Below are 57,671 nucleotides of genomic sequence, written 5' to 3'. Positions count from 1 at the left end.
AGCTCATGGATGGTTTCGGTGCCATTGACCACGGGCACCGTCGGGTGCGCGACGGGCTTGGCGCCGAACAGCGTTGTGAGCGCCTCCTGCGAGCCGTCGTCGAGGTGGTGCTGACCCCTGAAGAAGATGACCTTGTATCGCAGCCAAGCTTTCCGGATCTCGCTCACGGTGGCGGCGTCGAGATCGCCGCTGAGGCGCACGCCGCGCACCTCCGCGCCGATCCGGCCAGCGACGGGGACGATCTCGAGGACGTTGTTGCTCTGGTTCTGTGGTGCGCTCATGCGGAATTCTCCTCGTGGCAGAGAAAGCGAAAAGGGTGCTGGGATGGCGTCGCGGTGTGGTGGTCGGCTATCGACCTGTCGGCTCAGTGCGACGCCGGTTTGTGTGCGATGGCGAAGAGGCGCCCATCCCGGGACTCCGGATAACGCGCGTAGGGCTCACGCGAGAGCACCTCCCGCTTGATGGCCTGCAGGCGGTTCGGGTGATCCTTCGCGCCCGTGGTGAGCCCGATCCGGCCCCCCGGCTTGAGCAGGCGGTGGCTCTGCCGCAGCGACTCGGTCTTCTCGGGGAGCCAGTGGAAGACGGCGTTGAGGTACACGACATCGAAGCTGCCGGAGGGGAGCCCGTCGAGCGCGTACGCGTTGCCGACCTGGAAGGAGAGGTTCGCCTTCGCCTTCTGCTGGGCGATCTGCACGCGCAGCGGCAGCGGGTCGATCCCCAGCACCTTCCCGGTCGGCCCGACGAGGCCCGCCACGTGCTCTGCGAGCAGCCCGGTGCCGCTGCCGACGTCGAGCACGACCACCGCGGGCCCGGGCGGCGCACCGCCGAGCGCCCTCCGTGCCGAGTCGCTGCTCCGACGCGCGTCGTCGTCGGCGTCGGCGGCGGCGTATCGCACGCGCCGTGCCAGGCATTTCCACGCGCTTCGGCCGGACTTCGCGCGCCAGGTGCTGCGTCACGAGCACGCGGTCAGCAGCGCCTGCTGCCGAGGCCGGCCCGCCGCGACCTCGCGAGCATGGCGCCGGAGCGGCGCAAGAGCGCGGCGGACAGGCCATGCCGGGTGTCCAAGCCGTGAACGATCCGGCGCTGGACGCGCGGTGTACAGCAAGAGTGGACCATTCGATAGGTTCACTTTCTTCAGAGGGCGCCCTGCCCTCATCGGGCTCTGTCGGTTCCACCGCTCCTGTCCGCCCGATCGTCGATTGATCGACGTTCACATCCCTGCAAAGGCGGACGACCGGTGACCGGATGAAGCGCGCGACGCGGGGCGATGCGCGATGCGGCATGGCGAAGGCGCGACTCCGCGCTCCCAAGCGCTCCTCTCCTGTGGCAAACTGCGCGCATGCTTTTTCATGTCGTGAGGAACGGTTCACTCGTCGGCGCGCTGCTGCTCGCGGCGGGATGCAGCTCGGGCGGCGGGCAGGCGCAGCCCCAGGGCGAAGGGGGGTCGGGCGCCACGGTGGGCAGCGGCGGATCGGGCGCGCAAACGAGCGGCGCAGGCGGCGCGGGTGGCGCCGGCGGCACGGGCTGCGCGGAGTTCGCGATGCCAACCGACGTGGACTGCGCTGCGCCGCTCGACGGCGTGCTGCCGGTGAACCTGCGCTGTACGGGGCTCTACGGGAACTTCGATCAGCGCGAGCCCGCATGCGGTGTGCTCGAGTACAAGCCTGCCGTGGAGCTCTGGAGCGACGGGGCCAAGAAGCGGCGCTTCGTGTCGATTCCGAAAGGGCAGCAGGTGGACACGAGCAATCCGGACGCGTTCATCTACCCCGAGGGGACGCAGTTCTGGAAGGAGTTCAGCGTGACGGGCGCGGGCGGCGCGCAGCGGCTCGCGGAGACTCGCCTCCTGCGCAAGACGGCCGCCGGCTGGGTCTACACGAGCTATGTGTGGTCCGAGGACGAGAAGCAGGCGATCCAGATGCAGAACGACTTCGGCGTGACCGATCTCTACGGCACTGGCCACACGGTGCCGAACCGCGATCAGTGCCAGGAGTGCCACGTCGGACGCGCCGATTACGTCCTCGGCTGGGACGCGCTGATGCTCGGCGCTGGCGCCCAGGGGCTCTCGGCCGAGACGCTGGTCGAGCTCGGTGTGATCGCGGACGCGAGCAACCTCGCCCTCACGATTCCTGGCAACGAGGTGGAGCGCCAGGCGCTCGGCTACCTGCACGCCAACTGCGGCGTGAGCTGTCACAATGACCTGCCCGAGGCGGCGGCTCACGATACGGGCCTGTACCTGCGGCTCGAGGCGAGCGAGCTCGGCGACGTGATGGCCACGGACGCCGCCCGGACGGGCATCAACAAGCGCCCCGCGGAGAACGCGAAGTACGAGGGCCTCACGAACCCCGACCCCGCCAACTGGTATGACATCCGGCCGGGGGACCCGTCGCGCAGCTTGCTTGTCGCCCGCCAGGTGCTCCGCGGCTTCGAAGGGCAGATGCCGCGCATCGGGACGCACAAGGTCGACGAGACGGGCGTCGAGGTGGTCTCGCGCTGGATCCAGGAGATGAAGGAGACCTACCCTCCGCCTGGACCCTAAAGCGACAAACGGGTTGAAGCCGCACGCAAACAGCGAGAAGTTGAGACGCCAAGAGACGCCAGAAGACGCCAAGATTTATTGTTTTCTTGGCGTCGCTTGGCGTCTTCTGGCGTCCTGGCGTCTCATTTCTCAAATTTCCAAGCTGATCGGTGTGTTAGTACGGCCTCGCGCAGGTCCACCTCCGGTTGCGTGCAAGGTAGTGCCGAGCTGTCCGCCCCAGGGCGCCTCACAGGCGGCAACCAAGCTCGTTCGGTGACGCTCAAGGCACGAAGCCCGCGCCCCCACCATCGGTCACCCACGTAAACGTAAGCGTAAACGTTAGGATGTAGGAGAACGCGGCGCGATGCGTGGTTGACGCCTATGCCACGGGGAGAGCAACGGGATCGATGTGCGGGATGCCAGAAGGGAGGCGGAGCGCCCCGGGCATGCTCTGACGCCTCGGGGTGCGGTGCGGGGCGGAGGGCGCTGATGTCGCCCCCCGATCCCCGAATGTCGTGAGGCCGGCAGCTCGGATTCCCGCCGGCCTCAAGCGTTCGCCAGGATCAGGTCGGTCCCGGGGCGCCGTCCGTGATCCATTTGCGCAAGATCTCGAGCTGCGCCGGGCTGACCGTCGGCCCCCCCGTGCTGGGCGGCATCACGCCCGAGATGCACTGCGCCGTGGAGGACTGCTGGCAACCCGCGGCTTCCGCCTTGCCGGCGGCCTTGAGGTAGAGCCAGCTGTGGTCGGGGTCGCCCGGGACGACGAGCTTGAACTGGCCGCCGCCGCGGGAGGCCACGTTGACCAGACCGTCGACGATCTCCTTGGAGCTGAGGCGGCCACCGAGCGACAGCCCCGCGTTGGGGCCCGACTCGGCGTGGCAGCCGCTGCACAGGTTCGTCGCGCTCTCGAAGATGGGCCGCACCTTCTCGTGGAAGTATCCGGACTCGTCCGGCAAAGGCGCATTGGGATCCCTGACATCCTCGGGGTCCAGGTTCTCCTTGATGATCTTGATCTCGGTATCCATCTCGCGGCACTGCGCGACGAGATCATCCTTCAGCTTCTGATCCGTCGGCAACAACCCCTTGGCGCGCCGGTACTTCTCCCACACGTTGTCGATCCAGCCGTGGAGCTTCCAGAACATGTAGTTGTCGATGTTCGCGTTGGTGTTGTTCACACCGTGCGTCGTGTTGCCCGGCCGCGCCCACTTGGCGTGCAGAACGAAGTGGAGGCCCACCCACGGCATGTTGGTCGCCCCCGCCAGCTTCTGCCCCACGTTGCACTGAAGCCAGAAGCCGAGCTCGCCTTCGTCCTTGAACCTCGCGAGGTTCTCGGGCTTGTCGATCTCATCGCCGATCTTCCCGGCTTCGAGGGCGGCCGAGTCCCAGTTCTTCCACGCGGAGCGCCACTGGGGCGGCACATCTTCCGCCTTGGTCGGGAACTTGGTGAAGCCCGTGAACTGCTCTTTATGATTGGGCCAGAGCTGCTGCAGCGCCTGGATCATGTGGCGGTGGAACACGAGGAACTGATAGCCGTCACCGGCGGACTGACAGTTCTGATCTTGCGGGACCAGCTGCTTGAATTTGCAGATGCCCACCTTGCTCCCGGCGCCCCCGAAGTTGCAGGCGCGGATCGCGTGCCACTCGACGTGAGCGTCCTGCCACCGGTTTTCATACATCCAGTCCAGGACCTGGGGCTGCACCGTCGTATCGACGATGTCCGGGCTGTTGTTGCCGGGCGGAAAGAACTCCGCCGGGCCGTCCTTCATGTTGGGATCCGAGTCGCTCGGGTGCGGCATGTACCCGCTCACGCAGTGGTCGTACGCAGGATGGTCGTCCGGACCGCCGCCGACACCGGCGCCTCCGGTGCCCGCACCCGAGCCCGAGCCCGAATCCGCGCCCGTGCTCGCCTGCGAGCCCGCGCCGGTGCCCGCGCCAGAGCCTGAGTTCACGCTCGATTGCGAGCCCGCGCCGCCCGTCCCGCCCGTCGCGTCGGGTCCTCCCGCGCCGCCCTCCGACGCGCCGCTCAACGAGTTGCCATCGTCGCCGGCGCACGCGCTGAGCAACAACGCGGCCAGCGCGGCGAGCGTGGCCAGGCCCCGCCGGGATGAACGGGTGTCGGTCGCAGAACCCTGGTGCAGGTCGATAAATCGCATGTCGCTCTCTCAGGCTCTCAGGCCGTTAGGCTCAGTCCGTCAGGCGCAACCCGCCTCACCTCGGGCAGGTAACACCACTCTACCAGCGGCACGCGAACTTCGTCAACGGTGTTAACGAATGTACTGTACTCGTGTATTTATAAACCTTGTGAACGCTCACAGGCAGTCTGTGCAGTGAGGGCGGCCCTTTCGACGCGTGGTGACTCGATAGCCGGGCCGTCGGCTTCAGATGTCGAGTCGAGCGAGGCGACGTGCTAGCGCCGGTGTCTCAGCGGACGTGGATATCCGGCTTCGGCGCCGCGGCCATCCCCTCCCCGATATGGAAGCTCGGGTGAGGCGGCTGGTTGTAGGCGCCGTTTTGCCACGAGATGGCAACGCGGTACTGCGGATCGTGCATCAAGGTGTAGATCCGGTTCGTCGCGACCTGGTTCGTGGTGAAGATACGTATGGAATCGCCGCAGCGGAAGATCACCTCTTCACGCCAGTCGCCCAGGATGTCGGCGCTGAGCGTCGGCGAGCTCTTCGTACCGTTGTTCGAGGTACACCCCGCGGCCGTGAAGTTCCCCCCTTGGCCGTCCGCCTGGCGGATGCCGTTGCCGTCGAGGAGCTCCCGGCTCAGGTCCGCGTCCCACCAGATGAGGAAGTTGCTCGACGCAGGGCGGCTCCCGACGCGATCGCCGTCCGAGCCGCGCAGCAGCTCGCTGTTGTTGACCCACGCCTCGCTGCCGGGGCTGCGCGGGTCGACATCCGCCGCCACGCCCCGGCCAGGGCCCTCCTCGCCGCCGTTGCCTGGCCCCTTCCATACGACCTCGCACGTCCGGGCGTCGCGCATGGCGTAGGCGGGCGACTCGCCGCCCTCGTACGGCTGGAACACCTCGAGGCCAGGGCGCGACGGGATGTGATCCGTGACGTGCAGCGCGTCGCCGTGAGCGTAGTAGTCCACCGCGCAGAGGCCCTTGCCGTCGTCGTCGAACGTGGCGCCGCCGTTGATGATCTCCTGCTGCGGGTCGTCGTCCACGTTCGCGACGCTGATGGAGTGGCAGCCCTTGCCGCCGAACGCCTCGTTGGCGCGGCTCGAGCTGGAGTCGAACGTCCAGAGGTTCGAGAGCGCGCCGTCGCGGTAGTTCCAGGCCGAGAGCGTCGTGCGCGCGTAGTATCCGCGCCCGAACACAACGCTCGGGCGCCCCGTGTCGTCGAGGAACGCGATGGTGCCGACGAAGCGGTCGACGCGGTTGCCGTAGCACTCGTTGTTGCCCCAGCTGCACACGTCGCCGCGCCCGACCTTGAACTCGGTCGTGGCGAGCTCTGCGCCGGTGTCTCCGGCGAACACGGTGAGGTACTCCGGGCCGGTGAGGATATAGCCGTCGTTGTTGCGGTAATCCTTGGAATCGTCATCGCCGGCCGCGGGCCCCTTGCTGAGGTACTCGCCCCTGCCATCGCGCGTCCCCGGCGCCGTCTTGACGGCCACCTCCGCCTTCCCGTCGCCGTCGAGATCGTACACGAGGAACGGCGAGTAGTGCGCTCCGGCCCGGATGTTCACGCCGAGATCGATGCGCCAGAGCCGTTTGCCGTCGAGCGAGTACGCGTCGAGGTAGGTCTTGCCGGTGCGGCCGGCCTTCGAGTTGTCCTGGAGGTTCGACGGATCCCACTTGAGGATGATCTCGTAACGCCCGTCGCCGTCCACGTCTCCCACGCTGCCATCGCCGCTCGAGTACGTGTAGCCGTCCCCTGCGGGCGGCGGCGTCGTCGGGATGGACAGGGCTCCATCCTTCCACACGGTCGCGAACTCCGACTCGCCCTGCTCGACGCCGCCGATGACGGGGCGCACGGTGTAGACCGAGCTCGGAGAGCCGTCGCGGTCCACGAGGTTCGTGGAGTCCGCGAGCGGCGCGGCGTTGACCTTGGCGCCGTCGCGGTAGACGTTGAACGCGATGTCGTCGGGGTCGTAGCCGAACAGGCGAAAGCCCACGTACGTGCCGCCGTCCGTGGGCACGGCCACGACACCGCGGTCGAGGTCTTCCATCTGCGCGAACCCCGTCGGCTCGCCCGCGCCCGTGCCCGCGCCGCCGCTGCCGGTCGCGACGCTGGTCCCGGCGGTGCCGCTGCCGGACGCGGCGTTGGTCCCGGCGCCGCCGCTGCCGGACGCAGCGCTGGTGCCCGCGCCGCTGCCGCTGGACGCCGCGCCGGTCGCGCCGCCGCCCGTCCCGGCGCCCTCCCCGCCGGCCCCGTCCGAGCCGGTTCCGGGTTCACCGCTCGATCCGCATGCCAGGTGAGCGGAAGCGAGCGAAAAGCAAATCAAGAAAACAGGTCGTCTCATGCATACCTCGCGCGGCCCCTCATCGTCCGGTCGGCGCCGTGCCTCCCGGCCGTGAGCGGAATGGTGGCCTCGTTTCTCACCCAGGTTGTGAGAGCAGGGCGAAGTCAGTCATGAGAATTGCACGGGACGCACGATTTCTCGGGCATTGAAATTTTACCGCCACGCACCTGAGGACAATAACGCCGCACCGAGCGATGCCCGAGCAGCGCCTCGATCACCTCGTTCCACTGCGCGAAGCGGGGCGCCGGTCCCTCGCCGCCGTGCCGCTCGCCGAAATGCGCCACGCCGCGATCACTCATCGGTCTGCTCCTTGCCATCCCTGCAATCGATCGTCTCTCGCAGCGCGGGACGGGCTCCCCTGCCGCGATGCCAGGCTGTTCCCTGCGCGCCTCGGCGCCGCGCTCGCACAGCGCGACGATCCGTGGAGGCGCGCCAGCCGAACGCATCCATTATAACGGATTTTATCTCCGCCATGAAGGATAGAACCGCGCTGCTCGCCGGGTGAGCGGACCCCCTCTCAAGAAAATAAGTCGTCTCATGATACCTCGCGCGGTCCCTCATCGTCCGGGCGGCGGCTCGCCTCCCGGCCGTGAGGGGCAAAGTCCGTCGCATGAATCGCACGGGCCGCACGATTTCTCGGGGCGTTGGAGAGTTGCCACCCCGCACCGCACCTCCGCCAGGACAACGGGCTCGACTGGCCCGAGCCGGTCAGGGCAGCAGGTGCTCGCAGTCGAACCAGCTCACCGCGAGAACCGTTGCCGGGGTGGCTCTCGCTGCGGCCTTGACGTTCTCGCACCGGAGCCCAAGCCAACCCCCGAGCTGCCCGCCATGAGCCCCGTCGTGTATGCGACCCTCTGCGTCCTCGTGCCCCTCGCCTGGGGGGTGATGGTCGTCTGGGTCTCGAACCGCGTCGAGGCCATCGTGGCGCGGCGGAGGGCGCACGCCGGCAAGGCGGACCCGCCGCTCCCGCCCACTGAGTACCATATCTGAGCGGGGCGCCATGCTCGAGATCAGCCTTCATGCTGGCGTGGGACACCCCGTCTCGCTGGTGATGCTGGCGCTGATCGGGCTCTTCATCGGCTACATCGCGGGGATGTTCGGCGTGGGCGGAGGCTTTCTGCTCACGCCGGTGCTGATCGCGATCGTGGGCGTGCCCGCGCCGGTCGCGGTCGGCTCGGCGCTCTGCCAGAAGTGCGGCACCTCGATCGCGTCCTTCCTGAAGTACCGCCACCTCGGGCGCGGCGAGCCTCGCATCGATCTCGTGATGCTCGGCGGCAGCCTGATCGGCGTGGACGCCGGGACGCGCCTGCTCGCCCACCTCTCCGAGCGCGGGAGGTGGGTGGTGCTCGGCCGCCCCGTCCCGGCGGTGACGCTCGTACTGGACCTGGTCTTCATCGTGCTGCTCTCGCTCACGACCGTCTACGTCGCGCGCGACGCGATCCGGGCGCGCGGGCGCGAGGCGCCCCGGGGCGACGTGACCATCCCGGGGCCGCTGGTGACCCGGATCCGGATCCCGCCGTTCATCGATCTCCCGGGCGTGGGACTCGAGCGGGTTTCGGTCCCGATGATGGCTTACCTCGGCTTCGTGCTGGGCGCGGCCTCGGGGCTCATGGGCATCGGCGGCGGCGTCCTCTTCATGCCGATCATGCTCTACGGCTTCGGGCTCTCGGTGCGCAACGCCGCAGGCACGGGCGTGCTGCTCCTCTTCGTGACCGTCGCCGTGGGCACGTTCGAGCAAGCGCTCCATGGCTTCGTCTCGCTCCGCCTCGCCCTGGCCCTGCTCGTCGGCTCCTCCGTCGGCTCCCAGCTCGGCGCGCTCACCACCAACGTCCTCCCGAACCGGATCCTCCGCCTCCTCTTCGCCGTGCTCGTCGCCGCGACCGTCGTCATGATCGCGGTGGACCTGGGTCATCTCCTGATCGGCCACCAGGGGGGCCGCTGATCCAGCTGGCCCGCGCATCCGCCGCGCGGCGCGCGCTGGCGACCGATGTACGCCGTCACGAGCAACAGCCCGGCTGACATCGCCAGCGAGAGCGCCTTCTGGCAGCCCCATGCCGATCTGCCCCTCTCTCCGAGGCGCCTCCTCGTCGCCGTCGTGGCAAGCGCGGAGGAGGCAGAGAGGGCAATGAACAGATGAGCCCGCTCACCCTCTGTTTTACGGGCCGTGATCTCCGCACAGCTCGCCCTGCTCTCTGCGCGGCGCCCCGCTTGCCGTCGGCCGGTCCTGGCACCAAGCCAGTCGTATGAAGTTCTCCGTTCTCGCTCTGGCCGGCCTCGGCGTCGCCATGCTCACGACGGCGTGTAGCAAGGAGGACCGAGCCCTCGCGGAGGAGCGCCCGGCGCAGCCCGCGAGGGTCGAGCGGCAGCCCGTCGAGCCGCCGCTCACGGCGACCGAGGTGCCCGTGCCAGGCGACTTGCCGGCGTTCGTCGTCACCGGGCCGCTCGGCGCGTGTCCACGAATGGTGTTCCTTCACGGCATGTGCGGGCACGGGCTGGGCTACGTGCAGGCCTTCACGAGGACGGCGCGGGAGCACGGCGGTGTGCTCGGGCTCCAGGGCGACGTGCCTTGCGGCGCCGACCGGGTGTTCAGCAAGTACTCGCCCGACGCCGAGGAGCAGGACGGCCGCATCCGGAGCGCGCTGGCGGCGTGCGGCGGCGAGGCGGAGGACCTCGTGATCATCGGTTACTCGCAGGGCGCCTATATCGCGGAGCGGCTCGCGGAGCGGTGGCCGGAGCGGTACTCGCGGCTGGTGCTGCTCGGCGCGCCCACGACGCCCTCGGCCGCGCGCCTCCGGGACATCCGGGGAGCGGTGATGATCAGCGGCGAGCTCGACGCCACGTACCGCATGAAGGAGGGCGCGAGCGGGCTCCTCGCCGCCAAGATACCGGCCGTCTACCGGGAGATGCCCGGCGCGCACCACGGAGCGCTGCCGGACGCCGAGCGGGTGATGGACGAGGCGCTCGACTGGCTCGACGAGAACGCGCGGCCCCGCCTCTGACATGGGACCCGGCGCGCGTGTGTTATGGATCTCGCGCAGCTGGTCGAGCGCGCGCCCTCCGAGGTGCCGCGGGACGTGGCAGGCAAGGAGAGCAGCCGTGGAGCGAAAGAACTATCCTGCGCTGGGTGATCCGGTGGGTCCGTACGTTCATGCCGTCGAGCACCACGGCTTTCTGTTCCTTTCAGGGCTGACGGCCTTCGGCTCGCCCGCTCAGAAGGGCAGTGTGTCCGAGCAGGCCGAGGCGATCTTCTCCCAGATCGCGAGCATCGCGCGCGCCGAACGGGTCGGCCTGGACGCGATAGCCAAGGTGACGATCTTCGTCACGAGCCTCGACGATATCGGGGCGCTGCGAGAGACCCTGTTACGAATCTATGGCACCGCGCTGCCGGCGAGCTCCCTGGTCCGTGTCGCCGGGCTCTTCTCCCCTGATCTGAAGATCGAGGTGGAGGCCGTGCTCGCCGTCTCTTGAGCGCCCGACCGGCGGCGCGGGCCGGGATCACACGGCGGGCGCCGCGCCTTCTGCGCGGGAGCACGCATCGACGTCCTCCCAGAACGTCGGGTACGTCTTCGCGACGCAGGCCGGATCCTCGATGGTGATCCCCGGCCGGCACAGCCCCAGGATCGCGAAGCTCATCGCCATGCGGTGGTCGCTGTAGCTGCGCACGAGCGCGGGCGTCAGCGGCCGAGGCTCGATACGGAGCCAGTCGTCGCCGTGGGTCACCTCCTGGCCCAGGCGGCGGAGCTCCGCGACCGTGGCGGCGAGGCGGTCGGTCTCCTTGATCCGGATGTTCGCCACATTCCGGATCGTCGTCGGCCCCTCGAGGAGCGGAGCGATCGCGGCCAGCGTCATCACGGTGTCCGAGATGTGGTGCATGTCGACGTCGATGCCGCGCAGGCGCCCATCGCTGCGCACGGTGGTGGCGTCGGCTTGCCGGCTCACGCGCGCGCCTGCCTGCTCCAGGAGCTCGACGAACCGGTAGTCTCCCTGCAACGCCCCCTCGGCAAGACCGGGCACGGTGATGGCGCCGCCCGCGGCCGCGGCGAGCGCGAACGGATAGCTCGCGGACGACGCGTCGGGCTCGATCGGGTACGCCCGCGGGCGGTACCCCGCGGCGGGATGGACCGTGAACCCGCCCGCGGCCTCGTCGATGCGACCTCCGAAATCCGCGACCATGCGCCGCGTGATCTCGACGTAGGGGCGACTGACCAGCTCGCCGGCGACGCGCAGGTCGATGGCCGCGTCGGCGAAGGGGCCTGCCATCATCACCGCCGAGAAGTACTGGCTGGAGCGATCGCCGCGCATCGTCATCGTGCCGCCCTTCAGCCGGCCGCCCCGGATCCTGAGCGGCGGGCACCCGGTCGCGCACTCCACGTCCGCCCCGAGCTGCCTCAGGCCGTCGACCAGATCGGCGATCGGCCGCTTCGCCATGTGCTCATCGCCGACCAGCACCACCTCGCCCGGCACGAGGCACGCGAGCGCCGCGAGGAACCGCACCGTGGTGCCGCTGTTCCCGATGAACAGCTCGCGCCCCGGCGCGCGCAGCCGGCCCCGCCCCCCCTTCACCACCAGCGTGTGCGGCCCGGCGTCCTCGATCCCGATCCCCAGCGCTTCCAGCGCGGACCGCATGTGCCGCGTGTCGTCGCTATGGAGCACCCCCTCCAGCGTGCTCTCGCCGTCGGCGAGCGCAGCCAGCACGAGCGCGCGGTTCGTGATGCTCTTCGAGCCAGGGACCCGCCAGATCCGATCCGGCGGCGAGGACAGCGGGGTGATGGGCAGAGGACCGGCAGGGATCATGGGGGCGGCGGACTATAGCGGGGCGCAGATTCGTGCGCCACGGGCTCATCGCCTCGCGCGACGGAGCCCGGATCACACGAATTGTCGCGCCGCCGCGCCTCACTGCGGCGCGTACGCCTTGAACTCGCCGCTCGCGTGCAGCAGCGCCATGAAATACAGCATGCCGTCGTCCCCGTGGATCGGGCACCGTTCAGGCCGCCTCGCCGTGCATGACACGCCATGATCCGACGCGCGCAACAGCGCCGCGGCTTGGTTGCGAACACCCCAGCTCAGGACGAACGCGGACGGACAGTGATGCTCACGACCGCACACGCGAGAGCGCCAGGGGCGTCACGCAATGAACAGTGACCATGGAATAATCTGGGTTCTCTGCAAGGCGAATTCACACACCGCTTTCCTCGCCCCAATCGCCGACCGCCGCCCACGACATGGTCGCGGTCGATCGCGCCAGCCCGAACCGCCCAGCCCGATCGAGCGCAATGACGCCCCCGGTGATGTCGAGGCGCTCCGCCAGGTGCGCGATGATCCCGCTCGCCGCGTCGACCGCGCCGATGCCCGCGCGCATCCGCTCCACGGCCGAGTGCGCCACGGCGAGCCGGATCATCCCCTCGCCGTGGCCGGTCGTCGACACGGCCCCGGCCTCGTCGTCCGCGTACGTCCCTGCCCCGATGAGCGGCGAGTCCCCCACCCGCCCGACCCGCTTGTTGACGGTGCCGCCCGTGCTCGTCGCCGCGGCGGTGAGCCCGCCCTCGTCGAGCGCCACCGCGCCGACCGTGTTGCCCGCCCAGGAGGTCGCGCGGATGCCTTGCTGGGCCGCCGCGAGCGCCTCCCGGGCCGCCTCCGTGATGAGCGCCGCCTCGCCCACGGGCGTGAACCCCTTCGTCCGCGCGAACCGCGCGGCGCCGTGCGCAGCGTACAGCACGTGCCGGCCGTCCTCCAGCGCCGCGCGCGCGATCGCGATCGGCTCGGCGAACTCCGAGAGCGCGCAGACCGCGCCGGCCCTGAGCCCGCGGCCCTCCATGATCGACGCGTCGAGCTCGACGTGGCCCTCCTCGTTGAGGCACGCGCCCGTGCCCGCGTTGAAGAGCGGATCGTCCTCGAGGACGCGCACCGCGCGCTCGACAGCGTCGAGCGCGCTGCCTCCCTCGGAGAGCACGCGCGCTCCCTCGCGCGCCGCGCGGAGGCACCCCGCCGCATGCAGCGGCCGCCGCTCCGGAGCGACGTTGCCCGCGCCGCCGTGGACCAGGACGGTGCGCCGCCCGCCGCGCCCGCCCAGAGAATGGATGACGTGCTTCACGACCGTGGCACCCTACCGCGGCGCGCGCCCGGAGGTCCACGCCCAGCCGACGCTCACTCGGGCGGGAGCGCGCTCCGCTTGGCCTTGAGATCGTAGGCCATGCCGCACGGCAGCGCCGCGACCACAGGCGCGACGCTGAGCTCTCCGGCGACGAGGTCCTCGCACCGAGACCCCGCCGTGGGCACGAACTCGAAGGACATCGTCGCCTTGAACCCCGCGACGTCATCCCCTCTGCCGCCGAGCTGCCCGAGCGCCCGGTCGCGGCGCTCGACGGAGCACGGCGGCCCCGGCGGCGCGTCGCCGGCGCGCATGTCCACCACCACGCGCCCGTCGATCGAGAAGCCCACCTCGTCGTCGTCGATGACGCCTGCGATCACGCTGGCGCCGTTGTTCCAGTAGAGGGCGCCGTCGCCGCGCGCGAGCTCGACGTCGAACTCCCACAGGCGCTTCGCGCCGAGCGCCCCCTCCCCGCACGTGTTCGCCGTCTGCGTCCCGACCACGTGGAACTCGCCGAGCGCGGTCCCCCGCTCCGGCGCCTCTCGATCCCCGAAGGCGTCGGCGCACGCTGGAAGAAGGAGCAACGCCGGCAGCAGCGCGAGCAGCAGCATCCGCATCGAGCCCGCGTACCAGACGGGCACGGCGCAGGACAAAAAAGCGCTCCCAGGCAATGGAAATAAAAACGGGTCGGGTGCTTTGCTCGCACCCGACCCGTCCCGTGGGCCTCTACCGGAGGCCTTCTGGACCCCGCTTGATCCCGCCTGTGCGGCGCCCCCCCTGTCCCATCGCGACGAGCATTCGGCCCCGGAGCACCGGTGAGAATCGTTGCCGGAAGACCTGAGTCTTCCTCGATTCCCTCTCTGCCGGCCTCGCGGAGGTCGCGATGGCAGTCAACAGGTTATCGAGCGCCGGACCTGGCCGAGCGCGGTAGCGTTTTGCAAGGCCCCGATGACCCTGCGTCCACGCTCCACGAGGGTCAGCCGTTCCCAGCCTCCGGTATAGAAGAGCCACTGGTACTGTGCATGGTGTCCATCCCTCCTCCGGCTTGCCGGCACCCCGCGCCGGATCGAAAGGGATCGTCCGGCATGGCAAGGGTGTTCGATTGCGGATCAGCGGAGAGCCCGCCGATCTGGTGTCGACCCCGGCACCGTGGTGCTCCACGGCAGGACCATCCTGGAGCTGATGCTCCGTCCGAGGCCGAGGACCAGCGTATCACCGCTGTTCAGGCGAGCAAGGGGCTCACGCACCGAAACATCGAAAGCGATTCTCTTCCATTCCATCCATGTCCACCCCATGTCCACCCACGGTCCGCATCGTCCCACCGCTCCCACCGCGTCTCGCAGCGCAGCCGGGCAGGCGTCGTTCGACAACGCACACTCCACGCCGCACGCCGCACGCCGCCGGGCAGGCGTCACCGGAGAAGCAGCCAGGCAGGGCGAGGTTCAAGGCGCGTCTCGGCAGGACGAGGCGCGGCGCGCTCCAGCGAGACGACGTGCAGGACGCAAGCGCGCAGCTCTGCCGGAACAGGTCCGGTGGAACAACGGCGAGGACGTCGCGCGGCGGATCAGCGCGCCGTGACCGGGCCCCGCGCGCGTCAGACGTGCGCGAACCAGCTCGCCTCCTCGCCCTCCGGCAGCGCCGTGGCGAGGACCGCGAGCATCGCGTCGATCTCTTCCTTCGTGTGGACCCCGCTGCGCAGGATGGCCGCCGGGCCGTCGCCCCCGGGCACCACGACCGACTCCACGGCGAGCGCGGTGTTGACTCCGTAGCCGTAGGACGCCAGCGTCACGACCGCGGTGGCTTCCCGGTCGTCGAGCAGCCGGCGGATCGTCAGCGTGCGCCGCACGCGCTCGCTGTCCTCGGCCCACGACGCGAGCCACGCGCGCGCCGGCTCGTCGAGGCCGACGAGCACGAGCTGCGCGGGAGGCAGCGCGTCAGGGTCGGCCGCGGCGACGGCGGCGCGGTGAAAGCCCCGCACCTCCCGGCACCAGAGCGGCGGCGCGCCGTCGACCCGCACGAGAAAGCCGTAGGGGCCCCGGGCCCCCTCTCGCTCCGAGCCCCCCGAAGAAGCGGAAGAGAAACTGTCGTTCGACACGAAGGGAGACGATACACGAGCTCTGCTCGGCGGAGGAAGCCCGCTCAATTGCGCAGCACGTGGAGCCGACATGGCTCCGCCCCGGTCACACCGGTCCCACGCACGCCACCTGGGTACGCCCGCCGATGCCCATGGCGACCACAACGAGAGCGCCACACTCCTGGGATTTCGGCTAAGGTGGCCCCGCCTCCCCCGTGGAGCCCGTCCGGGACGGGGTGCGTCCTGCACCTACGGCGTCGCCCCGGCCGACGGGCTCCAGCCCGCAGCGGCGGGTCGGGGCGGCGGCAGCAGCGCCCGACGCCGGGCGCGCTGCCGTGGAAGGCCGGCGAAGAGGCCCGCCGGCGCGTCCCGCGTCACCTCGATCCCGATCCGAACCGCAGGCAATGAAGCTCACGTCACAACAAGTCATCGAGATCGTCATCGCGCTCTGCGCCTACTTCGGCGTCGCGTTCGCGCTCAACTGGTTCGCCCCGTCGCGGCTCCGCATGCTCGCGCGGTACAGCGCGGTCGCCGGCGGCGTCGCGCTCTTCTTCTATGGTCTGGACCGGTACATCGACGAGCACGCCCGCGCCGTGGACATGGCGAAGGTGGCGATCGCGATGGGCGCCGCGCTCTGCGTCTTCTACGAGACGCACCGCGAGGGGATGCGTCGGCCGATCGCGGAGCGCTGGAAGCGGTTCGCCGGCGTGGCGCTCGGTGTCGCCGCCATCATCGCGTACTTCAACGGCTTCCGCTTCGGCTATCCCAAGTATTACCACCGCTGGGATCAGTTCCATTATTACATGGGGGCCAAGTACTTCCCGGAGATGGGGTACGACGGCCTCTACAAATGCGCGCTGATCGCGCAGGACGAGCTGGGCCTCGTCACGTACACGAACGAGGACACCGGGCGGCAGGTCAAGCTGGACATGGCGAAGGAGGTGCGCCACCCGGACAAGAAGATCCGGAACCTCGGTGGCGACAACCTCCTCATGCCGGCGAGCGAGGTGCTCAGCACGCCCGAGATCTGCAAGGCGCACTTCTCACCGGAGCGCTGGGACGCGTTCAAGGCCGACGTGCAGTTCTTCCGGACAGCCTCGGACAAGGGCTACTGGGAGGACATGCAGAAGGACCACGGCTACAACCCGCCGCCGGTCTGGACGATCATGGGTAAGTTCTGGGCGGACCTCCAGCCGGCCAGCACCCGCTACCTCCAGTTCCTCGCCGGCTTCGATATTTTCTATCTGCTCGGGATGTTCGCCGCCCTCTACTGGGCCTTCGGGTGGCGGGTCTTCGCCGTCGCGGCGATCTTCTGGGGCTGCCAGTCGTCGGCGCCGTTCTACTGGACGGGCGGCGCGTTCCTCCGGCAGGACTGGCTCTTCTACCTGGTCCTCTCGGCCTGCCTCATCCGGAAGCGCTACTTCAAGCTCGCGGGCGCGAGCATGGTCTACGCGGGCCTCCTGCGCATCTTCCCGGGCCTGCCCGTGATCGGCTGGCTCACCGTCGCCGGGATTCACCTCGTCCGCCACAAGCGCATGGCGAGGTCGCACGTGCAGGTGCTGATCGGCGGCGTCCTCGCGGCCGCCGTGCTCATTCCGGTGAGCATGAAGGTCTCGGGCACCGACTCGTACCGGCAGTTCTACGAGCACACGCTCAAGGTGCACGACCAGACGCCGCTGACGAACCACATGGGCCTCCGCGTGCTCGTCGGCCACGAGCCCGGCACGGGCGTCGAGTCCGGCCGCATGAAGTACACGAAGGACACGAAGCTCGTCGATCCGTTCGAGGTCTGGAAGCGGATGCGCAACGAGCGCTACGCGAAATATCGCTGGATCGCCTACGGGATCATCTCCGCGACCCTGGCGGGCTTCGTTTACGTGTGCCGGCGGGTCCGCTCGCTGTGGGTCGCCCAGTGCCTCGCCCAGATCTTCGTCATCCTGCTCTCGCAGCTCACCTGTTATTACTATTCATTCATGATCTTGAGCGCGCCGCTCACCCGGGTGAAGCGCCAGATCGAGGTACCCCTGTTCGGCCTGGCGGCGCTCAGCCAGTTCATCTGGATCACGTTCAACTACAACGACGACAAGTACACGGTGCTCACCGCTGTCTCACTCGCCTTCTGCTATTACCTGCTCTGGATCTTCTCGGGTAAGACGATGCCGTGGGCGCGGCAGCCCGAGCCGGCGAGCGAGGACGGCGGAAAGCCGACGGCCCAGCAGGCCTGAGGCGCTCGCCTCCTGCTGGGTCGCCACGGCAGCGCCTCCCATGCCTGGAAGTGCCTGGAAACGAACGATGACAGAAGCAGCGCGAGAGCACCCCGACGAGCGAAGCGACGTCCAGGGAGACGAGGCCCGGCCCAGCGATCCTGGGGCGGCGGCCGACCGGGGGAACACGCCGGCCCCGCCGCGCGGCGACGACCGGGCGGTCCACGCTTTCCGGAAGGTCCCGCGGACGGGCGTCATCTACGTGACGACAGAGGCCGCGCGCCTGGGGTTCAAGGCGGGCGCCGACGAGGGGACGGACGGCTGGTGCAACCTCGGGCAGGGCCAGCCGGAGACGGGCCCGCTCCCGGGCTCGCCCGCGCGCTGCTCGGCGGTGCCGATCTCCGGAGACGACCAGGAATACGCGCCCGTGGCCGGCCTCTGGGAGCTGCGCGAGGCGATCGCGTCGCTCTACAACCGCGCGTACCGGCGGGGCATGCCGTCGCGCTACACGGCCGAGAACGTGGCGGTGTCGGGCGGGGGTCGCATCGCCCTCACCCGCGCCGCGGCGGCGCTCGGGCAGATCAACCTCGGCCACTTCCTCCCCGACTACACCGCCTACGAGGAGCTGCTCGACGTCTTCCGGCTGTTCTCGCCGATCCCGATCCTGCTGGAGGGCGAACGCGGCTACTCGTTCTCCGTCGGCGACCTGCGCCGCGAGATCCTGGGCCGCGGCCTGAGCGCGATCCTCGCCTCGAACCCCTGCAACCCGACCGGGAAGCACGTGCGGGGCGAGGAGCTCGCCGCCTGGGTCCGCACCGCGAAGGAGCTCGATTGCGCGCTCCTGCTCGACGAGTTCTACTCACACTACATCTACGGGATGGGCGACGTCGCCCCCATGGAGAGCGCCGCACGCTACGTCGAGGAGGTCGACCGCGATCCGGTCGTGATCTTCGACGGCCTGACCAAGAACTGGCGCTACCCCGGCTGGCGCGTCACCTGGACGCTGGGGCCGCGCGAGGTCATCGAGGCGGTGGCGAGCGCCGGCAGCTTCCTCGACGGCGGCGGCTCCAAGCCGATGCAGCGCGCCGCGGCAGAGCTGCTTACCATCGAGCACACCCGCGCCGAGACGACGGCCATCCACCGGACGTTCTCGCACAAGCGTGAGATCATGCTCGAGGGACTGCGCAGGATCGGCGTCACGGTCGACGCGGAGCCCGAGGGCACGTTCTACGTCTGGGGCTCGGTCGCGGATCTGCCCCCGGGGCTCTCCGACGGCTACGGCTTCTTCCGGGCGGCCCTCGGGGAGCGGATCATCGTCGTGCCGGGCGAGTTCTTCGACGTCAACCCCGGCAAGCGCCGGGCGGGGCGGCCGTCGCGGTTCCGCCACCACGTCCGCTTTTCTTTCGGCCCGAGCGAGGATGTCCTCGTCCGGGCGCTCGGGCGGCTCGAGCGCATGGTAGGCGAGCGTCGCCGGGCCTGACACCGGCGGCGCCGCGCAGGGGAGCGGGAAGACGGGGCCGAGCGCCAGGTCTTGTCGCGCTGCACGTCTTCCGACATGGTGGGGGAGCGCGTGGCCAAAGATCCGTGGAGTGATTGGAACGACGACGACCCGGGGAACTTCCAGCCGGGCGATACGATCGGCCCCTATGAGCTGCTGTTCCCTGCAGCCGTGGGCGGCATGGCCGCCGTGTGGGCTGCGCGGCTCAGGCGGCCCAACGGCTCCGTCCAGATCGTCGCCGTCAAGCTGCTGTCGGACGCGATGCGCGGGGATGACGACGCGCGGGCGATGTTCCTCGACGAGGCGTGCACCGCGTCGCGGATCCTCCACCCGAACGTCGTGCACATCCTCGCGTACGGCGAGGTCCGCGATCGGCCGTACCTCGCGATGGAGTGGATCGACGGCGCCCCGATCGCGAAGATCTTCTCGAACCAGAAGGCGAAGCGCGCGCTCTTGCCGCTCGGCTGGGTGCTCCACGTGATGATCGACGCGTGCGCCGGGCTGCACGCGGCGCACGAGGTCCGCGACGACACGGGCGAGCTCCTCAACCTGATCCACCGCGACGTCACGCCGGAGAACGTGATGGTGACGTTCGACGGCATGGTCAAGGTCGTCGACTTCGGCGTCGCGAAGACGCGGGCGCGCGCGCAGACCAGCCGCGTCGGCGCGATCAAGGGCAAGACGGGGTATTTCTCGCCCGAGCAGGTCATGGGCGGGGCGCTCGACCGCCGCAGCGATCTCTTCTCGATGGGCGTGCTGCTCTACCTGCTGGTGACGGGCCACACGCCGTTCCGCGGCAAGGGCCCGCTGGAGGCGATGCAGCAGATCGCCAACCGCAACCCGCAGCCGCCGCGCGAGATCATGCCCGAGGTCCACCCGGAGCTCGACCGCATCATCATGCGCGCGCTCGCCAAGAACCCGAACGAGCGGTACCAGACGGCCGCGGAGCTGCGCCGCGATCTCGAGCAGGTGAGCGCCGCGGTCCGCGAGAGCTACACCGACAAACAGGTGGGCCAGCTCGTCCGCGATCTGCTCCCCGGGGTCGCCGAGGCGCGCAAGGAGCGGATCGATCAGGCGCTCGACGAGCTCGACCGGATCCTCGCCGAGCGCGCCCACCCTCAGAAGCCGCAGGCCTCGCGCCCCGAGGACGCGACCGAGGTGATGCTGCGGCGCATCTCCATGCTGCCGATCCTGCAGGACGGCCCGGAGTCGACGGAGGGCGGGGGCGCGGCCGACGCGGCGCCGCCCTCGTCCCCGGCAGGCCCCGCGAGCTCGCGCATGTCGGGGCCCGCGAGCTCGCGCATGTCAGGGCCCGCGAGCTCGCGCATGTCGGGACCGGCAAGCTCGCGCATGTCGGGGCCGGCCAGCTCGCGCATGCCGGCGCCGACGAGCCCGCGCCGCGCGAACGCCGACCCGATGCGCAAGTCGAACCCGGACGCGACGCGCAAATCGACCCCGGATGCGACCCGCAAGTCGAACCCCGACGGAGCAGGCTCGCCGCTCGATTTCCCGGCGGGGCTTTCGCCGCTGCCGCTGCTCCCGCCGCCGCTGCAGGTGGGGCCGCCGGTGCCCCCGGGGCCGGCGGGTTACGTCGGTCCGGCGGCGCACGCGAGCGGCCCCGCGAGCGCTGTCGCGTCCGCGCCCGAGCGCCGCGCGTCCCCGCCCGCGAAGGGATCCTCCGTCCGCGTGGCGTTGCTCGCGCTGATCGTCCTGGGCGTGGTCGCAGCCGTTGCGCTCCTGCTGCTCGCGCGTTCCGGCCGCATGCCGCTCGGCGGTGTGGTGGTGCCTTCCGCCAGCCCCAGCGCGTCCGCGCCGACGGTGCAAGCGCCCGATGCCGGCGCCGATGCCGCGGCGAAGGCGGACGCGGCAGCGACGGCGTCGACGGTCGCGAGCGACGCCGTCGCGGACGCCGCGGCCCCGACCGATGCAGCCGCAGCCGAGCTGATCACCGACGCGGCATCCGCGGCCGCCCCGGCCGACGCGGCCGCGGATGCCGCGGTGCCCGCCGATGCAGCCCCCCCTCTCCCGAGCGGGCAGCCGGCGTACGTCCCCGGCGCCGCACCCGCGCCGGGGGCGCCGTACCCGGGCTCCTCGGTCACCCCTGCGCCGCGCGTCCCAGGGCCCCTGCCCACGCCGTCCGTCACCGGGTGGCCTCCGCCTCGGCCCGCGAGCCAGCCCGGACTGCCGGCGACTCCGCCCGTCTCCACGCTGCCGCGCGGGCCCGTCCCCGGCCAGGCGCCGCCTCGACCGCGCCCCGCTGCGCCCCCCCTCGACCTGGCGCCGCGGTAGCGCCTTCGGACCGGGCGCGGCTGCCTCCCCCGCAGCCCGCGCGGCCGGCGCGTCGCGCTCAGTCCTCCTTCGGCTTCTCCGGCTGCGCCTCGTCGGGCGGCGGGGGCGGGGTGGCGCGGGCCGCAGCTTTCTTCAGCGACGACTCCGCGAGCGACACCAGCATGGCGAGGTTCACCGGCTTCGAGAGCAGGAAGATCGCGTGCCGTCGCAGCGCGCGGATGCGCGCCTGCTGCGACTCGTCGGCCGTCACGACGAAGACGGGCGTGTCGCGGTTCAGCGCTCCCTTGGCCGAGAGCGACTCGAGCACGCTGAAGCCGTCGATCAGCGGCATGTGCAGATCGAGCACCACGAGATCGAACTTGCGCGCGGAGAGCCGGCGCAGCGCCGGCGCCCCGCCGTTCGCCTCCTCGACGTCGCCCAGCGTACGGAGCGAACGCGCAAACATGGCTCGGATCGCGGCGTCGTCGTCGATGACGAGGATGCACGTCACAGCGTCATGATCGCACGGACGCAGAAGCCCTGGAAGCCCGCCGCCAGCCCCCGCATCGCCCGGAACGCGCGTACGCAACGGTGCACAGCGCCGGTGGCGCGCGCAACGCAGACGGACGCGTCGCCAGCGCAGATCCCGTGTTCAGCGGTCCTGGTCGAGACATGGACGCCACGTACGGGCTGCGGTAAACGCGGGGCTGGACGTCATCGACCCCGCGCACCGCAAAGGAACGATCCCATGGGCAAGTTCACCCTCACGCACGAGATCAACTGCAACCTCGAGACGTTCTGGAAGCTGTTCCTGGACAAGACTTTCAACGAGGAGCTCTACAGGAAGGAGCTCGGTTTCCCCGAGTTCACGATCACGGAGCAGGTCGAGACGGCGACGGAGATCATCCGGAGGTCGGCCGGGAAGCCGAAGATGAATTTGCCCGGCCCCGTCGAGAAGCTGCTCGGCTCCGGGTTCCGCTACACCGAAGAGGGCAGGCTGAACAAGGCGACGAACGTGTGGACCTTCAAGCTGACGCCAAGCACGCTGGCCGACAAGATGCGCAACGAGGGCGTGGTGCGCGCCGAGGCCATCGGCGACAACAAGGTGCGTCGGATCGCCGAGATCACGATCGAAGCGAAGGTGTTCGGTGTCGGCGGCATGCTCGAGAGCAGCGCCGAGAAAGAGCTGCGGCAAGGGTGGGAGGTCAGCGCGGTCTTCATGAACAAGTGGATCGCTCAGGGCAAGACGGCTTAGCCGGGCCAGCGGCGATCGGCCGGCCCCTGCCGCGCACCGCCTGGGGCGCCTGACGCCGGCGCTGCCCGACGAACGGACGGCGACGCCGACGAGAGGGGGACGAGAGGGGGACGACGGGGATCACGAGCGGCCGTCTCGCGGCCGCCATCCCGCGAACGAGCGAGGGCGCCCCCTGCACGTCCAGGGTCAAAGCGGGAGATCTGCGGCTCCGGCTCTTGCTGCGGTGGCGTACGGGAACCAGGGCCACGGCATGGAGCACGTCGTCATCATCGGTGCCGGCTTCGGCGGCCTCTACGCGGCGCGGGCGCTCCGGCGCGAGCCGGTACGGGTGACCGTGATCGACCGGCACAACCATCACACGTTCCAGCCCCTCCTGTATCAGGTCGCGACGGCGGGCCTGAGCGCGAGCGACATCGCCACGCCCATCCGCCACGTGCTGCGCAAGCAGAAGAACACGAGCGTGATCCTCGCCGAGGTGAAGGCGATCGATCCCGTCCAGAAGCGGGTGATCTTCGAGGACGGCGAGCTCGGCTACGACAAGCTGATCATCGCGGCGGGGGCGTCGCATTCGTACTTCGGGAACGACGCGTGGGCGGCCGTCGCGCCCGGGCTCAAGACCGTCGAGGACGCGCTCGAGATTCGCCGGCGCGTCCTCCTCGCCTTCGAGGCGGCCGAGCGCGAGCCGGATCCGGCGCGGCGGAGCGCCTGGATGACGTTCGTGGTGGTGGGCGCGGGCCCGACGGGCGTCGAGCTCGCCGGCGCCCTCTCGGAGCTCGCGAGGCACACGCTCGTGCGCGAGTTCCGGCGCATCGATCCGAGCAAGGCCCGCATCCTCCTGCTGGAAGGGGCCGGGCAGGTGCTGCCGTCGTACGTGCCGGAGCTCGGCGAGAAGGCGCGACAGCAGCTGGTCTCGCTCAACGTGGAGGTGCGGACGAACTGCCGCGTCACCGACATCGACGAGGAGGGGGTCTCGATCGGCGACAAGCGGATCGAAGCCAGGACCGTGCTCTGGGGGGCCGGCGTGGCGGCGTCCGCCCTCGCCCGCACCCTCGGAGCGCCGCTCGACCGGGCAGGGCGCGTGCTGGTGGCGCCGGACCTGACGGTGCCGGGTCACGAGGACATCTACGTCATCGGCGACCTCGCGTCGCTGAAGCAGGAGGACGGGACGCCCGTGCCCGGCGTGGCGCCCGCGGCGATCCAGGGAGGGCGCCACGCCGCGCGCTGCATCGCGCGCACCCTGCGGGGGCTGCCGCGGCTGCCGTTCCGTTACAACGACCGGGGATCCCTGGCGACGATCGGGCGCGCCGCGGCGGTCGCCGACTTCGGCAAGCTGAAGCTCTCCGGGTTCCTGGCGTGGCTCGCGTGGCTGTTCGTGCATATCCTCTTCCTGATCGGCTTCCGTAACCGCTTCCTGGTGCTGTTCTCGTGGGCCCTGTCCTACGTGACCTACGAGCGCGCCTCGCGGTTGATCACGGGCGAGATCCCGCCGCTCCTGGAGGACCATCACGCGCCGGCGCTCGAGGCGCGCATGGACGGTGGCGCCGTGAGGAGGCACCAGCCGATGGAGCCCGCGCGCACGCGCGCATAGCCGCCGCCCGAGAGCACACACGCCGCCCGCCGGCGTCCTGCGCTCGTCTGGACCTTGGCGACGGAGCTGCGTTAGCGTCATTGACCATGACGACCCATCCCGGACAGGGCGCCTCGACGCACCCGTGGCGAGCGCTCCTCGCCAGCGCAGCACCCCTCGCCGCACTCCTGCTCAGCGCCCCCTCCGCCTTCGCGCAGGCGCCTCCTGCGTCCTCGCCGCGCGCAGGCGCCGAGCCGCAGCCCGCGCCCCACGGGGCCCCCGCTCCGTACGGCGCGCCTGCCCCGTATGGGCAGCAGCCCGGCTACTACCCGCCGCCGGGATACGCCCCGCCGCCGGGATACGCCCCGCCGCCGGGATACGCCCCGCCTCCGGGATACGCGCCGCCTCCGGGATACGCCTCGCCTTCCGGCTCGTATCCGGTTGGCCCGAGGATCATGAACTACGAGGAAGGGCAGGCCGTCCCGGAGGGTTACCGCGTCGAGGAGAGGGCGCGCCGCGGCCTGGTCATCGGCGGCGCCGTGACGTTCGGCGTCACCTACATCCTCTCGGCGATGGTCGGGCTCATGGCGGAGAGCGTTGACAGGGCGAGCGGCGGAAGCGGCGAGAGCTTCCTCCCGCTCTACATCCCGCTCGCCGGCCCCTTCATCACCGTCGGCACCGCCGATGCGAAGGGCGGCGGCGTCTTCGTCCTCATGGTCGACGGGCTGGCTCAGGTCGCTGGGGCCGCGATGTTCATCGGCGGCCTCGCCGCGCCGGAGAAGAAGCTCGTCCGCAACGACGTCGCCCTGTCGGTGAAGCCGATCGTCACGGGCGACACCGTCGGGCTCGGCGTCTCCGGCTCGCTCTGAGCGCGCGCCGCCCGCGGCCCGGCGTCACGGCGCGACGGGCGGCGTCTCATCCATCGTCTTGACGGCGCGCTTGGCCCTGCGGCGCACGTCGACGTGCAGCGACTCGTCGAAGTTGATGGCCGAGAACGCCGCCCGCGCCTCGATGTTCTTGCCGAGCGCGGCGTACGCCTCGGCCTCGTTCCACCGCAGCTTCCAGTCGCGCTTCGCGAGGTCCGAGAGCTTCGCGGCGTCGGCGATGATGTCCGGGTACCGCTGCTGCTTCCCGAGCTCGGTCCAGTACTCGGCCCGGAGGTCGTCGTCCCCGGGCGCGAGCGCGACGGCCGCCGCGAAGCCCGCGAGCGCGTCGTCGATCCGACCTGCGACCAGCTCGGCGCGGGCGAGCGAGCGGCGCGCGCCGGCGCTCTCGGGGTGAGCCGCGACGAAGGCGGCGAGCGCGGGGATCGCCTCGTTGACCTTCTGGATGTCCGCGGGATCGCTCGGCCAGAACCGGAGCGAGAGCGCCGCGAGGTCGCCTGGGTCGCTCTCCAGCGCGCGCTCGACCGCGGCGGGCACCTCCGCGCCGCGGCCCGCCTGGGACAGGCACTTGGCGAGCTCGACCCAGGCGCCCGACGAGGACGGCGCCGTCGCGACGAAGGCCTCGGCCGCGGCGAGCGCCTCGTCGGTGCGCCCGAGCGAGCGGAGCGCGGCGATCCGCGCGAGGTGCGCGCGCTCGCGGCTCGCCCCTTCGCCCGAGGCGGCGACGGCGCGCTCCGCTGCAGCCAGCGCGACGTCGTGGCGGAGCTCGCGCTCGTGGTAGGCGAGCTGCTCGAGATAGAACGCGCCGTCGCGGGGCGCCGCGTCCCACTGGCCCGCGAGGTACTCGAGCACCGCGTCGGAGCGCACGTAGACGAGCGAGGCCGCGTCGCGCGGGTTCTCGTAGATCGGCAGGAGGACCCCGAGCTGGACCATCGCGTCCAGCGCCGGCTGGCAGTCGGGCTTCGCCTCGAGCGCGAGCACCATCTCATCGAGGGCGGCGTCCTTCTTCTGCATCGCCAGGTGCACTTGCCCGACCGCCACGTGGTAGTCGGCGTCCCCCTGGAACGTCTTTCGGATCGACTGGAAGCTCTTCAGCGCCGCCGGGTGATCGCCCATGTTCGCCTGCGCCGAGGCGAGGTTCAGCCGCGCGGCGTGATCGTCCGGATCCATCGTGATGATGCGCTTGAGCGCCGAGATCGCCTTCTCGTAATCGCGCTCGCCGAACGCCTTCTGCGCGCGCTCCCAGACCGGAGCCTTGTCGAGGAACGCCTCGAACTGCGAGACGAGCGTGCTGTTCTGCTTGCGCCAGACGCCGCTCTTGCCGGGCTCGGAGTTCGTGAGGAAGTCTTTGATCCACTTGCGGGCGGCGTCGATGCTGAGCCCCTTGTCAGCCAGCCCCTCGAACTCCCCCCGAGGCACCGGCATGCGCGCGGGGATCCCCTGCCGGCGCGCCGTGGTCTCATCCAGGCCGATCAGCACCCAGTCGCTTTGCTCGCTCATGATCCAAGGACGGTAGCCGCCGTGCCCCGCCGGGATCAAGCGACGTCTCGGCGCGTCGGGCGCGCTCGCGCGCTCCCCGCCAGCGCGCGCAGCGGCGCTTCAGGAATAGAACCAGGCCAGCAAGACGAACGCCATGAAGGCCGCCGCCGCGACGGCGAGCGCGAGCGCGCGCGGCACGCCGAGGAGCATCGGCCGGAGGCTGGCCTGAAACGCGACGGCGTCCGCGGCCGTGGGCGGGCCGATCGCGTCGCCCGCAGCGTCGCCCCGGACGGCGAGCGCGGCGTAGGGCACGCCTGCCGCGTCACGCCTCGCGGGGTCGGCGCCCATGAACGGCTGGGCCGCGCCCGCATCCCCGGGCGCCGGAGTGAGCCGATGCTGGGCCGCGCTCACGTCCCCGGGCGCCGGCGTGAGCCGATGCGGGGGCGCGCCGAAATCCGAGGGCCTCGACGCGGCGGGGGACGCCAGGTGATCGAGGCCGAGCTGGGCGAGGATGGCCCGCTGCTCGTTGCCCCACGCGACAGGCAGCGCCGTCATCTCGGGCGCGAGCGTGAGCGGCGCGGACATCACCTTGTGCATCGCCCGCTCGAGCGCGAGCGCCTCGTCGAGGCGGAGCGACGCGCGCTCCGGGGCGGCGCTCGCGGAGAGGCGCAGCGCCTCGGTGGCCATCTCGGAGAGGTGAGCAGCCACCTTGGACAGCGCCAGCTTGCGCTCGGCGTGGGCGACCGCGAAGCGGGCCTCCTCGCGGAGCCGGAGCGCCTCGGTCGTGAGGCGGTCGACCTCCGCGTGCAGCGGCCTCGCCACTCCCGGCGCGCCCTGCGCCGTGAGCGGTGTGTCGGCGTCGTGATCCACGGAGAACACGCCCACGGCAGAGATCGAGGGCGTCGCCTCGTTCCCGGACGTCGCGCGCAGCTCGTTCCCCGACACCAGCAGCGGCTCGCTGTCCCGATCGGTGAGCGATCCATACGAGGGCAGGCTGCTGCGGCGCCGTGCTCCGCCCGAGCTGGAGGACCCGGGATCTGCGCGCACCCTGCCGTTGCTGCCGACGACGACCGTCGCCTCCTCGGCCGTCTCGGAGGCGATCGGTCCGCGCCGGTCGAGGTCGTCGTCCGCGGCGTCCGCCTCGCGCGGCGTGAGGCCGGTCGGCGGCGGGGACAGCGTCCCGCGGCGCGCCTCGATGTCCGTCGCGTCGTCGTTCTGAGCGCGCGCGTCCCCGCCCCCGCGGAGCCGACCGGGGGCGTTCGCCCCCCTGCCCCGCGGATCGGCCGAAGGCCGACGCGGGATCGCCTCGGCGGTCGAGAGCGAGGGGCGCGGCGCCTTGGCGACCCCGGCGAAGCCGCCGGTGACGGCGCGCTCGAACCAGCGCATCTGCCTCATCGCGTTGCGCCGCACGAAGCGCCCGAGCGCCTCCTCGTTCCCTTCGTGGTACCCGTGGCTGTGCAGCCAGCCCTCCAGCCGAGCGAGGATCTCGTCCGCGCTCTGGAAGCGCGACGGCGGGTCCCTCTCGAGACAGCGCATCACGATCGACACGAGCTCCTTGTCGATCTTCGGCCGGAGCTCCCGCAGGTCGGCCGCTGGCTGCGTCGACACGTTCCGCAGGAGCTCGTAGTCGCTCGTCGACGGCCACGGGTGCTTGCCGGTGAAGAGCTCGAACAGCACGACGCCGAGCGAGAACAGGTCGGAGCGCCTGTCGGCGGCGCCCCCGCGGGCCTGCTCCGGCGCCATGTACGTCGTCACGCGCCGGCGCGCCCCGACGGCCGTCGTCATCACGCGGAGCGACGATTTGGCGAGCCCGAAATCGGCGATCTTCACCTCGCCCTGGAACCCGACGAGCACGTTGCCCGGCGTTAAATCGCGGTGCACGAGGTTGAGCAGCGCGCCGGAAGGCGAGCGGAGCTCGTGCGCCGCGCTGAGCCCGCGGCAGAGCGTCGCGCCGACGTGGACGACGAGCCGCTCGGAGAACATCTCGCCGGTGTCGAAGACGGTCTTCATGAGCCGCGCGAGGCTCACGCCCTGCACGAGCTCGACGGCGAAGTACCACCCCTGCTCGTCCGTCCCCCAGCCGGCGACCTCGACCACGTTCGGGTGCTTGAGCGCCGCGGTCGTGCGCACCTCGTCGAGGAACCGGGTGGAGACGTTCTGATCCTCGGCGAAGTGCGGGTGCAGCCGCTTGACGGCGAGCAGCTCCCCAGGCCGGTGCGGACCTGCCGACCTGCAGAGATCAACGCGGGTGGTGGCCCCGGATGCGATCTCGGCAAGGAACTGGAACGAGAGCGCAGCCGGCGCGGGCTCGGGGAGCCGAGACATGCAGGGAGAAGTCTAGCGGGCGACGGCCCCCACCGGAAAGAGCCTCAGACGCCCGCGCGCACCGCGGCGATCGCGGCGGCGACCCCGGAGGGGGTGGCCTTGAGGTGCACGTCCAGGTGGTCATCCTTGGTCTTGAGCGCACGGACACCGAGCACCGGCGCGCAGATGCGCAGCGCCCGCACGACCGCCGGATTCCCGCCGAGGGCCGGGATTTTGAGGAGATCCAGGGTAATCCTGTCCCCCTTCGCGTCGATCAGCGCGGCGGGCCGCTTGGGCATGAAGGAGACGAGATCGCCCGGCTTGTTCAGGTCGATCGCCCCCGAGCCGATCAGCCCGGCGATCGGCGAGGCCTCGTCGCCCATCACCTGCAGCTTGAGGTCGGCGATCCGCAGGCCGACCTGGATCGCGTCCGCGCGCACGTCGAGCTCCTCGGCGAAGGCCGTGAACGAGGCCCGGATCGGGGCGCCCATGATCTTCACCGTCAGGGCGAGGCGCAGGCCCGGGGGCGCGGCCTCGATCACGATGTCCTTCGGCGCGCGCTTGCCGCCGCTGAGCTCTCGCGCCAGATAGCGCAGCGCATCGATCGGGACGCCGAACCGCAGGCGGAGCGCGCCGCGGAGCGCCCTCGCGATCTCCTCGGGGTGCGCCTTGAGATAGTCACCGGCGTGGCGAAGCAAGACCTTCGGATCGGGCTTGGGCATCGTTGGGGCCGCTACGATTGCCCGGAGTCGGGCCAGCGCGCAAGGGGCGAGCGCGGTCCGCCGGGAGGCCCTCGACGACCGGAGGTCGCTGTTCGAACGGGGGCGACTCGGTCACACTCGGGCCCGATGCAGACCAGGATCCTACTTGTCATGGCGACAACAGCGCTCGCGATCGGCTGCGGATCGGCCGACGCGACGCTCGAGTGGACGCCGAACGGAGGCGGGGGCGGTGGCCAGGGAGGCGATGACGATGGCCGGGGCGGCGATGGCGACGGCCAGCACAGCGGCGGGGGCCAGAATGAGGGCGGGGGTAAGGGCGATGGCGGCGGCGGCGCGCCGAGCGGCGAGGACGGCGGTTCGAGCGGCGGCGGGGCGCCGGGAGCCTCCTGCAACCCACCTCCGGCGTGCGACGCGGCGCCGCCCGATCCAGGCGAGGAGCTCGCGTGGAATCACCCGTCTTCCTACCTCATCGCGGGCGCTGGGAGCCCCAACCACCGCGGACGCGACCTCTACCTGACGCCGGACGACCCGCAGTGGATCATCGGAAAGTTCTCCTACGGGATCACGGACAAGGACCTGAAGGATGAGCGGGTCGACGTCTATCTGCTCCGCGGCTGCGGCGGAGAGTGGGAGCGCCTCGGCTCGGCGACCACGACGGAAGCGGACTCGGCGCACCGCGCGGTCGAGGGCGTCAGCGACGACGGCGGCCGCGTCTACTTCGAGATCCCCGCGGCGCAGCGGCTCGGTCCGGGCCGGCACCGGGTCCACCTGGTCGTCCGCGGTGACCTCTCGAGCACCGACCTCTTCATCGAGGTCGTCCCGCGGGGCGCGCCGATGTTCGTCAGCGACGTCGATGGGACGCTCACCGGCACGGAGACCGAGGAGTTCACCTCGCTCCTCCTCGGCGAGCTGCCCGGCGTGCACGCGCACGCCGCGGCGGCGTTCCACCGGCTCACGTCGAAGGGCTATCGCCCGATGTACCTGACCGCGCGGCCGGAGTGGCTCGTCCAGCGCACGCGCGATTTCCTCGAGGCGTATGGCTTCCCGCCTGGCATCGTGCACACCGCGCTGAGCCTGACAGGCGCGACGGGCGACGCCGCCGCGGAGTACAAGACAGCGGAGCTGGAGCGCCTGTTCGACGGAAGGGAGATGCTGCCCGCATGGGCCTTCGGCAACACGGCGACCGACGCCGAGGCCTACGACAACGGCGGCGTGATGCCGGTCGCGCGGCGCGTGTTCTACCGGTTCGACGATGAGGCGCACGGCGGCCGTCGCATCGACGGCTACGACGAGCTGTTCGCCGAGATCGACGCGCTCCCCAGCCTCTGCAATTGACCCGCCCCGCCGGCGCGTCGACCCGTCAGCCGGACGCCTGCTCGGTCCGGGCGCCGCTCGCCGGCGCCTCCGACGCGGCCGCGGCGCCGGCCGGCGCTTCGACGCGACCGCCGATCGAGCGGAGGAGCTCGCTCACCGCGGCGTGGGCGCGCTCGCGCAGGTCGTTGACCCGCGCGCCCTCGCGGCCGTCCTGACGCACGGCGATCGGCGCGCCGATCCGGACGCGGACGATCCGCAGGGTGCCGTCGCCGGTGTCGAGGGCACCCTTCTTCATGAGGAGGTGCGTGCCGTCGATGGCGACCGGCACCACGGGCACGCCGGCGCGGACGGCTGCATAGAAGCCGCCGTTCTTGAACTGCCGGAGGATGCCGTCCTCGCTCCGCGTCCCCTCGGGGAAGACGAGCAGCGGCTTGCCGCTCTTGAGCACCTCCTCGAACCGCGAGATCGCCTCGACCGCGGCGCGGGAGCCGACCGTGCGATCGACAGGCACATGACCCGCGAGCCGGAGGTGCCAGCCGAGGAATGGGATCTTCATGAGGGAGCGCTTGGCGGCCCACTTGAAATCACCCGGCAGCACGGCGCCGAGGGCAAGGATGTCAAGCAGGCTCTGGTGGTTGGAGCAGTAGACGAACACCCCGGGAGGGACGTTCTCGAGTCCGCTCGTCTGGATCTCGATATCGAGCCCTCGCGCGCTCGCCTGACACCAGCGTCGCATGGCCCACAGGCTGGCCGAGCGCTGCGGCGTGAGGGGGCCCAGCGTCAGAGACACGGTGCCGTACGCCATGGTCCTGAGGGTGAAAGGGACCCACTGGCGCGTCGCCAGCCATGCGCTCCTGAGATCCATACTACAGCGCTTACCACTCTCCATGTCGGGCGAAAACGCGTAGCGTCTTGCGCACTGGCGCTGCGTGCGAGCGGCGTTGCTCGACTCCGGATCGCCGCTTCGCGGCCGGAGAGATCCGCGATCCGGCGCTCGCCCACCTCGGAAGTTCGCCATGGGCCAGGACCGCTCCGCGGGCCAGAGTGGCGGCTCGCGCGACGCGCTCTTTCGGTGGCGTGCGGTTACGGCTCGAGCGGCGGCGTGAGCAGCCCCCAGCCGACCGTCGCCGGCCGCCCGGCGCGCTCGAACTTGACCGTGTACAGGCCTGTCTCCTCGGCGCTCTGCACGACGGCGGGGCGCAGCGCGCCGACCCATTCGGCCCAGACGCTCGCCCCGATCTTGAGCTGCGGCTTGACGGGGAGCGGACGGAGCGCCGACTCGTCGGCGAGCAGCGCGGCGCCGCCATAACCGAGGGCAAACCACCGTGCGGAGCTGCTGGATAGCGACGTCAGGACGGCGCCTGGCTCGGCCGCGGGACCGCCGAGCCGCGACACGAGCAGCACGTGGCGCCACGTGTCGCCGTCCTTCCATGCGGCGAAGTTGCCGGGGGTGAGCCCCGCGGTCTGCACGACGAAGCGAACGCCCTTGAGCTGCGCGAGCGGGGTCCGCGGGTCCATGTCGGTGTAGCGGACCTCGATCTTGTCCTTTACGAAGCGGGTGAGGACGGCGTGCTTCATGACGCCGTTCCACTCCGTGAGCAGCGGGTCGTGGGGCCGGAGGCGGGGCGCGTCGGGCACGGGGATGACGTAGCCCGGGTGAACCTTGTACGACGGTCCACCCCTCCCCTCGACGATGAGGTCGTCGCCGTCGAAGCCGACCACGGTCGCCGCATACAGCACGAGCGTGGACCCGAGCTTGGCCCCGGCGAGCATCCGGTCCGAGAAGGTGAACACGCGGCGGCCTGGCTCGAGCTTGATCGGGTACGGCGGGAGGCCGAGCGGGTTCGACGCGTGCGCCGGGCCGGTCGGCGTCGAGGTCTCCGCGAACGCAGGCCGCGGCAGCGCAGCGACCGGCGGACTCTGAGAGGGCATCGGCGTCGGGGTCGACACCGGCGCCGACTCGCACGCGACCGTGAAGCTCGCCGCCAGGAGGCAAGCGAGCGCCGCGAACACGCCGCGGGAGCGCGGCGCTCGGGGCCCGGGGCATCGCATCGCGCGGCGCTCGCGATCCTTCGCGGTGGCGCGATGCAGCCTGCGGGACCCGGCCCCGAGACCGCCGGGACGTCGGTCAGCCATCGCGGGCGAGCATGGACCGCGAAACGGACGACGGCGAGCAGAAAGGGACAGGAGAAGGACCCGGCGAAGCGTCGCCGGTCCGACGTGACCGCCCGCGTCAGAGCCGGAGAAGGAGGGCGCCGCGGTGCGGCGGGGCACCGCGCTCCTCGCGACGTGCTCGGCGTCTCTGCGCTACCCTGCGGCGCGATGAAGCGCGCGTTCAGCGTCGATGAGCTCAAGCAGACCGCGCCGCGCCTCGCCGTGGAGCGCCGCGCCGTGCGCTTCCAGGACGTCGACGCGGCCGGGATCGTCTTCTATCCGCGGGTCCTCGAGTATTTCAGCGACGCGTACATGATCGCGCTGAAGGAGCGAGGCATCGACCTTCCAGCGATGATCGCGGGCGGCACGATCAAGCTGCCGCTCGTCCACGCCGAGGCGGATTACCTCCTGCCGCTCCGGTTCGGTGACGCCATCGAGGTCGAGGTGCTCGCGCCGAAGCTCGGCGACACGTCGTTCACGGTGGGTTACCGCGTGACGACGGCGGGCCGGGTCGCCGCCATCGGGCAGACCGTGCACGTGTGCATCGACGGCGCGCGCTTCACGCCGTGCCCGCTCCCGGGCGATCTGCGCAGCGCGCTCGCCTAGCCACGCCGAGCGACGGCCGCTGGACGGCGCGCCGGGCGCTAGCGTGGTGGGAACGGGGCGAGCGCTGCCGCGAGCTGCGCCGCCGCGCCGGCGCGATCGAGCTTGCCCGCCGCGGTGAGCGGCAGCGCCGCGACGGCGCAGAGGCGCCGCGGGCGTTTGTGGGGGGCGAGCCGCGCCGCGACGACGGCCGCGAGGTCGCCGAGCAATGCGGGCGAGGGTGCGGCGCCGCCCGCCTCGCACGGCGCGGCCTGCTCGGGGACGATCGCCGCGGCGACGACCTGGCCCCAGCGATCGTCCGGCACGCCGAACACCACCGCGCCGGCGACGCCCTCGCAGGACGCGAGGACCTGCTCCACCTCGGCGGGATAGACGTTCTCTCCGCCGGTCACGATGAGATCGCTGCGGCGCGCCGCGACGTGCAGCCGCCCGGCGGCGTCGAGCGCGCCGAGATCGCCGGTGACGAACCACCCGGCGCCGTCGACCGAGAGCTCCGGCGCGCGGTCGGGGCCGCGGTAGTAGCCACGGAACAGCACCGGGCCGCGGATCTCGATGCGGCCCACGCCGTCGCTGCCGGCGCCCTCGATGCGGAGCTCGACGCCGGCGATCGGGGAGCCGGAGCCCGGCTCTGTCGCGCGCGGATCGCGCGGGCGTTGCACGGTGACCTGCGAGCACGCCTCGGTGAGGCCGTACGTGGTGAGCGCGGGGACCCCGCGGCGCGCGCACTCGTCGAGCGCCCGCTCCGGAGCGCCCGCGCCGCCGACGAGCACCGCGCGGAGCCGGGCGAGGACGTTGTCGCGATCGGTCTCCAGCAGCGCGAGCAGCATCGTCGGCACCACGGAGAGCAGCGTCGCGCGGTCGCGGACGATCGAGGCGAGCACCGAGGCGGGCTCGAAGCGAGGCGCGAGGATGACAGCGCGGCGCGCGAGCAAGCAGCGGGTCACGATCGAGAGGCCGCCGACGTGGCAGAGCGGAAGGCAGAGCAGCCAGCGATCGTCGTCGCGCACGCCGAGGTTGGCCGCGCTCCCCTCGGCGGCGGCGAGGAACGCGCGGCGCGAGAGCACCGCGCCCTTGGGACGCCCGGTGGTGCCCGAGGTGTAGACGATCGCCAGATCGCCGGAAGGGTCCGGCGGCGGGACGCGCGAGGCCTCGGCGGCGCGCGCCCCGCGCTCGCGGAGCGCGCCGATCTCCGGCGCGGCGTCGTCGAACAGGGCGGCGAGCGCAGGCTCGCGCAGCACGAGGTCGGGGCGCGCGTCGTCGATCAGGAGGCTCGCCTCGCCGGCCGTGAGCCGGGGATGGATCGGGACGAGCACGGCGCCGAGCGCGAGCAGCGCGTGGAGGACGATCACGGTCCCGAGCGCGTTCGGGGCGACGAGCGCCACGCGGGCTCCCTGCCCTACCCCCGCGCGGGCGAGCCGGGCAGATACGGCCGCGACCGCGGGCGCCAGCTCGTCGAAGCGGAGGGCGCCGCCGGGGCCGACGCCGAGGGCCGGGACGTCGATCGCGCGCGGCGCGTCCTCCTCGGCGCCGCCGAGGACGATCGCTGTCCGGGCGGCGATCGCGGGATCGCGCACGGTATCGAGGAGGCTCAGTCCGTCCATGGCCGGATGCCGAGGCCGGGCTGATCGCTGGCCGCGACCAGGCCGCCCTCGCGGAGCTGCGGGATCCGGATCGCGGGCCACGCCTCCAGGCCGGCGTGCGCGTCGAGGCCGCACGCGAGCGGCGCGCGCGGCAAGGCGAGCGCGAGCTCACACGAGGCGGCGAGCGCGATGGGCCCGTCGAAGAGGTGCGTCACCACGGCGTCGATGCCGCGCGCCTGCGCCCTGCAGCCGAGCGCGTGCGCGCGCATCAGGCCGAGCATCGCGGGCTTCAGGATGAACGCAGCGCAGCCTTCCGCTTCGAGCAGGCGCTCCGGCATGCCCTCGACCGCGAGCGACTCGTCGGCCGCCCACGGGACCTCGCGCGCGCCGAGGTGATGGAGGAGCTCGGGCGCGACCGGCTGCTCGACGAAGCGCGGGCCGAGCGGCGCGAGGAGCGCGAGCCGGCGGGGCGCCTCGTCGAGCGACCACGCCGCGTTCGCGTCGAGCCGGAGCTCGACGCCCGGGTGCTCCCGCCGCAGCGCGCGCAGCGCCTCGAGGTCGCGCGCGAAGCCGTCCTCCCCGCGCGAGCGGAGCTTCACCTTGATCGCGCGGACGCCGCGCGCGGCGAGCGCACGCGCGCGCTCGAGCATCTCCGGCAGCGCCACCGAGGTCGTGAGCAGCCCGTTCACCTGGACGTCGGCGTAGCGCCCGTGTCCGCCGAGGCACGCCGATAACGAGAGGTCGAGGCGCTGGCCCAGCAGATCGAGCAGCGCCGTCTCCAGGGCGAAGCGCGCCGCCGGGAGATCCCGCAGCCGCGATGTCAGCGGCGCGAGCGCGCGCAGGATCGCCGTCGCCGTCGCCGTCGGCGGAGCGCCCTCGGCCGGCAGGTCGATCGCGCCGAGCGCCCCCGGCAGCTCGGCGAGCGCGCGCTGGTCGTCGTCGGCCGTGTCGGGTGAGAAGCCTGGGAGCGGCGTGGCCTCACCCAGGCCGACGCGCCCCTCGTCGTCGGTGAGCGACACCACGAGGCCCCTGCGCGCGCCCTCGAGGACCCGGGACGCGAGGCGGGCATCGACGACGCGCATGATCCCTACAGCTGGGCCGCGAGGCCGAGCGAGAAGAGCAGCGCATAGGCGAGCAGCAGCTTCGCCGTCCCGGCGAGGCAGTCGTTGAGCGGCCGGCCGTCGGTCGTCGCCAGCACCCGGAGCAGGCGCACCGCGCGAGGGAACGTCGCGAACACGAGGAGCGTCCACCGACGGCCCTCGCCGACGGCGAGCGCGACCGGCACCGCGTAAGCGACGGCGAAGAGCATCGCGTATTCGATGACGCCCGCGCGGCGCCCGAGCCGGACGGCGAGCGTGCGCTTGCCGGCGACGACGTCCGTCTCGCGATCGCGGACGTTGTTGACGACGAGCACGGCGGTGGCGATGGCGCCGATCGGCACGGCCGCCGCCCACGCGAGCGGCGGGACCGAGCCGAGCTGGACGAACGCCGCACCGCAGACGGCGACGAGGCCGAAGAACACGAACACGAAGAGGTCGCCGAGGCCGTGATAGCCGAGCGGGTACGGACCGCCGGTGTACGCGACGCCAGCGAGGATCGAGACGACGCCGATCACCACGATGGGCCACCCGCCCACGAACGCCAGGTACACCCCGAACGGCAGCGTGAGCGCGATCGTGACGAGCAGCCCGGCGCGCACCTGGCGCGAGGTGAGCAGCCCCGCCTGCACGGCGCGCGTGGGGCCGAGCCGCTCGTGCGTGTCGGCTCCCTTCTCGTGATCGAAGACGTCGTTCGCGAAGTTCGTCGCGATCTGGATGAGCATCGCGCCCGCGAGCGCCGAGAGCGCCGGGCCGAGCCGCATCCCGCCGAGCGCGTAGGCGACGGCCGTCCCGACCATCACCGGCGCGAGCGCCGCGGTGAGCGTCGCCGGCCGGCACGCGAGGAGCCACGCCCGGAGCGAGCCGGGGCGCACGCCACCCGGCGCCGCTGCGCCCGCCGTCTGAGGGGCCGCCGCGGCGCTCACGATCCCCTCTCCAGCTCGCGGGGCCCGCGCGCCCTCGCGGCGGCGCGAGCGCTCCCGCGCTGCGCGGCGCCCTCGCCGGACGCGCCGCGCGCGACGTCGTCGGGTGCGGGACTCGTGTTCGCGTTGACCTGGCTCATGATCGTGGATCCCTCTCGGCAAGCTCGGGGTTCTCGGCGCGCGCGCCGCTCATGGAGTCTGCAGATCGGCCGCCGCGCCGTCCGCGGCCGGCGCGCTGACCAGGGCTGCGACGTCGCGACGAACGTCGGACCAGAGCCGCGCCACGCGGGCGGCGCCGTCGTGGGGCGGCACCACCGCCTCGATCAGCGTCGCGCCCGTCCGCTGGTACCCCGCGGCGAGCGCGCGGGCGAGCTCCCCGGCGGTGCCGGCGCGCTCGTAGGCGAGCCCGAACATCGCCGCCGCCGGCGCGAAATCGAGGTGCTGCGGCATCGTGAAGCACCGCTCGAGCAGCTCGGCGCCGCGCCTGGCGATGGGGAGGTGCTCGAAGATGCGGCCGCCGTCGTTCTGGACCATCACGATGACGAGCGGCGCTCGGCCGTCGCCCGCTGCCTTCGCGGCGAGGAGCAGCCCGGTCAGATCGTGCAGCAGGCTGAGATCGCCGAGCAGCAACGTCACCGGCGCGGCGGCCGCCACGCGCGCGCCGGCCGCCGCCGACACGAGGCCGTCGATCCCGCTCGCCCCGCGCTGGTGCAGCACGCGCAGCGCGCGCGCCGACGGCGGGCAGTACGTGTCGAGGTCGCGCACCGGCATGCTGTTGCCGATCGCGAGCAGCGAGCCCGCAGGGCACGCGCTGGCCACCATCCGGGCGATGGCGCCCTCCGTCAGCTCGTCCCCGGCGCAAGCGCGCGCGGCGTGCGCCGCCGCGATCTCGCCGGCGCGCGCGAACGTCGCGGCCCAGTCCCGCCGCCCGCGCCCCAGGCTCAGCGCCGCGCCGGCGAGGCGCGCCGCGAGCGCCTCGCACACCTCCACGGGCTCGCCCATCACGAGGGCAGCCGCGGCGCTCGTCGGGTCGTTCCAGCCGTGCGCGGAGACGACGACGCGGCGGGCGCTCGTGTGCTCGGCGATGTAGGTCGCGTAGCCGGCCGACGTCGGCGGGGCGCCGAGCTCGAGGAGGAGGTCGGGCACGTTCGCCGCGCGGAACTCGGGCGCGCGGAGGAACGAGTCGAACGACGCCGGCATCACGACGCCCTCGGTGAGGCCGCCGAAGCAGATCTGGCTCGTGCCCTCGGCGAGCACCGGGAAGCCTGTCGCGCGCGAGAGCGCGAGCACCGCGCGGCGCGCGCGCGCGTCGTCCTCTCGGCTCTCGGCGGGGCCGCACACGATGAGCCCCCGCTCCGCGCGCGCGCAGCGCGCGGCGAGCTCCTCGATCGCGCGTCCATCGACCCCGGCGCGGGCCGACACGACCCGCGTGCCGGCGCGGCGCATCAGCGCCTCCCAGTCTGCCTGCCATGGCTCGGGCCCGGCCGCGTCGACAGGCTCGAGCGGCTTTCGGAAGCGCGCGTTGATGTGGACCGGGCCCGGCGTCGGCGACAGCGCGCGCGTGACCGCCTGGGCCGCGATGCGCGTCACCGCGCGCAACGCGAGGGGCGACGGATCCGGCAGCCCGAGCTCGGCGAAGTGACGGACGTGGTCGCCGAAGAGCTTGGTCTGATCGATGGTCTGCGCGGCCGCGGCGTCGGCGAGCTCCCACGGGCGGTCGGCCGTGATCGCGATGAACGGGGTGAAGCTCTGGTGCGCCTCGATGATCGCCGGGAGCGCGTGCGCGCCGGCGGTGCCCGAGGTGCAGACGAAGACGCTGGGCCGTCCGGTGACGCGCGCCTGCCCGAGCGCGAAGAACGCGGCGGCGCGCTCGTCGACGACGCTGTGACAGCGCACCTCGTCGCTCTCCATCGCCGCGATCGCGAGCGGCGTGGAGCGCGAGCCGGGGCAGAGGACCAGGTCGCGCACCCCGGCCTGCGCGAGCGCGCGGACGAACAGCTGCGCCCAGGCAGAGTGGAGGTTCGACCCGCCCATCACCGCCCCCCGAGGCCCTCTCTCGCGCGCACCTCAGGCCCCCTCGGGCGTCGCGACGAAGAGGCACACGACGCCCATCGTGAGCGGCTCCACGCGGAGCACGCGCAACCCCGCGCCGCGCATCAGCTCCGCGAACTCGTCCGGAGGCGGGAACCTCGCGATCGAGTCCTGCAGGTACCGGTACTCGTCCTTGCCGGAGATCGCGCCGCCCACGTACGGGACGACCGTGTGGATGTGGAAGCGCGCGAGCTTGCCCATGAGCCCGCTGCGCGGCTCGCTGAGCTCGAGGATCGCGATGCGCCCCCCGGGCCGCGTGACGCGCGCCATCTCGCGGAGCGCCCGCGCGCGATCCGGGACGTTGCGGATCCCGAACGCCATCGAGATGGCGTCGACGCTCGCGTCGCCGAGCTGGAGCTGCTGCGCGTCGCCGACCTCGAGATCGATCCGCCCGGCGAGCCCCGCGGCCTCCACCTTCCGGCGGCCGACGCCGAGCATCCCCTGCGACGGATCGACCCCGATGACCTTCACCTCGTGCTCCCGCGCGATCGCGATCGCGAGATCGGCGGTGCCGGTCGCGAGATCGAGCACCGTCGCGCCGGGCGAGAGCTCGAGCGAGCGCACCGCGCGCCGCCGCCAGCCCTGATCGAGCCCCAGCGAGATGACCCGGTTCAGGAGGTCGTACCGCTCCGCGATGCCGTCGAACATCTCGCCCGTGCCGAAGCGGCGCCCGCCGCGCGGCGCCTGATCCTGGCTCGCCTCGCTCATGTCCCGCTCCCCGCCTGGTGCACCGCGCGCGGCGCCTCGGCTCGCTCTGCGGCGAACCGCTTGCCTTCGCCGGACGGCGGCGGGGCGGACTCACCGCCCGCCGTCGACGTGCCGCCGATCGCGCGCTTCCGCTCGTGGAGCCGCATGTGGCCTCGCTGGATGCCCTCGCTCGCGAGCGCGCGCAGCGCCGCCAGGTTGGACGCCAGCCCGACGGACGCCAGCACCACCGCGAGCTCGCGCGCGCTCTTCGCGCCCACGAGCTGCAGCGCTGCGCGCACGCCCGCGTGCACCTCGGTCGCGCCGCCCACCGTGCCGACCGCGAGCGGCAGCTCCGCCCGCCCCACGAGCCCGCCGGGGCTGCGCTCCCACGTGCTCAGCGGCCGGTACCGGCCGCCGATCGCCGCGTACGCGTGCGCGCCCGCCTCGATGGCGCGGAAGTCCTGCCCGAGCGCGACCGCGGCCGCGTCGAGCCCGTTCATGAAGCCCTTGTTGTGGGTCGTCGCCCGGTACGGATCGAGCTCCGCGAAGCGGCTCGCCCGCGCGATGCCGCTCGCCACGTCCGCGCCCCCGAGCGCGTCGTCCGTCACGGTGGCCGTCACCCGGACGAGGCGCCGGACGGTCAGGTTGGAGAGGATCCGCAGGCCCAGCGTCCCGCCCGCGATGCGCTGCACGAGCGGCGCCACCGCCTCTGCGACGGTGTCGACCAGGTTCGCGCCCATGGCGTCGCCGACCTCGACGTAGAGGTGCACGACGAGCACGCCGAGCTCCGCCGAGAGGACGCGCACCTCGAGATCGCGGCAGCCGCCGCCGCGCGCCACCATCCTGGGGATGGCCGCGTCCCCGGCCGCGAGCAGGCTCGCGCGGGCCGCCTCCAGCCGGCCCGCGGCCGCCTCCGCGTCCGGCACGTCGTCGAGCTGGACCTGGGCGGTCATGATCGGCGGGTCCGCCTCGCCGGAGAAGCCGCCCGACCGCCGGACCATGCGCGCCGCGTTCGACGCGGCGGCGATGACGCTCGGCTCCTCCACCGCCATCGGCACCAGCACGTCGCGCTGGTTCACGCGGAAGTTCAGCGCCAGGCCGAGCGGGAGCGCGTGCGTCGCGATGACGTTCTCGCACATCCGATCGGCCACCGCCGTCGGCAGCCCTCCCCCGCTGGCGAGGTGCGCGAGCGCCTCCTCGTCGAGCAGACCGAGCGCCTGGATCGCGCGGAGCCGCTCCTCGAGGCACCGCTTGTAGAAGCCGCTGATCCGGCTGGACACGTGTTGGCTCATCGGGTGTCTCCGCGCGCCGCGCGCGCTCGCGAGCGGGGCGCGCGCCCCGCGCACTGCATCAAGGGGTTCGTCATCGCCGCTCACCGCTTCCGCCGGGGCGTCGACATCGCGACCCCCTCCAGCGCCGCCTTCGCCGGGCTCTCCGGGAGCGGCTCGATGCTCCGCACCGCGTCTCCGCACAGCCGGGACGCGAGCTCCAGGCAGTCGTCCACGACGCGCTTCTCGACCATGATGTGCGCGATACGCCGGCCGAGCTCCGGCTCGACGGCCGCGTCCTCCGACGCGCAGTGCGCCTCGAGGGCGGGCGTGAGCTCGCGGTCGCGCTCCATGGCGAGGAGCAGCGGGTACGTCATCTTGCCCTCGCGCAGATCCGTGAGCAGCGCCTTGCCGGTCGCCTCCGGGTCGCCGGCGAAGTCGAGGACATCGTCGACGAGCTGGAACGCGACCCCGAGGCTCGTCCCGAAGCTCTCGAGCGCCTTGCAGAGCGGCTCGCTCACGCCGCCCGCGCGCGCCCCTGCGAACATCGCCCAGCGGAACAGCGACGCCGTCTTGCCGTCGACGATCTGGAAGTACTCGCTCGTGCTCGTGCGCACGCGGCCCCGCGACGCGAGCTGGAGCGCCTCGGCCACGACCATCTCCTTGATCACGAGGAGCACCCGCTCGAGCACGTCGGTCATGCCGACCGCCTGGATCTTGGAGAGCGCGTCGAGCAGGAGGTAGTCCCCGCCGAAGATCGAGGCGGCGTTGCCGTAGATGACCCTCGCCGCGTCCGCGCCGCGCCGGCGGTCGCCGAGGTCGACGACGTCATCGTGCAGCAGCGTCGCGTTGTGGACGAGCTCGACCGCGACCGCGAACGTCCGCGCGGCGTCGTTGAAGCCGCTCCCGATGTGGGAGGCCAGCGCGACGCAGATGGGCCGCAGCCGCTTGCCGTTCAGGCCGAGCAGGTGCCGCGCGCTCTGGTGCGCCGGCGTCTCGCCGTCCAGCCCGACCTTCTCGATCTCGCGCTCGATGTCGCCGAGGTCCCCGTCGAGCAGGCGCCTCAGCTCCGCGAGGCGCGCAGCGAGCGCGTCGAGCCCTCGCCCAGCGCACATGCCTCCGAGGCTCGAGACGACATCGCTCCGCTGGACCGTCCCAGTAAACGTTGTAGTCGCAGTCATCCCATCTCCACCTGGAAGCACGAGCGCACGCTGCGCCCCGCACCGCGCGGGGCCCCCGTGACGGTCGAGCTCTCCGAAATCACGGTCCCGCTAGGCGCCTCGCCGGGAACGCACGGCGCGGATGGGGAACCGGACCAGATCCCCGAACCGCGAGAAATCCACGGTCCTGCTCTTGATGAACCCGTCGAGCGCCGCCTGCGCGACGATCACGAACGAGAGGAGCCGCTCCACTCGATCGAGGCTGAACCGGGCGGCGTCGGTGGGAGGCAGGCCCTCGAGCAGCGCCGAAGCCCGCTCGAGGCGCTCCCTCACGGAGTCGGCGATCAGCCGCTCGCGCTCGGCGAACACTTTGGAAATCATCTTCCAGAAGTCCGTCTCGGCCTCGAAGAACTCCTTCCGCTCGCCCGGTTTCCATACTCTTCGTACTACACCCCACCTTTGCAATTCTGTCAGCGACATACTCATTGCGCCGGAAGAAACCTGCAGCCGCTCGCCGATCTCGGCGGCGGAGAGGGCTCCGCCTTCAATGAACAGGACGGTCCAGATCCGCCCGAGCACCCGGCGGAAGCCCCAGTGCTCGATGACGTCGCCGATCGCATCCGCCGCGAGCAGCTCCGCCTGGCGATGGATGTCGCTTGCGTGGCTCATGAAAGTTTCAAAATTTTCTGAAAGAACTGTGTGGGCCTGGTTGCGCCGGCGTCAAGACATTCCCGACCGTTCTCGCCACGCAGCGCGGACGAGCGGGGTGATACGTGGCGTGAATCGGGCGTGAATCGCGCGTGAACCCCGCGTGAACCGCTCTCGACGGCGCTAGCTCACGCCCGGATCCGGGCCATGAGCTCGCGGTTTTGCCGGAGCAGCGCCTCGGGCATCCGCGAGCCGAACGACTCCAGGAACGCCTCGCGATCGCGCGCCTCCTCCAGCCACGCGTCGCGATCGATGGCGAAGAGCTCGCGCATGGCCTCGTCGTTCACGCCGAGGCCGCTCGTGTCGAGTTCGCCGTCCGTGGGCATGATCCCGACGGCTGTGTCGTGTCCCTTCGCCTCCCCGCGCACGCGCGCGACGATCCAGCGCAGGACGCGGAGGTTCTCGCCGAAGCCTGGCCAGAGGAGCGCGCCCGCCTCGCCCTGCCGGAACCAGTTCACGTGGAAGATCTTCGGGAACGCCGCGCGGTTCTCGCCGAGCTCGATCCAGTGCCGGAAGTAATCGCCCATGTTGTATCCGCAGAAGGGGCGCATCGCCATCGGGTCGCGGCGGACGACCCCGACCTTCCCGGTGGCGGCCGCGGTCGTCTCCGAGGCCATCGTCGCGCCCAGATAGACGCCGTGGGCCCAGCCGCGCGCCTCGCAGACGAGCGGCGCGAGCCGCGCGCGCCGTCCGCCGAAGACGATGGCCGAGATGGGCACGCCCGCCGCGGCGTCGAACTCCGTCGAGATGGACGGGCACTGGCGGGCCGGCGCGGTGAACCGGCTGTTCGGATGCGCCGCAGGCTCCCCGCTATCGGGCGTCCACCGGCGTCCCCTCCAGTCGGTGAGCACGGGCGGCACCGGACCGTCGAAGCCTTCCCACCACGGCGTCCCCTCCGGCGTGAGCGCCACGTTCGTGAAGATCGAGTTCCGGGCCAGCGTCGCCAGGGCGTTCGGGTTCGTCCTTGAGCTCGTCCCCGGCGCCACGCCGAAGAAGCCGGCCTCGGGGTTGATCGCCCAGAGCCGGCCATCCCGGCCGATCCGCAGCCAGGCGATGTCGTCGCCGACGGTCCACACCTTCCACCCTTTCTGGGACGCCGGCGGCACGAGCATGGCGAGGTTCGTCTTCCCGCAGGCGCTCGGGAACGCCGCGCAGACGTACGTCACCCTCCCTCCCGGGTCCTCCAGGCCGAGGATGAGCATGTGCTCCGCGAACCACCCTTCATCGCGCGCCATCGTGCTCGCGATGCGCAGCGCGAAGCACTTCTTCCCGAGCAGCGCGTTGCCTCCATACCCGGAGCCGACGCTCCAGATGAGCCGCTCCGCCGGGAAATGGCAGACGAAGCGGCGCTCGGGGCTCAGGTCCCCGAGCGAGTGCAGCCCCCTGCAGAAGTCATCGGAGCTGCCCAGCGCATCGAGCGCGACACGGCCCATACGGGTCATGATCCGCATGCTCGCCACGACATAAGGGCTGTCGGTGATCTCGATTCCGACCTTCGCCGAGGGCGACCCCACTGGGCCCATCAGGTACGGGACGACGAACATCGTCCGCCCCTTCATCGCCCCGTCAAACAGCCGTCCAACCCGCTGCGAGGCCTCGTCCGGCGACATCCAGTTGTTCGTCGGGCCCGCGTCTTCCTTGTCGCGAGTGCAGATGAACGTGAGGTGCTCAGTCCGGGCGACGTCGGTCGGGTCGCTCCGGTGAAGATAGCAGTCGGGGTATCTCTCCCCGTCGAGCGCGAGGAGCGTACCGTCGCTCAGCATCCCCTGGATCAGCGTTCGGTTCTCCGCCTCGGAGCCGTCACAGAAGACGACCCGATCAGGCCGCGTCTGATGGGCGACCTCGTCCACCCACGCTGAAAGTTTCCGGTTTTGCATACGACTGCGAGCCTAGCCCGAGCGAGAACCTCAGCCAAGTGACAGTAATATTGTAGTATTTCGTCAAATCTGGACGATCTGGCAGAGGGCGTGGCGTGGCAGCCGGCCGGAGTTCACGGGTCGGATGGGCTCAGTTCACGCGAGGCGAACGCAGGGACGTTCGGCTATGCTGGAGACGTGCAGCGTGTCGTCGACCTCCCTGATCGGGGCAGACTGATCGTCGCCACCGACTTCCAGGGCAATGTCGCGGATTTCGAGCGAATCGCCGAGGTCTTCGAGCAGGCGGCGACCGGCCGTGACGGCGCGGTCCTCGTGATCACGGGCGACCTCGTCCACGGACCCGAGCTCGACGAGGGTGAATGGCCCGACTACCTGGGCTCGTTCTATCGGGGCGATTCCGTGACCTTGTTGAAAAAGGCGAGGAGTCTCGCGGAACGCCACCCCGGCAGGGTTCACTACCTGCTCGGAAACCACGAGCACGCGCACGTGGGAGGTCCGGTCGTGGCGAAATTCTTCCCGGACGAGGCGCTGCGGCTCGAAGATCTCCTCGGCCCGGAGGACACGCTGGCGATGCGAAGCTGGTTCCGCGGGTGGCCGTTCGTGGCGGCCGCGCGCACGGCCCGGCTCGTCATGCTCCACGCGGCGCCGCACGCCCGCATTCACAGCCGGCAAGATCTCGATCGGCTCCCGCTCGACGGGTTCCTCGACGTGCCGCTCTCGGAGATGAGCCTGCACGGGACGCTCGGCGCGCTGCTCTGGGCACGGAGCACATCGAGCGACCGCGCCTATGCCTTCCTCCGCGCGATCGACCCGGACGCTCGCGTCGCGATCTACGGGCACGACGTCGCGCGCGAGGGGTATGCCACCGAGCGCGAGCCGCTGCTCTGCCTGTCGACGAGCTTCGGTTGCTACGACGGCGACAAGCTCTACCTGGAGTGGGATCTCGCCGAGCCCGCGGAGAGCGCGGCCGACGTCGCCTGGCGCGGGCTCCGGTCGCTGTACCCCGACGCGCCGCGCGTCCACAGCGACCCCTGATCGTCCCGACGAGAACGCCGCCAGGGCGCTAGCGACCGAGCTCCTCGACGAGGGCCGCGACGCCCTGGTCGATCTCGGCGTCGGTGAGGTAAGGCGCGGGGCCGATGCGGAGCACGTCGCGCCGGGCGTCGACGAGCACGCGCCGGGCGCGGAGGCGCTCCACGACGTCGCCCGCTCGCGCCGAGCGAACGGCGACGAAGCCGCCCCGGCGCTCGGGCTCGCGGGGCGAGACGACGTCGCCGCCGCGGCCCGCGGCGTCGAGGAGGTCGAGGATGCGCCCGGTCTGCCGGAGCGATATCGCGCGCAGCCGCGGGACGGTGAGGCCGAAGCGATCCCAGTGCTCGATCACCGCGGCGGCGCGGTAGAGCGCGGAGGGGTCGAACGTGGAGCCCGCGAATCGCGCGCCCCCGGGCGCGTACGCGACGCCGCCGCTGCTGCCCGCGAGCGAGCCGAAGTCGGCGAACCAGCCGGTGAAGACCGGGCGCAACCCGCAGCCGTGCGGGACGCGCATCCAGCAGACCCCCTCGCCCATCGCCGCGTACTTGTAGCCCCCCGCGACCGCGAAGACGTGAGGCGCCGCGCTTCCCCACGCGAGCGGGACGACGTTGAACGCGTGGTAGGCGTCCACGAGCGGGACGGCGCCGATCTCGGCCGCGCGCGCGACGACCTCGTCGAGCCGCGGCACCACCGTCGCGCTCTCGAAGAGCACGGCCGAGATCGCGAGCATCGAGGTGCCCGGCCGGAGCGCGGCGAGCAGCCGGTCGGCGAGCGCGTGGCGCGGCTCGACGCTCACCCAGTCGATCTCGACGCCCTCCTCGGCGAGGCGGGCGAGCTGGCGCCTGAGCGAGTGAAACTCGCCCTGCGTGGTGACGATCCGAAGCCGCTCGCGCCGAGGGAGCGACGTGATCAGCCGGTAGACGAGCTCGTGGGTGTTCTGGCCGAAGGCGATGGCGTCGCCGCGCTCGAAGCCCATCCGCTCCAGGATCGCCGCGCCGACCGCCGAGAGCCTCGGCAACACCGCGGCGTCCCACTTGCCGTCGACGAGCCGCGCGGCATCGTCGAAGCATGCGGAGAGCGCGTCGCGCGCCACATCCGGCCAGGCCTGGTGGGAGTGCCCCGTGAGCAGGATGCGCGGCGCCGCGTCCCCCGCCGGCGCGAGGAACCGCGAGTACGCCGCGCGAAACGCGTCGAGGTCGAGAGAGAAGCCCTGTTCCACGTCTCCTTGCATTCCAGCTCTTCGGTCGCGACATCGCGCGGCGAACACGCAGGGCGACGAGGCCCCGTACGCGCTGCCGCTTAACCCACTTCGATGCCCACTTCCACCCAGTCGGTCCGTGGGGTGCGGTGCGTTGCGCAGGATGCGTGGATTGCGTCCTCAACGCGCGTGGCGCGGCCTGGAGCGCTCTGCCACTTGCCCCACGCGCGCGCCGACAGCCCAGGCGGCCGGACGCGAGAGGACCCGCTTCTGCACGAAATCGATCCTCAACAGGGCTGGCTCCTCGCCCCGCCATGACGTGCTCGCCGGGGCGAGGCGGCGGGACGCGCGGCGGGGGCGCGCCTCCGGCCGGTCCGATCATCGTAGGGGGAGGTAGCTCTCTCGGAGCCATGTGGAGCGGCATGCGCTCCGGATCGAGGTGGGAGGTTCCATGAAGGGCGAGGATTGCAGCGGCGTGGGAGGGGGGCCGGCGCGTCGTCGCGCTAGACTGCGCAACCTGCCGATGCGACCGCGCGCGGAATACCTCGAAGGGCTCGTCGACCTCACGTCCCACGACGACCCGAACGTCCGGCGCGCGCTCTTCCGGCAGACGATCGCCTCGCTGGCGCTGGTCGATGCGCTCGATGGATCGACCCCGCTCGACTCCCTCAGCCCGGATGGCCTGCTCCGGAGCGTCCAGACCGCCATGGCCGACGGGCTGCTCGACGATCTGAGCTGGCTCGCGCCGGCCGCGGCGAGCGTGGCGCTCTATGAGATCGCCGGGGCGCTCCCGCTCGGGCCGGAGCGGCGCGAGCTGGGCAGGCGCGTGCTCGGACAGCTCTATGCCGGCAACGCAGCGACGTTCGTCGCCCTCGCGACGCGCATGGCGGCCGGCTCGGCCCGCGGCCTGTCCGGGGCAGGGATCCGCGCCCGCGTGATGCTCTCGCTCTGGCTCCCCGCCGGCACCGACATCCCGGTCGAACCGCTCGCGCTCCTGCTCGCCTCGCGGCGCGAGCTGTCGCGCGACTGGATCGCCGCGCCGTCGACCGGCTCGCTCCCGGAGCGACGGCTCGCCGCGCGCCTGATCGAGCGCGCCGCCCGCGAGGCGACCCGCCGGGCCATGCAGGGCGACGATCTCCCGCTCCGGCTGTTCCGCAACGTCGGCGACGGGCGGCGGCGCGACCTCGACCGCAGCGCCGACGGGATCGCGCTCGCCTGGCAGACGCTCCTCGCCGATCGCGAGCCGCTCGTGTGGCGCCACGTCGCCGCGGCGCGAGGGCTGCTCGCCGGGGTGCTGCCCGACTTCGCCGAGGAGGTGCGCGCGCTGCTCGCCCAGGATCTCTCCCCCACCGAGTGGCGGCGCGGCGCGGCGTCGCTGGCCGCGAGCATCGCGGTGGATCCGGACGGCGCGCTCGGACGCGCCATCGAGCTGCTCCGGAGCCCGCTGCTCGCCGCGGACCCGGGCATCGCCACGGCGATGGCCTGGGGGCTCCCCGTCGCGGCCGACGCGGAGCCCGAGGCCGCCGACGCGCTGCTCGACGAGATCGCGCGCACGTCCCCGATGGCGACCGCCGAGGCGATCGTCGAGCTCCGGCGCGAGCTACGCGGCGTGATGAGCCGCGGCGAGCCGCTCGGCGCCCGCGCCGCGGCGCGCTGCGCCCGCGCGCTCGAGGACGCGCTCGAGGCCCCGCCCAGCGCGCACGTCCGCGACGACGGGCTCGCGGCGCTGGCGCGCGTCATCCACCGCGACCTCTCGATGGACAGCGCCGGGGTGGCGCTGCTGCGCGGCGCGCTCGACAGCGCCGTCGCGGCGTTCGTCGAGACCGGCCCGCGCGACGCGCACGGCCGCGCGCTCGAGGCCTACGCCCTCGCGACCGAGGTGGTGGGCGCGCTCGAGGAGATCGAGCTCTGCGAGCACGACGACGCGCAGAGCACCGCGGCGCGCAGGGCCGCGGTGGGGCTCGTGCGCGAGCTGGACGCCGAGCTGCTCGGCTCCGGCCTGCTGAAGAGCCTCCTGCTCCTGAACCGGCGGCCGAGCGACGACGCCACCGGGGTCGCGTCCCTGGACGATCTCGACGAGCGGCTCGCCCGCTGGCTGCTCCGCGCCGAGGGGCCCGCCGCCCGGGCGAGCGCCTCGCCGCCCCTGCACGTCACCGTGCACCAGCGCAACCTGCGCGCGCTCATCCACCTGATCGACGGCGAGAGCACCGACTTCGGCAGCGAGCCGGAGCTCAAGGCGCGGGTGCTCGCCCGCTGGACGGGCGCCATCGGCGTGCTGCTCGACCGGCTGCGCGCCGAACGCGGCTCGTCGCTCCGCCGCGCCATCGCCGCCTCGGTCGCCCGCGGCCTCGACGCGCTCGTGCGCGAAGGCGCCGCCGACGCGGCCGACATCTTCTTGCACGCGGCGATGCGCGGCGGCGACCCCGACGACCTCGACGTGCTCGGCCAGGCGAGCATGCACCCGGACGTCGCCCAGCTGCTGCGCGCCTACGCGCGGTTCGCGCGCGGCGGGCGCGAGGGCGGCGCGCGCGCGCCGGAGGGCGACGCCGCGGCGTCGCGCCGGTCGACCCGGCAAGGCGGCCTCGACGCGGAGCTCGCCGAGGCCGAGCGCGCGCGCGTGGCGCTCGAGCGCATCGCCGCCATCGAGGCGCTCGTGACGGCGCTCCCTGCGGGCGCGTCGCAGCGCACGGAGATCGTGCGGGGCGCGCTCGCCCGCCTCGCGCGCGCGCTCGGAGCGATGAACGCGGCCCGCGCGCTCAGCGCGCTGACCGGCGCGGGCGACGGCGACGCGGACGCCTCGCCGCTCGCCGCCCTGGACGAGGCCCTGACGCGCCTCGCGCAGCTGACCGCGGGCGCGCGCCGGCGCTGCGGGGAGCACCCGGCCTCCGCGCCCTCCGGCGCGACCGAGCCGCTGCGCCTCGCCATCGAGGTCGCGCTGCAGGAGGAAGGCGACGCGGAGCCGAGCGTCGCGGCGCCGATCGAGGCGCTCGTCTCGGCCGCGCGCGCGAGCATCCCGAGCGCGCTCGCCGACGTGGTCGCCCTCGTCGTGCCGCGCGTCCTGCTGCTCCCGGTCCGGCGGCAGAGCGCGCCGAGCGCCGTCGCCCTGCCCGAGCAGCCGCTGCCGGCGTGGCTGCCGAGCCGGCGCACGCTCGGCGGCTTCTACGTGCACCGCCAGCTCGGCGGCGGCTCGCTGGGAACGGTGTTCGTCGTCACCCGCACCGAGGAACGACACGATCCGTCGGCGGAGCGCTTCGCCCTCAAGGTGCCGGAGTACGATCACACGGCGGCCAGGAGCGTCTCGGAGGCCGACTTCCTCCGCCTGTTCCGGGAGGAGGCGGGCGCGCTGCTCTCGCTGCCCGATCACCCGAACCTCGCCGGCTTCGTGACGTTCGACGCGGGCGCCCGCCCCAAGCCGATCCTCGTGATGGAGCTCATCGAGGGCATCCGCTGCGACAAGCTGCTCGACGCTCGAGGCCTCACCTCGCGGAGCGCGGTGGCGCTGCTCGACGGCATCCTCGCCGGGCTGGAAGCCATGCACGCCGTCGGCGTCGGGCACCTCGACATCAAGCCGACGAACGTGATCCTGCGCGGGGGACGCGAGCCCGTGCTCGTCGATTTCGGCCTCGCCGGCCGCCACATCCGCCCTGGCTGCGCCACCGGCTGCTACGGCGCCCCGGAGATCTGGGGCGTCGTCCCCGCCGGGGTCACGCCGACGCCGCTCACGGCCGACGTCTACAGCTTCGGCTGCCTCGCCTACGAGATCCTCACCGGCAAGACGCTGTTCGACGCGCCCACCGAGGTCGCGCTCATCACGGCGCACGTCACGCACGACGGGCTCCCTGCGCCCATCAAGCGCATCGCCGACGATCCGAGGACCGCAGACATCGCGGCGTTCATGTATGCCTGTTTACGACACAACCCGAACGATCGCGCGAACGCCTCCTCCCTGAGGGAAATGCTGCTGCGGATCACCGGCCAGCTCGCCGACCTGAGATGGCCGCTCGACGACGAGCGCGCTGCCAGGCCCAGCATCGGTGGACATCGGAAAGTCCATACAGGAAATTCCTGATGCGTTTTTCCTCTGAATCCTGTCGGCTCAAAGAAGGATTTAAGCAGTAGGTTGTTTCTCGGCGGCGCGTTCGGGGGGCCGCGTATCAGGCCGCCATGGCCCCCGGGTCAGCGCTGCTCGATCCCCATCGACGTCCCGGCGCACCCCGGCGGCCAACCTTTCTCGATCGCGGCTGAGCGCTGGAATCGCGCCCCGCGATGCTCTAAGGGCGGCGTCGTTGGTCTCTGCGCTGAAACCGCCTCGCGACGAAGCCGAGCTCCGGTGCCGGGCGGCCGCGCTCGCCGGCCTGACGCTCGCCGATCTCGCACGCGCGCTCGATTGCGCCGTGCCCCGAGGCGGCGTGCGCACGAAGGGCGCCGCCGGCACGCTCGTCGAGCGCGCGCTCGGCGCGACGGCCGGCTCGACGTCGAGGCCCGATTTTCCCCACCTCGGGATCGAGCTCAAGACGATCCCCGTCGAGGTCACCGGGGCGCCGCAGGAGTCGACGTTCGTCTGCTCGATCTCGCTGTCGGACGCCGATCGTGCGGAGTGGGAGACGTCGCGCGCTCGCGCGAAGCTCGCCTGTGTGCTCTGGGTCCCGATCATCGCCGCTCCGGGCCGGCCGAGCGAGGAGCGACGGCTGGGCGCCCCGCGGCTCTGGCGGCCGACGGACGCGCAGGAGCGCGTCCTGCGCGCCGATTTCGAAGACCTGATGGGGCTCATCGGCATCGGCGCCGTCGAGGCGCTCACCGCGCACGCGGGGCGCTGGCTCCAGGTGCGGCCGAAGGCCGCGAGCGGGCGCTCGCGGACGCTCGCGTTCGGACGCGACGGGGAGATGATCGCCGCGCTGCCGCGCGGCTTCTACCTGCGCCCCAGCTTCACCGGCGCGATCCTCAGCGATCCGGCCGCGATCCCGGCGTGACCGGAGAGCCCCCGCCGCGAACGGGCGGCCCGGCGCGCGTCACTTGCAGGGGACGACCTTCTTGGAGCCGTCCGGCATCGTGGCGGTGCACGTCTCCAGCGAGAGATCGTCGTTCACGGTCGGCGTGACGGTGCGCGGCGCCGGCGCATCCACGGCAGCCCCTCCAGCTTCCGTTGGGCGCGTGCGCCCTCGGCCGCCCGCGCCGGCGCGCGGCGGCTTGCCAGCGCTGGCGCTCGGCGACGTCGTCCCCGCTGCGGACGGCCCGCTCCCCGCGTCCGCCGCTGTCTCGGTGGAGCTGACGCCCGCATCCAATGCGCCTGCGTCCACCTCGCTCGCGCTCGCCGCGCCCGCGTCAGCGGTCGCTGCGGTGGCCGCAGGGACAGCGACCGTCGGGATCGCGGCGGCCGTGTCTGGCGTCTGCGGAGCCGTCGCCGTCGGCGCGCCGGGAGCCGCGGTGTCGCCTGACGAAGGCGCGTCCGCCGGAGCGGTCGCCTCGCTCCCTCCCACGGCGAACCGGCTGCGCTGGAACTGGAGCGCGCCCCACGCGCCCACGAGGACGGCGACGGCCCCGACCCCCACGTAGAGCAGCGTGCGCCCGCGGCGCGGGGCCTCTTCCTCGACCGGAGGCGTAGAGCTGCCCGTGCGCGCGCCCCTGTCGCTCACCGACGGCCCGCCGCTGCTCGTGCGCGAGGCGCGCGACGTCCGCGTCATGGCCGCCCGCGAGGCCGGCGGAGGCATATCGAGCTCCACGGCGTGCTGGCGAAGGATCGCGCCGATGGTCGTGCGCGTCCCCGGAGCGGCGTACGGCGCGAGCGCCTGAACGAACTCCGCGATCGACTGGAAGCGATCCTCCGGCTCGCGCGCGATCGACTTCTCGATCACCTCGACGAGGCCCTCCGGCACCTCGGGGCGGAGGTCCTGGAGCGCCTCGGGCGGCGACGTGTAGATCTTCGCGCACAGCTCGGGGAAGCTATCGGCGACGTACGGCGGCCTGCCGCCGATGATCTCGAAGAGGCACACGCCGAGCGCGTAGATGTCGGTGCGAGGATCGACGCTCTTCGAGGAGCGCATCTGCTCGGGGGACATGTAGAGCGCGGACCCGAGGATCGTGGTCGTCTGCGTGAGCGAGACGTTGCCCGTGTCGCCGGTGAGGATCTTCGAGACGCCGAAGTCGAGCACCTTGATGTGCGGCGCGCCGTCCGGGCGCGTCGTCAGGAACAGGTTCGCCGGCTTCAGATCGCGGTGGACGATCCCGAGCGCGTGCGCCTCCGCGAGCGCCTCGCACGCCTGGACGATGTGATCGATGCACTCGCCGATCGCGAGCGTGCCCGCCTCGGCGGCGTGGCCCGCGAGGTCCACGCCGTCGAGCAGCTCCATGACCATGTACGGCTCGCCGCTGTCGAGGGCAGCCACGTCGAGCACGCGCACGACGTGGTGCGTCTGCAGCTTGGCGACCGTACGCGCCTCGCGCATGAACCGCTCCGACGCCTCGGTGTACGACATGAACTCCGGGAGCAGGAACTTGATGGCGACGCGCGTATCGAGATCGAGGTGCAGCGCCTCGACCACGAGGCCCATGCCTCCACGGCCGATCGTGCGCTCGACGCGGTACTTGCGCGCAATGACGGTGCCAGGCGCGATCGTGTAGACGTTGTCAGCCTTCGGTTCCCCCGGGCCGAGCGGAAACGCAGCCGTCTCCGGGCCGACCGAGACTTCTCCTTCGGTCGAGTCCGGCTCACCAGAGGAGGGCGCCATCGAGCTAAGGTATACACGTCGCGCTTCTCCGAAGCGATTCCCCTCACGCCGCAGGAATGCAAAGAGCTGCGAAAAACCGCCTCCCAGGTGGGACGCGGGCGCGGAACAGGCGGAATCAAGCGCAGCCCAGGGCCAGCCTGCGCGCCGCACGCACCGCCGCGCCGCGGACGAAGCGCCCCCGCGCTCCGATTGTGAGCGCCGATGACCGAAGGGCCCGTTCCTTCAGGTTCGGCTCGGCGGTCAGCCCGCGCTCATGGCCTCTCGCCTCTCAATGCCGGTTGACAGCGAGCTCAACGGGTGCGCGCGGGCGGAGTCCGGGATCGGCGCATGTTCGCCGTCGAGGAGGTCCGGTGCGGCCCCTCCGTGCCGTGCGCCGGGGTTTGCCGCGTCGCCTTGAGATTGCCGAGATCGGCCTCGATCTCGACGCCGAGCGCGCGGCAGCGACGGATGAGCCGCTCCAGATCGACCCCCGCCTCGATCAGCAAGCCCGAGGGGGGCGACGGATCGACGAACATCTCGGCCGCCGGCCTCCGCGTGCGGAGCAGCTCGCGGATCTCGGGATCCTCGATCCAGAGGAAGCCAGATGCGCCGACGAAGCTCGCCTTGCCGATGACGACGCTCGCCTGGATGAGCATGCGCGAGATGGTGTCCGGCAGCGGCGCGACCGCCTCGATGCGAGCGCGCAGGGCGTCGCTGTCGAGGCCCACCGACAGCGCGCGCGCGATCGACGGCGGCGTGAGCAGGAGATCGACCTGATCGCCGACGCGGCCGATCTCGGCGAACGACGAGAGCCCGAGCACGGCAGCGACCTTGGCGCTCAGGCCGACGCGCAGCGCGTGCGCCTCGACGAACTTGCTCTTGCTGTTGTCCGAGCTCGGCGCGGAGCCCGCGAGGAGCGCCCGCCCGCGCGGCGTCAGCCGGAGCGCCAGCTCCGCGCTGGCCACGTCCTCGGCGCCGCCGAGATCGATGATCCCGAGCGCCGGCAGCGACTCCAGCGCGATCCGCCGCGTGATGTCGGGGACCTCGGGCGCCTCGACCGAGGCGCGCTCGGCCCAGCGACGGACCAGCCGCTCGACCCCGGCGATGCGCTCGTCCGCCGCCAGGTAGCCCTGCAGCGACTGCCAGGGGACCCAGCGGCCCTCGCCGAGGTCGTGCAGCGCATCGAGCACCATCTCGCGGAGCGCGCCGATGGGGCTCGCGTCGCGGTTGTCCGACGCGACCCGGAGCACCTCCCGCTCGGCGCGCGCTTCATCCCACGCGCCGCCGCGGCGCCACGTCGTGAACAGGAGCGGCGTCAGCTCCTGCACCTGGAGCGAGCCGGGCGGCGTCGCCGGCGACGCGGCCGACGCGTCCCAGAGCCCGACGGCGCGCGACAGCGCCGCGACGAGCGCGACGCCCTCGACGTCCCGCCCGAAGCGCTGCGCGAGCCGGACGAGCAGCGATCGCGGCGTCCCGACGCCGGGGCGTACGTCGCTGCCGGGCTCGCGCACGCAGTACGCGAGCGCCAGCGCGAGCATCCCGGGATCCGAGGCGAAGCGAGCGCGCCGCGGGGCGTGATCCTCCTCCAGGACGAACGACCGGATCTGCTCGCGCCGCTTCTCACGCATGCGGCGGCGATCCGCGCCGACGATGGCGGCCACCTCGGTCGGCACGACGTGCCGGTTCGGATGGATCGGGATGAGGAAGGCGCGGCGCTCGAGCGCGAAGCCCGCGCCGCGGCGGCTCGCCGTCACCCCGCTCGCGCTGCGCAGGCGCATCGGCTCCCGCTCCAGATCGAGAAGCTCCTGCGTGTCCACCTCGCCGCCGACGGCCTCGATGGACTCGAGCAGGCGGCGCTCGACGGGCGCGAGGCGATCGATCTCCTCGCGGAGCCGCTCCGGATCGCTCAGCGTCTCCCACGCGTTCTCGAGGGACAGCGCGATGGGCGGCGTGGCCGGGCGGCCGAGGTAGTGCGTCGCGATCGCGCTCATCGTCTCGAAGGGCGCCTGCGCCAGCAGCGCCCGGATCGCCCGGGGGTCCTCGCTCTCCCAGCTCTTCAGCTGGACGAGGAACGCCGCCGGGAGCACGAGCTCGATGCCCTCGTCGGTCTTGCGCGCGTAGACGACGCCACGGGCGATGAGCGGCTCGAGGCCGGCCGGGAGCGAGGGGACGACGAGCACGCCGCCCGCCTCGGCGATGCGATGGAGCAGCTCGCGGCTGGCGGTCGGGAGCCGCGACGGGTCGCGCACGTCGGGGAGGCCGACCAGCGCCCGCGCCGCCTGAGAAGGCGCGTCGATGCGCTTCGCAGCGTCGATGCGGATCCCCATGCGTGTGATGAGGCCCTTGAGCTCCGACTCTGGGAGGGCGCGGAGGATGGCGTCGAGCCGCCTCGGCGACTCGTCGAGCTCAGCATCATCACTGCTCGCCATGCCTCCCGATTCGCGTGTCACCCGACCTTGCTCCTCATCTGCAGGATGCTCCCGCCCCGACTGCCGTCCGTTGGTCGTGGTCATGCGCTCGACTTGATCTCCCGGATATCCGATGACCCGCGTTAACCAACGGAATAGTCAGCCTCCTACCGTACACCAGGATGCTCGTCCAGCTTCAAGAAATCGAGCACTTTCCTCCTCCGAACACAATTTTCTCCGATCACAATTTCGCTCGCGCTGGCATCGCGGCGCCTCCTTTTCGTTTGTTCTTCGTCTGTTCACCCCGCTGTGGTTCACGTCGTCCTCACACGTTCCTCGCACGTTCCTCGCACGTTCCTCGCGTGGTCACGCGCTGTTCGCCCGATTCGCCTCAGGCATCTCGGCCGCGCATCTCGCGCGCTCGTCTCGTGTACCGCGACCGCACGCAACCGCACGCAATCACACGCGCTCGTACGCAATCGCATGCGGCCGCGGGGCAGCGTTCGCGGTCCCGTGGTGCGCCACGCGCGCCTTCGCCTCACGCAACGCCCGACACGATTTGCCGCTCGCTCGACGTCGGCGACGTTCGCGACGTGGGCCGCACAACGTCCGCCGCGCGATTCCGCCTCGGCGTGGCTGGCCCCCATCGCGCGGATTCCGTCGCACGCCACGCTCATGACGCCCCGATGCCGCGCGCCTGTCGTCCTCGTCAGGCGGAGCCGACCGGTTCGCTGGATCGCTCACGAGGAAGGCTCGGTGACGAGCCGCGCTTGCCTTCCCGCGGGCCCACGTGGGAACGTCGCATACCTCCTTGATTTCCCGCCCCTGTTCGAGGCGCACCATGCTGTGCTCCACGCCGCACGCCCGAAGCAATGAGCCCTCCCCCCCGCGCGCACGCCCGCAGATCGACGCCATCAGGCGACTCCTGAGTGACTCGGCGCCGTTTGCGCCCATGGCGTCGAGTGGAGACCCATCTTGATTCTGCGCGACCCAGTCCACGGCTTGATCGAGTTCGAGAGCGGCGAAGCGGCCATCGTTCCGCGCTTGCTCGGCGCTCGCGAGGTGCAGCGGCTGCGGCGCATCCGTCAGCTCGGGCTGACGTCGCTCGCCTTCCCAGGCGCCGAGCACACCCGCTTCTCTCACGCGCTCGGGGCCGCCCACGTGATGCGCCTCCTGATCGCGAGGCTCCGTCAAATCGATCGCGACCTTCCGTTCTGGCAGAGAGTGACCAGCGACCGCGCGCGCGACGCGATCGCCGCAGCGTTCCTGCACGATCTCGGCCACGGCCCGCTGTCGCACCTCTTCGAGGAAGCCATGCCGGGGGCGCTCCACCACGAGCGCTGGACCGAGCGCATCCTGCTCGACCCGTCCTCGGACGTGCACCAGGTGCTCGTGCGCCAGGATCCCTACCTCCCGCAGCGGGTCGCCGACCTCATCGGCGGGCGGCACGAGCTGCCGTACCTCGCCAAGGCGGTGAGCGGCACCTTTGACGTCGATCGCTGCGACTACCTGCTCCGCGACGCGCACGCGACGGGCGTC

General features: G+C 71.9%; 43 protein-coding genes and 1 pseudogene (2 of these 44 running past the window's edge). 17 read left to right on the top strand and 27 right to left on the bottom strand.

Going from position 1 to position 57,671, the window contains the following annotated elements:
• Window positions 1-281 (bottom strand): annotated as a pseudogene (locus WMF11_RS16920) (TauD/TfdA dioxygenase family protein) (its annotated part extends 610 nt beyond the left edge of the window); the annotation flags it as partial.
• An 83-nt stretch (window positions 282-364) separates the two neighbouring features.
• Complete coding sequence (locus WMF11_RS16915; protein WP_437978156.1) at window positions 365-895, bottom strand: class I SAM-dependent methyltransferase; 531 nt, start codon at window positions 893-895, stop codon at window positions 365-367.
• 459 nt (window positions 896-1,354) lie between these two features.
• Between WMF11_RS16915 and WMF11_RS16910 the strand changes: the two genes are divergently transcribed.
• A complete protein-coding gene (locus WMF11_RS16910; RefSeq protein WP_437978155.1) occupies window positions 1,355-2,536 on the top strand; it encodes a hypothetical protein in 1,182 nt (393 codons plus the stop codon).
• Between the two features lie 542 nt (window positions 2,537-3,078).
• Here WMF11_RS16910 and WMF11_RS16905 read toward each other — a convergent pair.
• The 3 genes from WMF11_RS16905 to WMF11_RS16895 all read right to left on the bottom strand — a co-directional run bounded on the left by WMF11_RS16905 (window position 3,079) and on the right by WMF11_RS16895 (window position 7,284).
• Complete coding sequence (locus WMF11_RS16905) at window positions 3,079-4,668, bottom strand: hypothetical protein (RefSeq protein ID WP_437978154.1); 1,590 nt, start codon at window positions 4,666-4,668, stop codon at window positions 3,079-3,081.
• A 268-nt stretch (window positions 4,669-4,936) separates the two neighbouring features.
• Window positions 4,937-6,967, bottom strand: a complete 2,031-nt coding sequence (locus tag WMF11_RS16900; RefSeq protein ID WP_437978153.1) for a rhamnogalacturonan lyase — start codon at window positions 6,965-6,967, stop codon at window positions 4,937-4,939.
• Window positions 6,968-7,089: 122 nt separating this feature from the next.
• Window positions 7,090-7,284, bottom strand: a complete 195-nt coding sequence (locus WMF11_RS16895; RefSeq protein ID WP_437978152.1) for a hypothetical protein — start codon at window positions 7,282-7,284, stop codon at window positions 7,090-7,092.
• Window positions 7,285-7,813: 529 nt separating this feature from the next.
• Here WMF11_RS16895 and WMF11_RS16890 point away from each other — a divergent pair.
• From WMF11_RS16890 to WMF11_RS16875, 4 genes are all read left to right on the top strand, one after another.
• A complete protein-coding gene (locus tag WMF11_RS16890) occupies window positions 7,814-7,975 on the top strand; it encodes a hypothetical protein (protein ID WP_437909411.1) in 162 nt (53 codons plus the stop codon).
• A 10-nt stretch (window positions 7,976-7,985) separates the two neighbouring features.
• Window positions 7,986-8,927 (top strand): sulfite exporter TauE/SafE family protein, encoded by a 942-nt coding sequence (locus WMF11_RS16885; RefSeq protein WP_437978151.1) that lies wholly within the window; start codon window positions 7,986-7,988, stop codon window positions 8,925-8,927.
• Between the two features lie 301 nt (window positions 8,928-9,228).
• A complete protein-coding gene (locus tag WMF11_RS16880; protein WP_437978150.1) occupies window positions 9,229-9,984 on the top strand; it encodes an alpha/beta hydrolase in 756 nt (251 codons plus the stop codon).
• Between the two features lie 97 nt (window positions 9,985-10,081).
• Window positions 10,082-10,453: a RidA family protein gene (locus tag WMF11_RS16875; protein ID WP_437909408.1), complete on the top strand. Its 372-nt coding sequence runs from the start codon at window positions 10,082-10,084 to the stop codon at window positions 10,451-10,453.
• 27 nt (window positions 10,454-10,480) lie between these two features.
• Here the strand turns inward: WMF11_RS16875 and aroA are convergent, their stop codons facing one another.
• From aroA to WMF11_RS16855, 4 genes are all read right to left on the bottom strand, one after another.
• A complete protein-coding gene (gene aroA, locus WMF11_RS16870; protein WP_437909407.1) occupies window positions 10,481-11,779 on the bottom strand; it encodes a 3-phosphoshikimate 1-carboxyvinyltransferase in 1,299 nt (432 codons plus the stop codon).
• A 382-nt stretch (window positions 11,780-12,161) separates the two neighbouring features.
• On the bottom strand, window positions 12,162-13,076 hold the full coding sequence (locus WMF11_RS16865; protein WP_437978149.1) for an isoaspartyl peptidase/L-asparaginase: 915 nt from the start codon (window positions 13,074-13,076) through the stop codon (window positions 12,162-12,164).
• A 53-nt stretch (window positions 13,077-13,129) separates the two neighbouring features.
• Window positions 13,130-13,690, bottom strand: coding sequence for a hypothetical protein (locus WMF11_RS16860; RefSeq protein ID WP_437978148.1), 561 nt, complete (start codon window positions 13,688-13,690; stop codon window positions 13,130-13,132).
• A 977-nt stretch (window positions 13,691-14,667) separates the two neighbouring features.
• The gene (locus tag WMF11_RS16855; protein ID WP_437552882.1) at window positions 14,668-15,168 is read right to left on the bottom strand and encodes a hypothetical protein; all 501 of its coding nucleotides are present in this window, start codon (window positions 15,166-15,168) and stop codon (window positions 14,668-14,670) included.
• Window positions 15,169-15,551: 383 nt separating this feature from the next.
• Here WMF11_RS16855 and WMF11_RS16850 point away from each other — a divergent pair, with 383 nt between their 5' ends.
• The 3 genes from WMF11_RS16850 to WMF11_RS16840 all read left to right on the top strand — a co-directional run bounded on the left by WMF11_RS16850 (window position 15,552) and on the right by WMF11_RS16840 (window position 21,138).
• Window positions 15,552-17,372: a hypothetical protein gene (locus WMF11_RS16850; protein WP_437978147.1), complete on the top strand. Its 1,821-nt coding sequence runs from the start codon at window positions 15,552-15,554 to the stop codon at window positions 17,370-17,372.
• Between the two features lie 67 nt (window positions 17,373-17,439).
• Entirely contained in the window at window positions 17,440-18,831 is a 1,392-nt protein-coding gene (locus WMF11_RS16845) for a pyridoxal phosphate-dependent aminotransferase (RefSeq protein ID WP_437909404.1), read from the top strand.
• 90 nt (window positions 18,832-18,921) lie between these two features.
• Window positions 18,922-21,138: a protein kinase domain-containing protein gene (locus WMF11_RS16840; protein WP_437909403.1), complete on the top strand. Its 2,217-nt coding sequence runs from the start codon at window positions 18,922-18,924 to the stop codon at window positions 21,136-21,138.
• Window positions 21,139-21,196: 58 nt separating this feature from the next.
• Here the strand turns inward: WMF11_RS16840 and WMF11_RS16835 are convergent, their stop codons facing one another.
• Complete coding sequence (locus tag WMF11_RS16835) at window positions 21,197-21,628, bottom strand: response regulator (protein WP_437552878.1); 432 nt, start codon at window positions 21,626-21,628, stop codon at window positions 21,197-21,199.
• A gap of 237 nt (window positions 21,629-21,865) precedes the next feature.
• On the opposite strand from WMF11_RS16835, the gene WMF11_RS16830 reads away from it, so the two are divergent.
• From WMF11_RS16830 to WMF11_RS16820, 3 genes are all read left to right on the top strand, one after another.
• Window positions 21,866-22,372, top strand: coding sequence for a DUF2505 domain-containing protein (locus tag WMF11_RS16830; RefSeq protein WP_437746490.1), 507 nt, complete (start codon window positions 21,866-21,868; stop codon window positions 22,370-22,372).
• 250 nt (window positions 22,373-22,622) lie between these two features.
• The gene (locus WMF11_RS16825) at window positions 22,623-23,960 is read left to right on the top strand and encodes an NAD(P)/FAD-dependent oxidoreductase (RefSeq protein ID WP_437909402.1); all 1,338 of its coding nucleotides are present in this window, start codon (window positions 22,623-22,625) and stop codon (window positions 23,958-23,960) included.
• 86 nt (window positions 23,961-24,046) lie between these two features.
• Window positions 24,047-24,808, top strand: a complete 762-nt coding sequence (locus WMF11_RS16820; protein WP_437909401.1) for a hypothetical protein — start codon at window positions 24,047-24,049, stop codon at window positions 24,806-24,808.
• Between the two features lie 24 nt (window positions 24,809-24,832).
• Here WMF11_RS16820 and WMF11_RS16815 read toward each other — a convergent pair whose 3' ends face one another.
• From WMF11_RS16815 to WMF11_RS16805, 3 genes are all read right to left on the bottom strand, one after another.
• On the bottom strand, window positions 24,833-26,323 hold the full coding sequence (locus WMF11_RS16815) for a tetratricopeptide repeat protein (protein ID WP_437552874.1): 1,491 nt from the start codon (window positions 26,321-26,323) through the stop codon (window positions 24,833-24,835).
• A gap of 99 nt (window positions 26,324-26,422) precedes the next feature.
• A complete protein-coding gene (locus WMF11_RS16810) occupies window positions 26,423-28,627 on the bottom strand; it encodes a protein kinase domain-containing protein (RefSeq protein WP_437978146.1) in 2,205 nt (734 codons plus the stop codon).
• Window positions 28,628-28,671: 44 nt separating this feature from the next.
• Window positions 28,672-29,328: a hypothetical protein gene (locus WMF11_RS16805; RefSeq protein WP_437978145.1), complete on the bottom strand. Its 657-nt coding sequence runs from the start codon at window positions 29,326-29,328 to the stop codon at window positions 28,672-28,674.
• 150 nt (window positions 29,329-29,478) lie between these two features.
• Between WMF11_RS16805 and WMF11_RS16800 the strand changes: the two genes are divergently transcribed.
• On the top strand, window positions 29,479-30,663 hold the full coding sequence (locus WMF11_RS16800; RefSeq protein ID WP_437978144.1) for a lipin/Ned1/Smp2 family protein: 1,185 nt from the start codon (window positions 29,479-29,481) through the stop codon (window positions 30,661-30,663).
• Window positions 30,664-30,688: 25 nt separating this feature from the next.
• On the opposite strand, the gene WMF11_RS16795 is transcribed toward WMF11_RS16800, so the two are convergent.
• Together WMF11_RS16795 and WMF11_RS16790 are read right to left on the bottom strand one after the other, a co-directional pair.
• On the bottom strand, window positions 30,689-31,507 hold the full coding sequence (locus WMF11_RS16795; protein WP_437978143.1) for a lysophospholipid acyltransferase family protein: 819 nt from the start codon (window positions 31,505-31,507) through the stop codon (window positions 30,689-30,691).
• A 218-nt stretch (window positions 31,508-31,725) separates the two neighbouring features.
• Entirely contained in the window at window positions 31,726-32,694 is a 969-nt protein-coding gene (locus tag WMF11_RS16790) for a hypothetical protein (protein WP_437978142.1), read from the bottom strand.
• A 270-nt stretch (window positions 32,695-32,964) separates the two neighbouring features.
• On the opposite strand from WMF11_RS16790, the gene WMF11_RS16785 reads away from it, so the two are divergent.
• The gene (locus WMF11_RS16785) at window positions 32,965-33,402 is read left to right on the top strand and encodes an acyl-CoA thioesterase (protein WP_437329771.1); all 438 of its coding nucleotides are present in this window, start codon (window positions 32,965-32,967) and stop codon (window positions 33,400-33,402) included.
• Window positions 33,403-33,440: 38 nt separating this feature from the next.
• Here the strand turns inward: WMF11_RS16785 and WMF11_RS16780 are convergent, their stop codons facing one another.
• The 9 genes from WMF11_RS16780 to WMF11_RS16740 form a co-directional block, all read right to left on the bottom strand.
• Complete coding sequence (locus tag WMF11_RS16780; RefSeq protein WP_437909394.1) at window positions 33,441-35,000, bottom strand: AMP-binding protein; 1,560 nt, start codon at window positions 34,998-35,000, stop codon at window positions 33,441-33,443.
• Window positions 34,988-36,061 carry a mandelate racemase/muconate lactonizing enzyme family protein gene (locus WMF11_RS16775; protein ID WP_437978141.1) on the bottom strand — a complete coding sequence of 358 codons (1,074 nt, stop codon included), beginning with the start codon at window positions 36,059-36,061 and terminating at the stop codon, window positions 34,988-34,990. Before WMF11_RS16775 ends, WMF11_RS16780 begins: the two co-directional genes overlap by 13 nt.
• 5 nt (window positions 36,062-36,066) lie before the next feature.
• Window positions 36,067-37,002 (bottom strand): 1,4-dihydroxy-2-naphthoate polyprenyltransferase, encoded by a 936-nt coding sequence (locus WMF11_RS16770; protein ID WP_437978140.1) that lies wholly within the window; start codon window positions 37,000-37,002, stop codon window positions 36,067-36,069.
• A 186-nt stretch (window positions 37,003-37,188) separates the two neighbouring features.
• Window positions 37,189-39,033 (bottom strand): 2-succinyl-5-enolpyruvyl-6-hydroxy-3-cyclohexene-1-carboxylic-acid synthase, encoded by a 1,845-nt coding sequence (gene menD / locus WMF11_RS16765; protein ID WP_437978139.1) that lies wholly within the window; start codon window positions 39,031-39,033, stop codon window positions 37,189-37,191.
• Between the two features lie 33 nt (window positions 39,034-39,066).
• Window positions 39,067-39,798, bottom strand: coding sequence for a bifunctional demethylmenaquinone methyltransferase/2-methoxy-6-polyprenyl-1,4-benzoquinol methylase UbiE (gene ubiE, locus WMF11_RS16760; RefSeq protein WP_437909390.1), 732 nt, complete (start codon window positions 39,796-39,798; stop codon window positions 39,067-39,069).
• Window positions 39,795-41,069 (bottom strand): hydroxymethylglutaryl-CoA reductase, degradative, encoded by a 1,275-nt coding sequence (locus WMF11_RS16755; protein ID WP_437978138.1) that lies wholly within the window; start codon window positions 41,067-41,069, stop codon window positions 39,795-39,797. The genes ubiE and WMF11_RS16755 overlap by 4 nt, the downstream gene beginning before the upstream one ends.
• Before the next feature lie 80 nt (window positions 41,070-41,149).
• Window positions 41,150-42,226, bottom strand: a complete 1,077-nt coding sequence (locus WMF11_RS16750; RefSeq protein ID WP_437978137.1) for a polyprenyl synthetase family protein — start codon at window positions 42,224-42,226, stop codon at window positions 41,150-41,152.
• A 90-nt stretch (window positions 42,227-42,316) separates the two neighbouring features.
• Window positions 42,317-42,874 carry a GbsR/MarR family transcriptional regulator gene (locus WMF11_RS16745; RefSeq protein ID WP_012235639.1) on the bottom strand — a complete coding sequence of 186 codons (558 nt, stop codon included), beginning with the start codon at window positions 42,872-42,874 and terminating at the stop codon, window positions 42,317-42,319.
• Between the two features lie 167 nt (window positions 42,875-43,041).
• Complete coding sequence (locus WMF11_RS16740) at window positions 43,042-44,790, bottom strand: phosphoenolpyruvate carboxykinase (GTP) (RefSeq protein WP_437909387.1); 1,749 nt, start codon at window positions 44,788-44,790, stop codon at window positions 43,042-43,044.
• Between the two features lie 177 nt (window positions 44,791-44,967).
• Between WMF11_RS16740 and WMF11_RS16735 the strand changes: the two genes are divergently transcribed.
• The gene (locus WMF11_RS16735; RefSeq protein ID WP_437978136.1) at window positions 44,968-45,825 is read left to right on the top strand and encodes a metallophosphoesterase; all 858 of its coding nucleotides are present in this window, start codon (window positions 44,968-44,970) and stop codon (window positions 45,823-45,825) included.
• Between the two features lie 28 nt (window positions 45,826-45,853).
• On the opposite strand, the gene WMF11_RS16730 is transcribed toward WMF11_RS16735, so the two are convergent.
• Window positions 45,854-47,053, bottom strand: a complete 1,200-nt coding sequence (locus tag WMF11_RS16730) for an aminotransferase class V-fold PLP-dependent enzyme (protein ID WP_437978135.1) — start codon at window positions 47,051-47,053, stop codon at window positions 45,854-45,856.
• A gap of 418 nt (window positions 47,054-47,471) precedes the next feature.
• Here WMF11_RS16730 and WMF11_RS16725 point away from each other — a divergent pair, with 418 nt between their 5' ends.
• Entirely contained in the window at window positions 47,472-51,089 is a 3,618-nt protein-coding gene (locus tag WMF11_RS16725; RefSeq protein WP_437909383.1) for a protein kinase domain-containing protein, read from the top strand.
• A gap of 217 nt (window positions 51,090-51,306) precedes the next feature.
• Window positions 51,307-51,990, top strand: coding sequence for a DNA mismatch repair endonuclease MutH (gene mutH / locus WMF11_RS16720; protein WP_437909381.1), 684 nt, complete (start codon window positions 51,307-51,309; stop codon window positions 51,988-51,990).
• A gap of 39 nt (window positions 51,991-52,029) precedes the next feature.
• On the opposite strand, the gene WMF11_RS16715 is transcribed toward mutH, so the two are convergent.
• Window positions 52,030-53,745 (bottom strand): serine/threonine protein kinase, encoded by a 1,716-nt coding sequence (locus WMF11_RS16715; RefSeq protein ID WP_437978134.1) that lies wholly within the window; start codon window positions 53,743-53,745, stop codon window positions 52,030-52,032.
• Between the two features lie 290 nt (window positions 53,746-54,035).
• The gene (locus tag WMF11_RS16710; RefSeq protein ID WP_437909377.1) at window positions 54,036-56,153 is read right to left on the bottom strand and encodes a hypothetical protein; all 2,118 of its coding nucleotides are present in this window, start codon (window positions 56,151-56,153) and stop codon (window positions 54,036-54,038) included.
• A 954-nt stretch (window positions 56,154-57,107) separates the two neighbouring features.
• On the opposite strand from WMF11_RS16710, the gene WMF11_RS16705 reads away from it, so the two are divergent.
• A protein-coding gene (locus WMF11_RS16705; protein ID WP_437552852.1) for an HD domain-containing protein crosses the window boundary here: on the top strand, window positions 57,108-57,671 show its 5' end (the start). 768 nt of this gene lie beyond the right edge of the window; the window shows 564 of its 1,332 coding nt (coding positions 1-564); it begins with the start codon at window positions 57,108-57,110; its stop codon lies beyond the right edge, outside the window.

The organism is Sorangium sp. So ce295 (assembly GCF_051527405.1).
Lineage (GTDB): Bacteria > Myxococcota_A > Polyangia > Polyangiales > Polyangiaceae > Sorangium > Sorangium cellulosum_B.
Note: the sequence above shows the minus strand (reverse complement) of the source record. Positions and strands in the feature narration are given on the sequence as shown.

Excerpts from the sequence above, each read along its gene's own strand:
- WMF11_RS16905 (WP_437978154.1), bottom strand. The coding sequence starts at position 4,668 with ATGCGATTTATCGACCTGCACCAGGGTTCTGCGACCGACACCCGTTCA.
- WMF11_RS16895 (WP_437978152.1), bottom strand. The coding sequence starts at position 7,284 with ATGAGTGATCGCGGCGTGGCGCATTTCGGCGAGCGGCACGGCGGCGAG.
- WMF11_RS16890 (WP_437909411.1), top strand. The coding sequence starts at position 7,814 with ATGAGCCCCGTCGTGTATGCGACCCTCTGCGTCCTCGTGCCCCTCGCC.
- WMF11_RS16885 (WP_437978151.1), top strand. The coding sequence starts at position 7,986 with ATGCTCGAGATCAGCCTTCATGCTGGCGTGGGACACCCCGTCTCGCTG.
- WMF11_RS16880 (WP_437978150.1), top strand. The coding sequence starts at position 9,229 with ATGAAGTTCTCCGTTCTCGCTCTGGCCGGCCTCGGCGTCGCCATGCTC.
- aroA (WP_437909407.1), bottom strand. The coding sequence starts at position 11,779 with ATGATCCCTGCCGGTCCTCTGCCCATCACCCCGCTGTCCTCGCCGCCG.
- WMF11_RS16860 (WP_437978148.1), bottom strand. The coding sequence starts at position 13,690 with ATGCGGATGCTGCTGCTCGCGCTGCTGCCGGCGTTGCTCCTTCTTCCA.
- WMF11_RS16850 (WP_437978147.1), top strand. The coding sequence starts at position 15,552 with ATGAAGCTCACGTCACAACAAGTCATCGAGATCGTCATCGCGCTCTGC.
- WMF11_RS16845 (WP_437909404.1), top strand. The coding sequence starts at position 17,440 with ATGACAGAAGCAGCGCGAGAGCACCCCGACGAGCGAAGCGACGTCCAG.
- WMF11_RS16830 (WP_437746490.1), top strand. The coding sequence starts at position 21,866 with ATGGGCAAGTTCACCCTCACGCACGAGATCAACTGCAACCTCGAGACG.
- WMF11_RS16825 (WP_437909402.1), top strand. The coding sequence starts at position 22,623 with ATGGAGCACGTCGTCATCATCGGTGCCGGCTTCGGCGGCCTCTACGCG.
- WMF11_RS16820 (WP_437909401.1), top strand. The coding sequence starts at position 24,047 with ATGACGACCCATCCCGGACAGGGCGCCTCGACGCACCCGTGGCGAGCG.
- WMF11_RS16815 (WP_437552874.1), bottom strand. The coding sequence starts at position 26,323 with ATGAGCGAGCAAAGCGACTGGGTGCTGATCGGCCTGGATGAGACCACG.
- WMF11_RS16810 (WP_437978146.1), bottom strand. The coding sequence starts at position 28,627 with ATGTCTCGGCTCCCCGAGCCCGCGCCGGCTGCGCTCTCGTTCCAGTTC.
- WMF11_RS16805 (WP_437978145.1), bottom strand. The coding sequence starts at position 29,328 with ATGCCCAAGCCCGATCCGAAGGTCTTGCTTCGCCACGCCGGTGACTAT.
- WMF11_RS16800 (WP_437978144.1), top strand. The coding sequence starts at position 29,479 with ATGGCGACAACAGCGCTCGCGATCGGCTGCGGATCGGCCGACGCGACG.
- WMF11_RS16795 (WP_437978143.1), bottom strand. The coding sequence starts at position 31,507 with ATGGATCTCAGGAGCGCATGGCTGGCGACGCGCCAGTGGGTCCCTTTC.
- WMF11_RS16790 (WP_437978142.1), bottom strand. The coding sequence starts at position 32,694 with ATGCGATGCCCCGGGCCCCGAGCGCCGCGCTCCCGCGGCGTGTTCGCG.
- WMF11_RS16785 (WP_437329771.1), top strand. The coding sequence starts at position 32,965 with ATGAAGCGCGCGTTCAGCGTCGATGAGCTCAAGCAGACCGCGCCGCGC.
- WMF11_RS16780 (WP_437909394.1), bottom strand. The coding sequence starts at position 35,000 with ATGGACGGACTGAGCCTCCTCGATACCGTGCGCGATCCCGCGATCGCC.
- WMF11_RS16775 (WP_437978141.1), bottom strand. The coding sequence starts at position 36,061 with ATGCGCGTCGTCGATGCCCGCCTCGCGTCCCGGGTCCTCGAGGGCGCG.
- menD (WP_437978139.1), bottom strand. The coding sequence starts at position 39,033 with ATGGGCGGGTCGAACCTCCACTCTGCCTGGGCGCAGCTGTTCGTCCGC.
- ubiE (WP_437909390.1), bottom strand. The coding sequence starts at position 39,798 with ATGAGCGAGGCGAGCCAGGATCAGGCGCCGCGCGGCGGGCGCCGCTTC.
- WMF11_RS16755 (WP_437978138.1), bottom strand. The coding sequence starts at position 41,069 with ATGAGCCAACACGTGTCCAGCCGGATCAGCGGCTTCTACAAGCGGTGC.
- WMF11_RS16750 (WP_437978137.1), bottom strand. The coding sequence starts at position 42,226 with ATGACTGCGACTACAACGTTTACTGGGACGGTCCAGCGGAGCGATGTC.
- WMF11_RS16745 (WP_012235639.1), bottom strand. The coding sequence starts at position 42,874 with ATGAGCCACGCAAGCGACATCCATCGCCAGGCGGAGCTGCTCGCGGCG.
- WMF11_RS16740 (WP_437909387.1), bottom strand. The coding sequence starts at position 44,790 with ATGCAAAACCGGAAACTTTCAGCGTGGGTGGACGAGGTCGCCCATCAG.
- WMF11_RS16730 (WP_437978135.1), bottom strand. The coding sequence starts at position 47,053 with ATGCAAGGAGACGTGGAACAGGGCTTCTCTCTCGACCTCGACGCGTTT.
- WMF11_RS16725 (WP_437909383.1), top strand. The coding sequence starts at position 47,472 with ATGAAGGGCGAGGATTGCAGCGGCGTGGGAGGGGGGCCGGCGCGTCGT.
- WMF11_RS16715 (WP_437978134.1), bottom strand. The coding sequence starts at position 53,745 with ATGGCGCCCTCCTCTGGTGAGCCGGACTCGACCGAAGGAGAAGTCTCG.
- WMF11_RS16710 (WP_437909377.1), bottom strand. The coding sequence starts at position 56,153 with ATGGCGAGCAGTGATGATGCTGAGCTCGACGAGTCGCCGAGGCGGCTC.